The sequence below is a fragment of the Peptoanaerobacter stomatis genome, assembly GCF_000238115.1.
GTDB classification, from domain to species: domain Bacteria; phylum Bacillota; class Clostridia; order Peptostreptococcales; family Filifactoraceae; genus Peptoanaerobacter; species Peptoanaerobacter stomatis.
On record NZ_JH414560.1, the window covers coordinates 1 to 57,671 of the forward strand.

61 protein-coding genes (1 of these 61 running past the window's edge) are annotated in these 57,671 nt (G+C 29.8%); 24 read left to right on the plus strand and 37 right to left on the minus strand.

The genetic code is table 11. The features are described from left to right. Positions 1 to 137: 137 nt before the first annotated feature. From HMPREF9629_RS08525 to HMPREF9629_RS11570, 4 genes are all read right to left on the minus strand, one after another. Positions 138 to 1,046 (minus strand): heparan-alpha-glucosaminide N-acetyltransferase domain-containing protein, encoded by a 909-nt coding sequence (locus HMPREF9629_RS08525; protein ID WP_009525993.1) that lies wholly within the window; start codon positions 1,044 to 1,046, stop codon positions 138 to 140. Between the two features lie 46 nt (positions 1,047 to 1,092). Further along, positions 1,093 to 1,596, minus strand: coding sequence for a YaaR family protein (locus HMPREF9629_RS08530; RefSeq protein ID WP_009525994.1), 504 nt, complete (start codon positions 1,594 to 1,596; stop codon positions 1,093 to 1,095). Between the two features lie 218 nt (positions 1,597 to 1,814). Next, a complete protein-coding gene (locus tag HMPREF9629_RS08535) occupies positions 1,815 to 3,002 on the minus strand; it encodes a M20 family metallopeptidase (protein ID WP_009525995.1) in 1,188 nt (395 codons plus the stop codon). Positions 3,003 to 3,142: 140 nt separating this feature from the next. Next, on the minus strand, positions 3,143 to 3,301 hold the full coding sequence (locus HMPREF9629_RS11570) for a MetQ/NlpA family ABC transporter substrate-binding protein (protein WP_009525996.1): 159 nt from the start codon (positions 3,299 to 3,301) through the stop codon (positions 3,143 to 3,145). A 440-nt stretch (positions 3,302 to 3,741) separates the two neighbouring features. Between HMPREF9629_RS11570 and HMPREF9629_RS08540 the strand changes: the two genes are divergently transcribed. Both HMPREF9629_RS08540 and HMPREF9629_RS12275 read left to right on the plus strand, forming a co-directional pair. After that, the gene (locus HMPREF9629_RS08540) at positions 3,742 to 4,659 is read left to right on the plus strand and encodes a D-alanyl-D-alanine carboxypeptidase family protein (RefSeq protein WP_009525997.1); all 918 of its coding nucleotides are present in this window, start codon (positions 3,742 to 3,744) and stop codon (positions 4,657 to 4,659) included. 26 nt (positions 4,660 to 4,685) lie between these two features. After that, the gene (locus tag HMPREF9629_RS12275; RefSeq protein WP_009525998.1) at positions 4,686 to 5,003 is read left to right on the plus strand and encodes a hypothetical protein; all 318 of its coding nucleotides are present in this window, start codon (positions 4,686 to 4,688) and stop codon (positions 5,001 to 5,003) included. A 156-nt stretch (positions 5,004 to 5,159) separates the two neighbouring features. Here HMPREF9629_RS12275 and HMPREF9629_RS08545 read toward each other — a convergent pair whose 3' ends face one another. Together HMPREF9629_RS08545 and hydA are read right to left on the minus strand one after the other, a co-directional pair. Then, positions 5,160 to 5,576 (minus strand): YjdF family protein, encoded by a 417-nt coding sequence (locus HMPREF9629_RS08545; protein WP_009525999.1) that lies wholly within the window; start codon positions 5,574 to 5,576, stop codon positions 5,160 to 5,162. A gap of 215 nt (positions 5,577 to 5,791) precedes the next feature. Beyond that, a complete protein-coding gene (hydA, locus tag HMPREF9629_RS08550; RefSeq protein ID WP_009526000.1) occupies positions 5,792 to 7,171 on the minus strand; it encodes a dihydropyrimidinase in 1,380 nt (459 codons plus the stop codon). Positions 7,172 to 7,415: 244 nt separating this feature from the next. Between hydA and rnr the strand changes: the two genes are divergently transcribed. Together rnr and HMPREF9629_RS08560 are read left to right on the plus strand one after the other, a co-directional pair. Continuing rightward, positions 7,416 to 9,434 (plus strand): ribonuclease R, encoded by a 2,019-nt coding sequence (gene rnr / locus HMPREF9629_RS08555; protein WP_242822039.1) that lies wholly within the window; start codon positions 7,416 to 7,418, stop codon positions 9,432 to 9,434. Between the two features lie 223 nt (positions 9,435 to 9,657). Further along, entirely contained in the window at positions 9,658 to 9,864 is a 207-nt protein-coding gene (locus tag HMPREF9629_RS08560; protein ID WP_009526002.1) for a TOBE domain-containing protein, read from the plus strand. Between the two features lie 249 nt (positions 9,865 to 10,113). Here the strand turns inward: HMPREF9629_RS08560 and HMPREF9629_RS08565 are convergent, their stop codons facing one another. Together HMPREF9629_RS08565 and HMPREF9629_RS08570 are read right to left on the minus strand one after the other, a co-directional pair. Then, a complete protein-coding gene (locus HMPREF9629_RS08565; protein ID WP_009526003.1) occupies positions 10,114 to 10,704 on the minus strand; it encodes a class I SAM-dependent methyltransferase in 591 nt (196 codons plus the stop codon). Between the two features lie 164 nt (positions 10,705 to 10,868). Continuing rightward, complete coding sequence (locus HMPREF9629_RS08570) at positions 10,869 to 11,399, minus strand: ECF transporter S component (RefSeq protein WP_009526004.1); 531 nt, start codon at positions 11,397 to 11,399, stop codon at positions 10,869 to 10,871. Between the two features lie 275 nt (positions 11,400 to 11,674). On the opposite strand from HMPREF9629_RS08570, the gene HMPREF9629_RS08575 reads away from it, so the two are divergent. Beyond that, positions 11,675 to 12,637, plus strand: coding sequence for a DHH family phosphoesterase (locus HMPREF9629_RS08575; protein ID WP_009526005.1), 963 nt, complete (start codon positions 11,675 to 11,677; stop codon positions 12,635 to 12,637). Between the two features lie 274 nt (positions 12,638 to 12,911). Here HMPREF9629_RS08575 and HMPREF9629_RS08580 read toward each other — a convergent pair whose 3' ends face one another. Both HMPREF9629_RS08580 and HMPREF9629_RS08585 read right to left on the minus strand, forming a co-directional pair. After that, positions 12,912 to 13,448 carry a flavin reductase family protein gene (locus HMPREF9629_RS08580; RefSeq protein WP_009526006.1) on the minus strand — a complete coding sequence of 179 codons (537 nt, stop codon included), beginning with the start codon at positions 13,446 to 13,448 and terminating at the stop codon, positions 12,912 to 12,914. Between the two features lie 15 nt (positions 13,449 to 13,463). Continuing rightward, entirely contained in the window at positions 13,464 to 14,531 is a 1,068-nt protein-coding gene (locus HMPREF9629_RS08585) for a M42 family metallopeptidase (protein ID WP_009526007.1), read from the minus strand. 296 nt (positions 14,532 to 14,827) lie between these two features. Between HMPREF9629_RS08585 and thiD the strand changes: the two genes are divergently transcribed. The 6 genes from thiD to tenA all read left to right on the plus strand — a co-directional run bounded on the left by thiD (position 14,828) and on the right by tenA (position 18,929). Beyond that, a complete protein-coding gene (gene thiD, locus HMPREF9629_RS08590) occupies positions 14,828 to 15,634 on the plus strand; it encodes a bifunctional hydroxymethylpyrimidine kinase/phosphomethylpyrimidine kinase (protein ID WP_009526008.1) in 807 nt (268 codons plus the stop codon). 76 nt (positions 15,635 to 15,710) lie between these two features. Further along, on the plus strand, positions 15,711 to 16,523 hold the full coding sequence (gene thiM, locus HMPREF9629_RS08595; protein WP_009526009.1) for a hydroxyethylthiazole kinase: 813 nt from the start codon (positions 15,711 to 15,713) through the stop codon (positions 16,521 to 16,523). Between the two features lie 72 nt (positions 16,524 to 16,595). Then, positions 16,596 to 17,513 carry a thiamine phosphate synthase gene (thiE, locus tag HMPREF9629_RS12280; RefSeq protein ID WP_009526010.1) on the plus strand — a complete coding sequence of 306 codons (918 nt, stop codon included), beginning with the start codon at positions 16,596 to 16,598 and terminating at the stop codon, positions 17,511 to 17,513. Then, positions 17,494 to 17,895, plus strand: a complete 402-nt coding sequence (locus HMPREF9629_RS12470; RefSeq protein ID WP_009526011.1) for an HAD hydrolase-like protein — start codon at positions 17,494 to 17,496, stop codon at positions 17,893 to 17,895. The genes thiE and HMPREF9629_RS12470 overlap by 20 nt, the downstream gene beginning before the upstream one ends. After that, positions 17,892 to 18,197 carry a hypothetical protein gene (locus HMPREF9629_RS08610; RefSeq protein ID WP_009526012.1) on the plus strand — a complete coding sequence of 102 codons (306 nt, stop codon included), beginning with the start codon at positions 17,892 to 17,894 and terminating at the stop codon, positions 18,195 to 18,197. The genes HMPREF9629_RS12470 and HMPREF9629_RS08610 overlap by 4 nt, the downstream gene beginning before the upstream one ends. A 66-nt stretch (positions 18,198 to 18,263) precedes the next feature. Then, complete coding sequence (tenA, locus tag HMPREF9629_RS08615) at positions 18,264 to 18,929, plus strand: thiaminase II (protein WP_009526013.1); 666 nt, start codon at positions 18,264 to 18,266, stop codon at positions 18,927 to 18,929. A gap of 160 nt (positions 18,930 to 19,089) precedes the next feature. Here the strand turns inward: tenA and HMPREF9629_RS08620 are convergent, their stop codons facing one another. The 7 genes from HMPREF9629_RS08620 to hemA form a co-directional block, all read right to left on the minus strand. After that, on the minus strand, positions 19,090 to 20,013 hold the full coding sequence (locus tag HMPREF9629_RS08620) for an SIR2 family NAD-dependent protein deacylase (protein ID WP_009526014.1): 924 nt from the start codon (positions 20,011 to 20,013) through the stop codon (positions 19,090 to 19,092). Then, positions 20,013 to 20,816, minus strand: a complete 804-nt coding sequence (locus tag HMPREF9629_RS08625) for a protein-ADP-ribose hydrolase (protein ID WP_009526015.1) — start codon at positions 20,814 to 20,816, stop codon at positions 20,013 to 20,015. Before HMPREF9629_RS08625 ends, HMPREF9629_RS08620 begins: the two co-directional genes overlap by 1 nt. Before the next feature lie 242 nt (positions 20,817 to 21,058). After that, positions 21,059 to 21,487 carry an Rrf2 family transcriptional regulator gene (locus HMPREF9629_RS08630; protein ID WP_009526016.1) on the minus strand — a complete coding sequence of 143 codons (429 nt, stop codon included), beginning with the start codon at positions 21,485 to 21,487 and terminating at the stop codon, positions 21,059 to 21,061. 57 nt (positions 21,488 to 21,544) lie between these two features. Further along, the gene (locus HMPREF9629_RS08635) at positions 21,545 to 22,315 is read right to left on the minus strand and encodes a nuclear transport factor 2 family protein (protein WP_009526017.1); all 771 of its coding nucleotides are present in this window, start codon (positions 22,313 to 22,315) and stop codon (positions 21,545 to 21,547) included. A gap of 303 nt (positions 22,316 to 22,618) precedes the next feature. Then, entirely contained in the window at positions 22,619 to 23,908 is a 1,290-nt protein-coding gene (gene hemL, locus HMPREF9629_RS08640) for a glutamate-1-semialdehyde 2,1-aminomutase (RefSeq protein WP_040012705.1), read from the minus strand. 198 nt (positions 23,909 to 24,106) lie between these two features. Then, positions 24,107 to 25,075 (minus strand): porphobilinogen synthase, encoded by a 969-nt coding sequence (gene hemB, locus HMPREF9629_RS08645; RefSeq protein ID WP_009526019.1) that lies wholly within the window; start codon positions 25,073 to 25,075, stop codon positions 24,107 to 24,109. A gap of 48 nt (positions 25,076 to 25,123) precedes the next feature. Further along, complete coding sequence (gene hemA / locus HMPREF9629_RS08650; RefSeq protein ID WP_009526020.1) at positions 25,124 to 26,362, minus strand: glutamyl-tRNA reductase; 1,239 nt, start codon at positions 26,360 to 26,362, stop codon at positions 25,124 to 25,126. A gap of 334 nt (positions 26,363 to 26,696) precedes the next feature. Here hemA and HMPREF9629_RS08655 point away from each other — a divergent pair, with 334 nt between their 5' ends. The 3 genes from HMPREF9629_RS08655 (at position 26,697) to HMPREF9629_RS08665 (ending at position 29,023) form a co-directional block, all read left to right on the plus strand. Continuing rightward, positions 26,697 to 27,068 (plus strand): VOC family protein, encoded by a 372-nt coding sequence (locus HMPREF9629_RS08655; protein ID WP_009526021.1) that lies wholly within the window; start codon positions 26,697 to 26,699, stop codon positions 27,066 to 27,068. Positions 27,069 to 27,192: 124 nt separating this feature from the next. Beyond that, positions 27,193 to 27,702 (plus strand): phosphatase PAP2 family protein, encoded by a 510-nt coding sequence (locus HMPREF9629_RS08660; RefSeq protein WP_009526022.1) that lies wholly within the window; start codon positions 27,193 to 27,195, stop codon positions 27,700 to 27,702. A gap of 115 nt (positions 27,703 to 27,817) precedes the next feature. Then, on the plus strand, positions 27,818 to 29,023 hold the full coding sequence (locus tag HMPREF9629_RS08665; RefSeq protein WP_009526023.1) for an FprA family A-type flavoprotein: 1,206 nt from the start codon (positions 27,818 to 27,820) through the stop codon (positions 29,021 to 29,023). A gap of 73 nt (positions 29,024 to 29,096) precedes the next feature. On the opposite strand, the gene HMPREF9629_RS08670 is transcribed toward HMPREF9629_RS08665, so the two are convergent. From HMPREF9629_RS08670 to HMPREF9629_RS08680, 3 genes are all read right to left on the minus strand, one after another. Next, positions 29,097 to 29,696 carry a hemerythrin domain-containing protein gene (locus HMPREF9629_RS08670; protein ID WP_009526024.1) on the minus strand — a complete coding sequence of 200 codons (600 nt, stop codon included), beginning with the start codon at positions 29,694 to 29,696 and terminating at the stop codon, positions 29,097 to 29,099. A gap of 318 nt (positions 29,697 to 30,014) precedes the next feature. After that, entirely contained in the window at positions 30,015 to 30,665 is a 651-nt protein-coding gene (locus HMPREF9629_RS08675) for a hypothetical protein (protein WP_009526025.1), read from the minus strand. Between the two features lie 313 nt (positions 30,666 to 30,978). Further along, positions 30,979 to 31,167, minus strand: coding sequence for a DUF1858 domain-containing protein (locus HMPREF9629_RS08680; protein WP_009526026.1), 189 nt, complete (start codon positions 31,165 to 31,167; stop codon positions 30,979 to 30,981). A 346-nt stretch (positions 31,168 to 31,513) separates the two neighbouring features. On the opposite strand from HMPREF9629_RS08680, the gene HMPREF9629_RS08685 reads away from it, so the two are divergent. Continuing rightward, a complete protein-coding gene (locus HMPREF9629_RS08685) occupies positions 31,514 to 32,308 on the plus strand; it encodes a stalk domain-containing protein (RefSeq protein ID WP_009526027.1) in 795 nt (264 codons plus the stop codon). 1 nt (position 32,309) lies between these two features. Continuing rightward, complete coding sequence (locus HMPREF9629_RS08690; protein WP_009526028.1) at positions 32,310 to 32,891, plus strand: NTP transferase domain-containing protein; 582 nt, start codon at positions 32,310 to 32,312, stop codon at positions 32,889 to 32,891. On the opposite strand, the gene HMPREF9629_RS08695 is transcribed toward HMPREF9629_RS08690, so the two are convergent. From HMPREF9629_RS08695 to HMPREF9629_RS08740, 11 genes are all read right to left on the minus strand, one after another. Next, entirely contained in the window at positions 32,878 to 33,798 is a 921-nt protein-coding gene (locus tag HMPREF9629_RS08695) for an alpha/beta hydrolase (RefSeq protein ID WP_009526029.1), read from the minus strand. The two genes, HMPREF9629_RS08690 and HMPREF9629_RS08695, sit on opposite strands and share 14 nt — an antisense overlap. A gap of 159 nt (positions 33,799 to 33,957) precedes the next feature. Then, positions 33,958 to 34,551 carry an HD domain-containing protein gene (locus HMPREF9629_RS08700; RefSeq protein ID WP_009526030.1) on the minus strand — a complete coding sequence of 198 codons (594 nt, stop codon included), beginning with the start codon at positions 34,549 to 34,551 and terminating at the stop codon, positions 33,958 to 33,960. 233 nt (positions 34,552 to 34,784) lie between these two features. Beyond that, positions 34,785 to 35,897 carry an FtsW/RodA/SpoVE family cell cycle protein gene (locus tag HMPREF9629_RS08705; protein ID WP_009526031.1) on the minus strand — a complete coding sequence of 371 codons (1,113 nt, stop codon included), beginning with the start codon at positions 35,895 to 35,897 and terminating at the stop codon, positions 34,785 to 34,787. A gap of 9 nt (positions 35,898 to 35,906) precedes the next feature. After that, a complete protein-coding gene (minE, locus tag HMPREF9629_RS08710; RefSeq protein WP_009526032.1) occupies positions 35,907 to 36,176 on the minus strand; it encodes a cell division topological specificity factor MinE in 270 nt (89 codons plus the stop codon). 12 nt (positions 36,177 to 36,188) lie between these two features. After that, positions 36,189 to 36,983 carry a septum site-determining protein MinD gene (gene minD / locus HMPREF9629_RS08715; RefSeq protein ID WP_009526033.1) on the minus strand — a complete coding sequence of 265 codons (795 nt, stop codon included), beginning with the start codon at positions 36,981 to 36,983 and terminating at the stop codon, positions 36,189 to 36,191. 10 nt (positions 36,984 to 36,993) lie between these two features. Continuing rightward, the gene (minC, locus tag HMPREF9629_RS12290; RefSeq protein ID WP_009526034.1) at positions 36,994 to 37,374 is read right to left on the minus strand and encodes a septum site-determining protein MinC; all 381 of its coding nucleotides are present in this window, start codon (positions 37,372 to 37,374) and stop codon (positions 36,994 to 36,996) included. After that, a complete protein-coding gene (locus HMPREF9629_RS12295) occupies positions 37,355 to 37,654 on the minus strand; it encodes a hypothetical protein (protein WP_009526035.1) in 300 nt (99 codons plus the stop codon). The genes minC and HMPREF9629_RS12295 overlap by 20 nt, the downstream gene beginning before the upstream one ends. 155 nt (positions 37,655 to 37,809) lie before the next feature. Continuing rightward, positions 37,810 to 39,177, minus strand: coding sequence for an LCP family protein (locus HMPREF9629_RS08725; protein WP_009526036.1), 1,368 nt, complete (start codon positions 39,175 to 39,177; stop codon positions 37,810 to 37,812). A gap of 228 nt (positions 39,178 to 39,405) precedes the next feature. After that, the gene (locus HMPREF9629_RS08730; RefSeq protein WP_009526037.1) at positions 39,406 to 40,110 is read right to left on the minus strand and encodes a class A sortase; all 705 of its coding nucleotides are present in this window, start codon (positions 40,108 to 40,110) and stop codon (positions 39,406 to 39,408) included. 198 nt (positions 40,111 to 40,308) lie between these two features. Further along, positions 40,309 to 42,009 carry an arginine--tRNA ligase gene (gene argS, locus HMPREF9629_RS08735; protein WP_009526038.1) on the minus strand — a complete coding sequence of 567 codons (1,701 nt, stop codon included), beginning with the start codon at positions 42,007 to 42,009 and terminating at the stop codon, positions 40,309 to 40,311. Between the two features lie 14 nt (positions 42,010 to 42,023). Continuing rightward, a complete protein-coding gene (locus HMPREF9629_RS08740) occupies positions 42,024 to 42,452 on the minus strand; it encodes a Fur family transcriptional regulator (RefSeq protein ID WP_009526039.1) in 429 nt (142 codons plus the stop codon). A 538-nt stretch (positions 42,453 to 42,990) separates the two neighbouring features. Between HMPREF9629_RS08740 and HMPREF9629_RS08745 the strand changes: the two genes are divergently transcribed. The 3 genes from HMPREF9629_RS08745 (at position 42,991) to HMPREF9629_RS08755 (ending at position 48,410) form a co-directional block, all read left to right on the plus strand. Next, a complete protein-coding gene (locus HMPREF9629_RS08745; RefSeq protein WP_009526040.1) occupies positions 42,991 to 43,569 on the plus strand; it encodes a TetR/AcrR family transcriptional regulator in 579 nt (192 codons plus the stop codon). Positions 43,570 to 43,812: 243 nt separating this feature from the next. After that, on the plus strand, positions 43,813 to 45,876 hold the full coding sequence (locus tag HMPREF9629_RS08750; protein WP_009526041.1) for an efflux RND transporter permease subunit: 2,064 nt from the start codon (positions 43,813 to 43,815) through the stop codon (positions 45,874 to 45,876). A gap of 26 nt (positions 45,877 to 45,902) precedes the next feature. Next, a complete protein-coding gene (locus HMPREF9629_RS08755) occupies positions 45,903 to 48,410 on the plus strand; it encodes a hypothetical protein (protein WP_009526042.1) in 2,508 nt (835 codons plus the stop codon). A gap of 212 nt (positions 48,411 to 48,622) precedes the next feature. On the opposite strand, the gene jag is transcribed toward HMPREF9629_RS08755, so the two are convergent. The 6 genes from jag to rpmH all read right to left on the minus strand — a co-directional run bounded on the left by jag (position 48,623) and on the right by rpmH (position 51,041). Then, on the minus strand, positions 48,623 to 49,117 hold the full coding sequence (gene jag / locus HMPREF9629_RS08760) for an RNA-binding cell elongation regulator Jag/EloR (protein ID WP_009526043.1): 495 nt from the start codon (positions 49,115 to 49,117) through the stop codon (positions 48,623 to 48,625). Positions 49,118 to 49,128: 11 nt separating this feature from the next. Beyond that, on the minus strand, positions 49,129 to 49,299 hold the full coding sequence (locus HMPREF9629_RS11575) for a Jag N-terminal domain-containing protein (RefSeq protein ID WP_009526044.1): 171 nt from the start codon (positions 49,297 to 49,299) through the stop codon (positions 49,129 to 49,131). Positions 49,300 to 49,396: 97 nt separating this feature from the next. After that, the gene (locus HMPREF9629_RS08765) at positions 49,397 to 50,155 is read right to left on the minus strand and encodes a YidC/Oxa1 family membrane protein insertase (RefSeq protein WP_009526045.1); all 759 of its coding nucleotides are present in this window, start codon (positions 50,153 to 50,155) and stop codon (positions 49,397 to 49,399) included. Between the two features lie 49 nt (positions 50,156 to 50,204). Further along, on the minus strand, positions 50,205 to 50,414 hold the full coding sequence (yidD, locus tag HMPREF9629_RS08770; RefSeq protein WP_009526046.1) for a membrane protein insertion efficiency factor YidD: 210 nt from the start codon (positions 50,412 to 50,414) through the stop codon (positions 50,205 to 50,207). 57 nt (positions 50,415 to 50,471) lie between these two features. Further along, positions 50,472 to 50,801: a ribonuclease P protein component gene (gene rnpA, locus HMPREF9629_RS08775; RefSeq protein WP_009526047.1), complete on the minus strand. Its 330-nt coding sequence runs from the start codon at positions 50,799 to 50,801 to the stop codon at positions 50,472 to 50,474. 102 nt (positions 50,802 to 50,903) lie between these two features. Further along, the gene (rpmH, locus tag HMPREF9629_RS08780) at positions 50,904 to 51,041 is read right to left on the minus strand and encodes a 50S ribosomal protein L34 (protein WP_009526048.1); all 138 of its coding nucleotides are present in this window, start codon (positions 51,039 to 51,041) and stop codon (positions 50,904 to 50,906) included. Positions 51,042 to 51,754: 713 nt separating this feature from the next. Between rpmH and dnaA the strand changes: the two genes are divergently transcribed. The 5 genes from dnaA to HMPREF9629_RS08805 form a co-directional block, all read left to right on the plus strand. After that, positions 51,755 to 53,089, plus strand: a complete 1,335-nt coding sequence (dnaA, locus tag HMPREF9629_RS08785) for a chromosomal replication initiator protein DnaA (protein ID WP_009526049.1) — start codon at positions 51,755 to 51,757, stop codon at positions 53,087 to 53,089. Positions 53,090 to 53,594: 505 nt separating this feature from the next. Then, positions 53,595 to 54,695: a DNA polymerase III subunit beta gene (gene dnaN, locus HMPREF9629_RS08790; RefSeq protein ID WP_009526050.1), complete on the plus strand. Its 1,101-nt coding sequence runs from the start codon at positions 53,595 to 53,597 to the stop codon at positions 54,693 to 54,695. An 18-nt stretch (positions 54,696 to 54,713) separates the two neighbouring features. Next, positions 54,714 to 55,241, plus strand: a complete 528-nt coding sequence (yfcE, locus tag HMPREF9629_RS08795; protein WP_009526051.1) for a phosphodiesterase — start codon at positions 54,714 to 54,716, stop codon at positions 55,239 to 55,241. A gap of 297 nt (positions 55,242 to 55,538) precedes the next feature. Further along, positions 55,539 to 57,428, plus strand: coding sequence for a tRNA uridine-5-carboxymethylaminomethyl(34) synthesis enzyme MnmG (gene mnmG / locus HMPREF9629_RS08800; RefSeq protein WP_009526052.1), 1,890 nt, complete (start codon positions 55,539 to 55,541; stop codon positions 57,426 to 57,428). Between the two features lie 156 nt (positions 57,429 to 57,584). Further along, positions 57,585 to 57,671: the start of a methyl-accepting chemotaxis protein gene (locus HMPREF9629_RS08805; protein WP_009526053.1), read on the plus strand. Its footprint extends 1,902 nt past the window's final position; only the first 87 of its 1,989 coding nucleotides appear in the window; it begins with the start codon at positions 57,585 to 57,587; the stop codon falls past the right edge of the window.

Sequence of the window (57,671 nt, forward strand, 5' to 3'; positions counted from 1 at the left end):
TAATAATAATAATAATAATATATATATNTNTTTTTTATTATATGCCTTATTTAATACTAATCTTGCCCTAAATAGATACCATATTCAAATCCCTTAAATTTATATATTTAAGCATATATTTTTTGAAAGAGATTATATCAATTAATTATAATTTCAAAAATTATATAAAGCACTCCATATATGACCACTTGATGAAGTACATAGATAAGCAGGCTGTGCCTGCCCATAACACATATAAAACTCAATATTTTATTTTTTCTGAAAATCTTGTTCAGCTCTATTTTTTCTTTACATTCCAATTCATATTTTATTTCATTTTTGTAATCATCCGTTTTAATTTCAAAAATTTTTTCAGTATTTATATCTTTATAAAACTTACCTATAAAATAGCCTGTAAATGACAAAAATATCCATGGAATTATAGGGAAATAATCAGCAGAGTAAAAATCATCTCTTGGAAATCCATATATAAATGAAAGCGGAAGTTTTTGCATAAAATTATATATACCTACATAAATGTCGCTTTTCAAAAAATATTTACTCTTTAAAACTATGAATATACTAAGCGTTATCAGCGAAAATATCGCATATTCAATATTTATTTTATTTCCAAACTTTTTAAAAGACTTGTAATTCGTTTCATTTTGAAATCTATTTTTACTGCAATTTTTATGGCTGTTTGTACTTTTATCTTCTATTTTTTTCACAAAGAATATTGCAAGCATAGAAAAAGCTAAGAAATGTATAATACCGAATTTAATTGCAAACTCGTCGGACACAAGAGTTGTCACAACGGTTATAATTATTGATATTATACTCAGCTTAACAGCATTTCTTAGCAATTTTTTACTAAAGTTGGTTGAAAATCCCGATAAAAATATAAAGCTCATACATATGTATTGCTGATAAAAATACCATGAATTAGTAGAAAAAAACGGCATATTAACAGAAAATACATATTTTAAATCATACAGCGTGTGATAGATAATCATATGAATTATAGTAAAGCCGCGCAAAAAGTCTATAATATAAATTCTATTAGACATAAACTCTCCAATTTATGCTATTATCTAATCTAAATAGCTCTTAGTATTACATCATTATATCAAGCAACATTCCTCTTATATCGTCCATTTTTTTCAATATTCCCATATGATCTATCTGTCCGTTGATAAAATCTTTTGTAAGACTCTCAAGCTCTCTATCTACTGTTTTTACTATGGAATAATTTCTATATCTTCCTTTTCTGTCGAGAAAGTTTTCGTTGCTGAATTGATGAGAGTTTTGTGTAGCTACATTTAAAAACTCTTTTACCAATTTTTTGTATTCCAATATATCTTTTAAATAAACTTTATCTCCTATTTTGTCTGATTGCACAGTTATTTTCTCAAATATGTTTTCAAGCTCTTCTTTTACGGACTCTGATTTTATTTTGTCGAATTTTTCCATAAACTCAGTTCTTGATTTTTTCTTCGGATTTATTTTATCTAAGTTTTGTAATTCTTCTACTTCTCCTATTTTTAAACTTTTTAAGATATTTGTATTTTTTTGTACTTGAGAAACCGCATTATTATTTACTTGATTTGTAATTTCCATAATATCCTCCATATATAATATATGAAAATTTTTATTAAATTTATATATCTTATTTATTGATATTAAAATATATTTTATTATATTTAAGCATTATTTTATTATATCGGATTATTTAAAAATTATTTTTAGTAAATTAAAATAATAATTTGGTATTTGAAAAATATAAATTATAATATTTTGACCTTTTACAGTATTTTTTATATTTGAGTAAAATTATATTAAATTACTTTTTTTAAACTTTCCTGATAGTCTCTTTTCACTTCTTCCAAAAGATTTTTGTCTAATATAAGTTCTAAAGCCGTATAAGCCAACGCTTTTGAGCAAAATCTTATAGATTCCAAGCCGTATTCACTGCAAGCTGCCTGCCTAAAACCTTCTGTATGCCCTACTATTTTGTCTAAAGATATTCTAAAACTTGGTTGTATTGTAGGCACTACATATGATACGTTTCCTACATCTGATGAGCCTATACTTTTCTTGCCGAAATGGTCTATTTCATAACCCAAGTCTTCTACATTTTTGGCATATATTTCATCTAATGTCCTTGTCATTACCATATCGTCCACGCTGTTTTCTTCTTGTATCAATTCTCCTCTTGCTCCTGTTTGAAGTCCGGCACCTTTTACTATATTGTCAAATTTTATTCTCAATTCTTCTACTTGTTTTTTTGTATTTGCTCTTAGATAAAACTTAGCTTCTGCAAATTCCGGTACTATATTGGGCGCATCTCCTCCTGAGGTAATTATACCATGTATTCTTACATCAGGTGTAACGTGTTGGCGGAGTGCATTTACACCGTTAAATACTTGTATTACTGCGTCAAGTGCATTTATTCCTTGCTCAGGCGATGCCGCTGAGTGTGCAGGTTTTCCGAAAAATCTTACTGTAAGAGGAATTATTGCAAGGAGATTGCTGCTCACAGCATTTCTGTCGGCAGGATGAGCACAAAGAGCTATGTCTACATCTTTAAAAAATCCTTCTCGTACAAAACTGCACTTTGCACTGCTGTTTTCTCCGCCTTCTTCTCCCGGAGTTCCATATACTCTTACTTCTCCGCCCACTTCATCAATGACGCTTTTAAGCCCTGCCGCCGCCAAACTGCTGTTCGCTGCGAACAAATTATGTCCGCAAGCATGTCCTATGCCTACAAGTGCATCATATTCAGCTAAAAAAGCTATCACAGGTCCTTTTTTTCTTGATTTATATGTTGCGGTAAATCCTGTTCTGTGTCCTGCAACATCTACTTTTATATCAAAACCTTCTGCTCTTAATTTTTCTGACAGCAATTTGCAAGCTTCAAATTCATAGTTGCTGACTTCCGGCTTATCATGAATTTTAATGGCTATTTGCTTATATTCATCTATATGTTCATCTATAAATTTGCTTATTTTTTCTTTATAACTCATATTTATCGCCTTTCTTTTTTCGAAGAATAATACATTAATAATATCGCTTTGTAAAATGCATTGCACTAAATTTAATTTTAAACAATTAATTATATTTGTCAATTATCTATAGTTGATATAGTTGATAAGCACACCTCATTTTACCATACAGGTATTGTTTGACCGCCGTATTGTCTATCAAGCGCTTCTTTTGTAGCATCTGTTTGATATTCTTTTACTATAAGTTTAAAATCTTCTTTTTCGACATCTTCTTTTCTTGCTGCAATTATATTCCATAAGTGAAAATGTCTTATTGACATTTTTTATTTTAATCATTGACTTGCTCCTCTAATACAAATTAATCTCTCCTAAACTGATTAAGTATAATCAAAATTTATAACTAAAATTTAAGTATGTGTATATTATAATTTTTTATTTCAAAAATCCAACACAAATATAGTAATTCTAACATATGTCATATTTATTATCAGCTATAAATAAAACTTATAGCATTCCATTATATTAGCGTCTTAAATTTATAATTGCAAAAAAACAACAAAAAATGATATACTTAAAATATTATGTTAAAAAATTTTTAATTTTTCATTATATTTATAGTACAATACTAAACACTAATTAAAAGTACATTAAATTATGCAGTTAAAGATTTATATTTTTTAAGTGGCAAATTATATAAAGCTTAGATATTTCATAATTTGTAATAGTGTTTAGCATAAATATTCGTTTGAGAGGTTGAAAAGTGAAAAAATTCAAGTTAAATCTATTTTTATCCATTTTTATATTTGCTTTTACTTTACAAAGCGTAAATATTTTTGCAGATGATATAAAGTTTTCCAATTTTCCTGTTATAGCAGGTGGAGCAGGAGCTGTTATGGACTTTGACAGCGGTGCTGTCTTATGGAGTAAAGACGGTGATTCTCAAAGGACAATAGCATCAATGACCAAAGTTTTAGCTGTAGCCGTAGCTTTTGATGAAATAAAAGCAGGCAATCTTCATATGGATGATAAAGTTGTTATAAGTGCAAATGCAGCAGCTATTTCAAACAATCCTATGTGGTCCGGACACGAAAGTTTTAAAGCAGGAGAAATACAAACAGTCAGAGATTTATTGAATAACGCTGTTGTATTTTCAGGAAATGCGTCTATAGTAGCCATAGGTGAACATATTTCAGGCTCTACAGCAGAGTTTGCAACAAAAATGAATGCTTTAGCAGAAAAAATAGGAATGAACGGATATTTTGTAGATCCTGCAGGTATGAGCGAAAATAATACAACTACTGCAAAATCTATGTTAAAACTCGGAAAATACATCTACGAAAACTATGAAAACGAAATAAAAAGTATGACTATGCTCAGTAGCGTATATGTACACGGCATTTTAAAAAAATCTACCAATATGCTTTTAAATAACGGATATTCCGGAATAGAAGGATTAAAGACAGGTACGTACAGCTCTTACAATGCCAATTTTATAGGAGTCGCAAAGAGAGGAGATAAAAGACTGATTGCAGTAACAATAAATACCCCTACTGCCAACAGATTTTCAGATATAACCTCTATGTTTGAGTTCGGATGGAAAAATGATTTTAATCAATATTGGAAAAATGACAGCAGATTGACTGAAACACAAATATCGTCAGATAAAAAAATCCTTTAAACGGAGATAAATTTAAAATTACTTTGATGAATAAAAAGCTGAAAAATATAAACAACTTTACAGGAAAGGTCAGATGGTTTATAAACGGTGAGCCGTACCTTGCAAACAGCATAAGAGATATGAATTATTCCAACCTCGGTCAAATAGAGGTATCAAAAAATGATGATGAACCTATGAGAATAACAGCTCAACTGTGGTTCGGCAACGAAATGTATGACAGCTATTCTATGATTTTCCAAGATGGTATCAATGAAACTCAAAATGATATGGCTGAAACTGTAACAGATAATATAGATTTATATGAGAATCCAATACAAAGCTCTAAATATAATATTAACCTATAATTAAAAATATCAACTAATGAAATAATTATATAATAAAAATTCCATTATCCTATTAACTTTTAGTATAAACTACAAAAAACAGTAAAATCGCAATTTACTGTTTTTTGCATTTGTGATGACTATATTCAGTAGTTTCTCTAAAATATTATAAAATTATCACTTACCCCTATGTTTTTGTTTGCGTTTTTCCTGTTTTAGTTCAAATTTTTTCTGTTTTTCTAACTCCTTATTTTGTTTACTGTACGCTTTTCTTTCCATTTTCATTTCTTCTCTTTGTTGTTGTAATGCTATTTGCGATTTTGAACTTGTTCCTGATTGTTTAATCTTATTTCTTACTTCTCTTTGCAATCTTTTTGGATTAGAATGTTCTGCCTTAATATCAGTTTCTACTTCTGAACTGAATTTCAATTTGCTATAATTTTTCAAAATGAATTCATATACTTCACAATCTTTAGGTTCTGCTCCGAATACAATTTTACATACAGAAAGTTTATTTTTTTCTATATGCTCAAAAACACCTGCCCAAAAAGGATTATCAAAAAATATTGTTAATTTATCTGTTATTTTTTCCATAACAGTCCCTCCTTAATAATTTTTATCAAAGAACGGACAACCCCGGAGGGGGAAGGTTACTTACCTAAATATCATTTAGACGACTGGGCTACCTACCAGTTCTAATACATTTATTATAAATGTATATTGCGTTTTTATCTTTGAATTAATACTAAACACTATTTAAATTTTGAACATTATATAAAAAATAGATAATAGCTATACCATTTTTTAATTTATTTTACAGGTTTTCTATGGACAAATTTGCCATAGCCTTTTTCACCTTTGAAATGACCGTCTTGATATACAATCTTACCTCTTGACAAGACACAATCAATCTTACAGCTTACTTCAAAATCTTCATACGGTGTATAGTCGCAAGCTGAGTGTAAATTCACTTGCTTAAGCTTTTCCGATACTTTATCGTCTATTATCATTATATCTGCATCTGCATTTGGCATTATCGTACCTTTTTGCGGATACATTCCGAATATTCTTGCAGGATTTTCGCACATAAGCTCTACAAATTTGTTCACAGAGATTCTATTTTTGCCGACTCCATATGTGAATATAAGTCTTACTCTTTCTTCCACTCCCGCTACTCCTCCGGGAGCTTTTGTAAAATTACCTTTACCTTCCAATTTTTCTGAAAAATAAAACGGACAATGGTCTGTCGCTATAACATCGACTGTACCGTCTTGCAGCGCTGTCCAAAGAACCTCGTTATCCTCTTTTTTCCTAAGCGGTGGAGCCATAATGTATTTAAGTCCCTCATCATTTTCTTTTTTGTAGCAATCGTCTGTTAAAAGTAAATATTGCGGACAAGTTTCGACTTTTAAATTTTTAAGCCCTTTTTGTCTTGCCAATTTTATCTGATCTATAGATTCTTTAGCTGAGGTATGCACTATATAAAGGTTGCTGTCATCTGCAAGCTCGGATAATTGTATCAACCTTCCCACTGTTTCACTTTCTGCATTATTAGGCCTGCTTAGTGCGTGATATATAGGCTCTGTTTTCCCCTCTTGGACAAATTTTTTTTGAAGATAATTAGTTATCTCGTGATTCTCACAGTGTACTGTCAATACTCCGCCTGTTTTTTTCATACTTTGCAAAATTCTGTAAAATCCTTCGTCTGTAGTGGGAAAACCGTATGTGCTGTATGCTTTGAAACTTATTATACCCTCGTTTTCTACAATATTTTCAAGTTCTTTTATTATTTCGTCATCCACGTGTTGAATAACTCCATGGAAAGAATAATCTATTGCTGATTTTTCTGCAAGCTCCTTGTATCTGTCTATGCTGTAATGCAAGTTACAACCGGCAGGCCCGAATGCTATATGATCTATAATCGTAGTTGTACCTCCGCAAGCCGCTGCAACAGTACCTGTATAAAAATCGTCTACACTTGTAAATTTTTCCGATTGTCTAAGCTCCATATGTGTGTGTGCATCTATTGCTCCCGGCATTACATATTTGCCGGTTGCATCTATCACCACATCTGCAATTTTTTCGTCAAACTTACCTATAGCTTTTATAATTTCATCTTCTATAAGTATATCGGATACAAACATTTCACTTGAAGTCACTACATTTCCGTTTTTAATTAAAGTCAGCATAATTATCTCCTGTATCTTTATAAATTTTAATTATAAATAAAATTTTCAATCTATGATATAATATTATTATAGATATTTTATAAAAATTTTCAAGACGATTATTTTTATTTGTTAAGCAATATCATTTTATTTACATAGGGGGTAGTTATGAGCGAAAATTTAAAGGAAAGTTTGATAGATTTCCTGTCAAAAAAAAGATACACATCCTCAAGATTTTGATGAAATATGTGCTTTTTTTCAAGATATACAAGCAGATGAAGTACAAAATATATTGGACGAAATGGTAGAAGACGGTCTTGTAGTCAAAACTCCTAAAAAGCAAAAATACACCGTACCGGAAAAATTGGGTATGAAAGCTGGTATAGTGCTTATGACACAAAAAGGCTTTGCGTTCATAAGACCGTCACTTGACGAAAGAGATATATTTGTATCAAGAGCCGACTTAATGGGCGCAATGGACAAAGATAAGGTATTAATCGAAATCACAAGACCGCAAAAAGACGAACAGAAAGCTGAAGGAAAAGTGGTACAGATATTACAAAGAAATATAGACACTGTAATAGGCAGATACCAAAGACAAAAAGACTACGGTTTTGTTATACCGCTAAGCAGAAAGATAACATCAGATATATACATACCTAAAAAATATGAAAACGGTGCAAGAGAAGGCGATACAGTAGAATGTGAAATATATCAGTATGCTCAAAGCGAAAAAAAAGCGGAAGGTAAAATAATAAAAATAATAGCTGATAAAAATGACAAAGATGTATATTTCAAAGCCATATTTGCAGAAAATAAATTGAGCGAGAATTTCCCTGCAAAAGTTTTAAAAGAAGTAAGTAGAATACCTGAAGATATAAATATGAGTAAAGTTCAAAATAGGCTTGATTTGAGAGATGAGTTCATATTCACAATAGACGGTTGGGACGCAAAAGATTTGGACGATGCAATATCCATATCAAAACTTCAAAACGGCAATTACTCGCTCGGTGTACATATAGCAGACGTATCTGAATATGTAACTGAAAATACCGCCCTCGATTCAGAGGCGTTTAGACGTGGCACATCTGTATATTTAGTGGACACTGTAGTGCCTATGCTTCCGGAAAAATTATCAAACGGAGTCTGCTCACTTCATCCGAACGTTGACAGATTGGCACTGTCTTGCATAATGGAAATAGATAGCAAAGGCAAAGTAGTAAATCATAAAATACAAAAAAGTATAATAAACTCACACGCAAGATTGGTATATACAGAAGTATCCGATTTTTTGGAAAACGGAGATGAAACCGTATTAAAAAAAGGTGAAATTTTAAGAGAAGTTCTCACTTTGAGCGATGAACTTGCAAGGCTACTAAGAGAACACAGATTTGCAAGAGGAGCAATGGATTTTAATTTTCCTGAAAGCTCTATAGAAATGGACGAAAATAAAAATGTAATAGACATAAGACCGGAAGAGAGAAGAATAGGAAACAAAATAATCGAAGAATTTATGCTCATAACAAACGAAACTATAGCCGAAGAATTTTATTGGGCATCTATACCGTTCGTATATAGAGTGCACGAATATCCTGACGTAGACAAACTCAGAAAACTCTTGCCGATTTTGGAAACTTACAACTATAAACTAAAGATAGATGACGATGTACACCCTAAGCAATTACAAGATTTATTAGACAACTTAAACGGAAAAAAAGAAGAGGAAGTAATATCCACACTATTGCTTCGTTCACTAAAAAAAGCAAGATACAGCCCGATATGTCTCGGCCACTTTTCACTATCGCTTAAATATTACTGCCATTTCACATCACCTATAAGAAGATACCCTGACTTGCAAATACACAGGATAATAAAAGAATATTTGGACGGCAAAATAGACGAAAGACGAGCAAAATATTTGGACGGTGTGGTGACAAAAGCGTCAGAGCAATCATCACTTATGGAGCAAATGGCGGACGATGCGGAAAGACAAGTAGACGATTTGAGAAAAGCTCAATATATGACAAAATTCGTAGGCGATACATTTGAAGGAGTTATATCCTCAGTTACAAATTTCGGCATATTCGTAAGGTTGGACAACACCGTTGAAGGCTTGGTACGATTTGTAGATATGATGGATGACCGATATGAATTTGACGAAACAAACTATGCTGTAATTGGTAAATCCACAGGCAAAAAATATACTTTGGGTGACAAAATAAAAGTAAAAGTAGTAAGAACATCGGAAGAATTCAGAGAAGTGGATTTTGCAATAGTACAATAAAGTAAATGTTTAATGTTTTAAAATTTGTGTATAATTTAATTATATAGAATTTATACCGGTTCCAAATTTTATACTGTTAATAAACTAATAGATTGCATATTATAAAAAATTATAAGACTTATAATATTTTATATTTGCACTTTAACAGTTGCCGTATTAATAATATGCTTTGATTATTAATAAATTTATTCTATAAATAAATACAAAATAAGGAGATTTAAAAATGAAAATAAGTGCAAGAAATCAATTTAAAGGAAAAGTAGTAAAAATAACAGAAGGAGCTGTTCACTCAATAGTTAAGATAGATATCGGCGGTAACGTTATAAGCTCATCTATAACAAACGAAGCTGTAAAAGAGCTTGGCCTTGCAGAAGGCAAAGAGGCATATGCAATAATAAAAGCATCTAATGTAATGGTCGGAATAGAATAATTTTAAAGGGACTGTTGAAAAATAATAAAAATCATATCAGCAGTCCCTTTTCGTTTATACTATTTTCTATACGATATTTTCACAATTTAAACATCATTTAAAAAATATTGTATTCTATCATCATATAACTTTTTATACTAAAAATATTAAATAATCATATAATTACATTACAACAAAATTATTTACAGTCAATAAAATAATACCTTCAAATACAAAACTCTCATCAGTACATATGATTATAAGTTAAATTTATTTAACTGTTCCTGAAAACATATAAAATTTGTCAGTATCTATTGATATGTCAATATTCAACATATCTTCCCAAAATTTTGTTTCAGTATTCACATCTCTAAGCGTTCTTGATATATTATTTCCGACATTTTTATGTATATTTTCTATAAAATTTCTGCTTCTTCCATGTGCTACGGTTATTCTCGCTCCTATTTTACAAACTTGTTTCAATTTAAATTTTAATTTTTCAACATCCATGATATGCGGGTAAGCATTGTACATATACACCATATCAAAATCATTTTCGTCCAGTTCCAAAACATCCATATTTTTCAATTTTATATTTGTGAACTCTCCGTATTTTTTTCTTGCTATCTCAAGCATTTTATCGGATACATCAACTCCAACTATTTCAATTGGATTATATTTAAGCAAACTGTCAAACAATACTCCTGTACCGCATCCTATATCCAAAACTTTCATATTATTTTTTATACCCGTTATTTCAAATATGGCTTTCAAAAGATCGTCGTCCGGCTTGGACTCATTATCCCAATGTGACGCTTTAATGTTAAAAAACTCTTTTATATCGTTATTTATTTGTTCCATAACTCTCCTAATTTTTTATAATAAAGCAATATTTACTATGCTGTTAATTATAATATTTTTTATTTTTATAATCAAGCCAAACCCACTTACTTATCTTTTAAATCCGACTTTTATTTTCATATTTATATTATTAATCCAAAATAAACAGTTCATAGTTTAAAAATTTATATATGAGCTTCATTGTTTTCATATTTTTTTATAGCAAACATTATAGCAGGTATAAAGATAAGCTGTATTATTATTCCAGGTAATCCTGTGATAATCGAACCTTGTATGTATACCAAAAACGGCGGAAGTTTTACAGAGAACATACTAATCAAAACAGAAACGGTTATTCCCGCCACAATTCTTCCGACTATCATAGATATAACAAGTGAAAAAACATAATTCATTTTCAATTTGACATGAAGTATTGATGCTACAAGCCCATATGCTCCAAGTTCAGCCATCATTATAGGCAACATCGGAAATGCAGGCGGCATCCCCGTCAACAAACTCGACAACAGCGGAGTTACAACACCTACAGAAAGTGCATAAAGCGGATTTAATAAAAGCCCTCCAAGCAAAACAGGTATATGCATAGGCAACAATACTTTTCCTGCCGCCAATAAGTGAAAAATTATCGGTAATATAATTCCTACAGCTATAAAAAGCCCTGATAAAATAACGTTTTTTAAATAAGTATTATTTTTCATAATATTTTCTCTCCTTTTTCATTTTATTCTATAATAATAAAGTTTTTTGAAAAAGTCAAATAATTAATATTTTTTTGTTATTTATCTAAAAATTCATAAAAATATCATAAATAAAAACTGTTTTTTATACGATTTTAACGCAATCATATATATTTTGAACAGATTACTATATAAATTATGCTAAATACTATCTAAGATATAAGAATTACTTATATTTTTGTGTTATTTTATAAAAATTTATGGTATTATTTACTTATAATTAATAAAAAGGGAGCGTGATTACAATTAATACAATTAATTTTAATGAACGTTATAGATTGGTTACAAGAAGCGACTTTGACGGCTTAGTTTGTGCCATGATTTTAAAAGAACTCGATATATTGGATGAAATCAAATTTGTTCATCCAAAAGACATACAAGATAAAATAATAGACATAACAGGCAGAGATATTCTTACTAATTTACCTTATGATGACAGAGCATTATTGGTATTCGACCACCACAATTCAGAAAAACTTAGAAACAAAGAGCTTTTAAATGCTGAAAATTATATAATTGACGGTAATGCTCCAAGTGCTGCACGTGTAGTTTACAGTTATTTCATAAAAGAACATAAGGCTAAACTTGACAGAATAAGCGATGAGCTTATGAGAGAAGTGGATAAAGCCGACTCGGCTATGTATAATGAAAATGAAATTTTAAATCCTACAAGATGGACACTTTTGAATTTCATAATGGACGCAAGAACTGGACTTGGCAGATTTAGAAACTTCAGAATTTCAAACTATGATTTGATGATGAAATTGATTGATTTTTGCTTGGAAAACAACAATATAGATGATATATTGGAATTGCCCGACGTTAAAGAAAGAGTAGATTTGTATTTTGAGCAACAGGAGCTTTTCAAAAAACAATTGAATAAAATAGCAAAAGCAAATAAAAAAGTGCTCGTACTTGACTATAGAAATGAAGATATAATCTATGCAGGCAACAGATTTTTATGCTATTCAATATACCCTGATATAGAAATATCTATAAATGTAGTAAAAGGCAAGAACAATAATATAGCTATTATGATAGGAAAATCTATAATAAACAGAAATTCTGCCTTTGACATAGGCCAATGCTGTCTTTCATATGGCGGTGGCGGACACAAAAACGCCGGAACTTGCCAAGTATCTGCAAATGAAGCTGATAAAGTGCTTGCAGAAATCATAGAAAAAATAAACAATAACTAATTTAAAAAGGCTATTATCAACTATAGAAAATGTTGAAATAGCCTTTTTTACCAATACCTAATCAATACTAATATATGGTCATTTATAAATATATTTATATAAATCATTTGTTTTTAATGTACTCATACTATTTACTAATAAAATTATGGATAAATTATATGACATTAATATACATAGTTTATTGGAAAAATTAACTATTATAATTTTCCATTATTCTATAAATTTCAGTATCAATTTTACTTAGCCAATAAATTCTTAAAAACAATAATATCGATTATTCTATTATATACGCCGATACTATTTCTCCAAAGTATGAAGTATGAAAGTCTTTATTATTTCCTGACTTTATATCGTCTACATATTGAGGATAATAATTTATTATGTCTTTTGGTTGTATTACATTTTTATCCTGTTCTTGTTTATATATCACTCTACATTCCAAAGTCAAAGGCAACTGTTTTATTCCTGGCACACTTATTATTTCAGGTTCTTCAAGTGTAAGACCTAAATGTTTTATCTTATCTACATCTCTGCCCGATTTTGTTCCACAAAAGCCTATTATTTTTTTGTCAAAATCACCTATAGGCACATTTATTGTAAATTCCGGATTTTCGTCTAACATAGACTTTGTAAATCTTCTTTCTCTTACAAATGTATTAAAAATAGGCTTATTCCATTCAATCCCCAACATTCCCCAAGCAATTGTCATAGTATTCACTTTTTCATCTACTTTTGTAGTTATAAGTATGCCTTGGCTTAGTGATTTCATAATATGACCTGCATATTCAAATAAATCTATTTTTCTTTTCATAATGTGACTCCTTTTTTAAAAACTCTTTATTATATCACTGTCAAGCTCTTTTATTATTGCTGTTGCCAACTTGACCATATTTTCATAATCCTGATATGTTATGATACCGTGATGAGTATGAGGATATCTCACAGGTACTCCGATTACAATAGTAGGAACACCTGAGTTTGATGTGTGTATAGCGCCTCCGTTTGTTCCTCCTCCTGTTCTCACAGCATCTTGACAAAGTATGTCATATTTTTTTGCAATATCAAGTGCAAATCTTTGAAATCTCGGATTTGCTATCATTCTCGGATCCATATGTCTAAGCATAGGTCCTTTTCTTAATTTTGTTTGCATTTGATAAGGCTCTGCAAATGTATCATCTGCAGGTGTACCTTCCATAACTATGGCTATATCAGGTTTTACAGCATTTGTAGCCACAATTGCTCCACGAGTTCCCACTTCTTCTTGTGATGTCAGCGTACCTATCAAATTTACTTTCAAATTTTCATTTTCAAGGCTGTTCATAATTTCTATAACACTTGCACAACCTGCCCTGCAATCAAATGCTTTGCTTTTAATTATGTCGAAATCTTCATCATATTCAAACACGCCCTCTAATATAACAGGCATTGCAATATCTACTTTAAAATGTTCTTTAACCTCTTTATCCGTACTTGCTCCTATGTCTACAAACATATTTTCAAGCGAAAGTTCTTTATCCTGTCCTTTGTAATGAACAGGTGTGCTCGTGATTATACCTGTTATATATTTGTTTTCAGCGTTTCGTATTTTTACTCTGTGAGCAGGCAAATTATGTGCTACAAATCCGCCTATCGGAATTATCCTGATGAGTCCGTTAGGCTTTATAGATTGTGTTATAAAACCAACTTCATCTATATGTGCATCAAGCATAACCGTAGGCAAAGACGTGTCATTTTTTGTCCTTTTTATGTATAAATTCTGCATAGAATCTCTGTCTGTTATCAGAGTGTTCGAAAGATATTTTTTTGCCTCTTCGACAGCTTCTTCTTCAAAACCTGATATACCGTTTGCAAGCGTCAAATCCTGCAACATTTTTAAATTTAATTTTTTATCCATATGCACTCTCCTCAACTTCTTTTAACTAATATTAATAATTATATCATATTAAGCAAAAAAAATGTTATAATATATTTTAATGTATAAAATATTTTTACATAATAATAAATTTTTTAATAATTTTAATAAGCCTATAAAGATACTTTTAAAATTATAATATCTTTAATATTTAAAAACCTAATTAATTGCAAATTATACATATCGTCAATTAATTTCTAACTAAAATAGGTCACGATAAGTATAATTTCAATTAAATCCAAAGTATTGTAATGAAACTTATTATAAAGGAGTGCAAAATGATACCTATACTAACAATTGCAGGCTCTGATTGTAGCGGTGGAGCCGGAATACAGGCAGATTTAAAAACTTTTTCCGCACACGGACTTTTCGGTATGAGTGTAATCGTAAGCGTTGTAGCTGAAAATACCGCAACAGTTACAAGCGTTGAAACAATATCTGAAAAAGTCATAATAGACCAAATAAACTGCGTGTTTGACGACATATATCCGAAAGCTGTAAAAATAGGCATGCTCCCAAGCATAGAATCTATGAAAGCAGTAGCAAAAAAATTAAAGGAATATGGGGCAAAAAACATAGTTGTCGATCCTGTTATGTATGCGAAAAACGGATTTCCGCTTATGGACGTAGAAAACATAGACACGCTTATAAAAGAAGTAATTCCTATAGCAGATTTAATAACTCCTAATATACCTGAAGCTGAAGCTATATCCAAAATGAAAATAGAAACTGTAGACGATATGAAAAAAGCCTGCGAAAAAATAATAGCAATGGGTCCGAAAGCCGTACTTGTAAAAGGCGGTCATCATATAGGAGATGCAATAGATGTATTATTTGACGGCAAAGAATATCACACATTTAAAACGAAAAGAATAGAAACCAAAAACACTCATGGCACAGGCTGTACACTTTCATCAGCAATAGCCTCCAACTTAGCTCTCGGATTTGATATGTATAACTCCGTAAAATCAGCTAAAGATTATGTTACAACTGCAATAGAGCACTCATTATCACTTGGCAGTGGTTGTGGACCTACTCACCACTTTTACGATTTATACAAAAAAGCAGGCGTTATAAAAGAATAAAAAAACATCACTTCAAAGCAATGTCAAGAACTTATAAAAAAACAGATGTTATAAAATAATGAAAAGGGAACATACTATGATTAGCTCAAAACAATTTTTAGAAAATATAAAAAATAAATCTCCTCTTGTACACCACATAACCAACTATGTCACTGTAAATGACTGTGCAAATGCAACTCTTGCAATAGGTGCATCACCTATAATGACAGCTCAGATAGAAGAGTTGGAGGATATAATTTCAATATCATCCTCTCTTGTTGTAAATATCGGAACTATGGATAAAATAGAGGCTTTTTTGACAGCACCTAAAATTGCAAACGCAAAAAATGTACCTGTCATACTCGACCCTGTAGGGGCAGGTGCAAGCAAAAAAAGAAATGAAGTAATAGAAAATATGCTTATAAATTCAAAGTTTGCAGTTATAAAGGGCAATTTGTCAGAAATATTGTCAATTGCAGGTATAAGTGCAAATACAAAAGGCGTAGACGTATCGGAAGATGACAAAAATACAAGCACAATAAAAATATCTCAAATTGCAATGAAACTTGCAAAAACTTACAACTCCGTAATAATAGTGACAGGAAAAGATGATATAGTTGCAGATGAAAACAACGCCTACAAAATATCAAACGGTGTCGATTATATGTCTAAAATTACAGGTACAGGCTGTATGAGTGCGTCAATTTTAGGCTCATTTATAGGAGCAAATGAAGACTATCTCACTTCATCAATAATTGCAATAGCTACTATGGGAATAGCAGGAGAACTTGCATATGAAAAGACAAAAAATATAGGTAGCGGAAATTTCAGAGTATCTCTCATAGACAATTTGAGCATGATGAATGAAAAAATATTTGAAAAATACGCAAAAATAGAAAAAATATTTTAATTTTAAATAATTTATACTTAATAACAAAAAAATTTTAACAACTATTATAAAATCAAAAAAATAGGAGAATATATGAAAAATATTGACTATACAATGTATTACGTCACCGATGAAGACCTTTTGAGCAGTAATCATACCTTGGAAACATCTGTACAAGATGCCATTTTAGGTGGCTGTACAATGATACAGCTTCGAGAAAAACATTCATCCACTCTCGATTTTTATAACAAAGCCGTAAAAATTAAAGCTATTTGCGACAAGTACAACATACCTCTTATAATAAATGACAGAATAGACGTAGCTCTTGCAATAAATGCAGACGGAGTACATCTCGGACAAGACGATATGCCCCTTGATATTGCAAGAAAAATTATGGGAGATGGCAAAATTATAGGAATATCAACCTCAACTTTAGATGAAGCTCTAATCGCTCAACAAGGCGGTGCAGATTATGTAGGTGTAGGTGCTATGTACAGCACAAACACAAAAACTGATGCCAATTTGACAACTATAAACGAGCTTACAAAAATAAAAAACAATCTAAAAATACCTGTAGTTGCAATCGGCGGTATAAACCTTGACACAATACCTACTCTAAAACCTGCACAAATAGACGGAGTTGCAATAGTATCCGCTATATCTATGCAGGAAGATACCGTATCTGCAACAAGAAAATTAAAAAATACTTTTTTGAAACAATATCAAACTAAAGGCGTAATATTCGATATTGACGGTACTCTGCTTGAAACCATGAACATATGGGACAATGTACTTCTAAACCTTATGAATACACTTAATATCAGCTATACCGAATATGAAATACAAAAGATATGGAATATGGGTTTTGCAGAGCTTGCACAGTTCAGCATAAAAAAATTCAAGCTTGATATGAGTGTAAAAGAATTTTGGCAACTTATAAAAAAATTATCAGTCGAAGAGTATAAAAATAGCAAAATACACTTAAAAAAAGGTGCAAAAAAAACTGCTTGAGTATCTCAAAGAAAAAGATGTAAAATTAGCCATAGCAACTGCCCTTTGCAAAGAACAGTATAAAATAGTGCTTACAAAGACAGGTATCATAGACTATTTTGACATAATAGCATCAAGCGTAGATTTAAAAATGGAAAAATCAGATAGACAAATATTTGACTATATAGCAAAGAATCTACAAGTTCCAAACAAAAATCTTATTTTTTTTGAGGACGACATAAACTCGTCAACAGGTGCAAAACGTGCAGGAGTAAAACTATGCATAGTGTCAAACAAGAAATATAACGGTAACAGCAAATTTGACGCTCTCATAGATTATAAAATAGATGATTTTGAAAATAAATTGATATATGATGAAATAATAGTGGAGAAAAATCAGTGAAAATTTTACTGCGACTGTCAATAATATTGGATATATTTATTTATGTATGTTTTTTTATAGGGTTTGCACTTGGAATTGTAGGCGTGGAAATCGGCTTTTATATGATTGGATTTGTTTTCAGATATGGACTTATAATATCCATAGTCAGCATTTTATTAAAGCTCGTTGTTATTATTTTGAGTTTTAGTAGAAATAAACATACATTTTCTATTGCCCTATCTTCTATGCGGAATCTACTTATTATTGGCGGACTGATAGCAGGAATTTACTATATCGGTAAGGTTATGAGTGCTGTAGGATAGTATTTTAGAAAATTTTAATTATTTGCAAAAAAATTATTTTATTGTTATAAGCAAGGAGTATTATTTATGAAGTTAAGCGAAATTTTATTCAATTCGGTAGAACATATATGGAACAGCTATTTAACTCACCCTTTCATAACCAAAATGGCTGACGGTACACTTGAAATAGAAAAATTCAAATATTATATGCTTCAAGACTATGTATATCTCAAAGACTATATAAAAGTTTTTGCTGTAGGCAGTACAAAATCAAATGAGTTCGATGAAATTAAATTTTTCTGCGATAATATGTATGCCGTATTGGACGAAACATACAAGGTACATATACCATATATGAAAAGGCTCGGCATAACAGAAAAAGATATAATAAATGTAACACCGCACATAGACAACACAAGCTATACCAAATATATGCTCTATGAAGGGCAAAACGGCGATATGCTCTCCTGTCTTATAGCTATACTGTCATGCTCATGGAGTTACGCATTTATATCAAAAAAAATTGTGGAAAAAAACAAATCTTGCCTTGAAAACGAAACATATGGCGAATGGTTCAACGGATATTATTGCAAAGAATATCAGGAAACAAACGAAAAATTAATACAAAAAGTGGATAATCTATCAAACAATCTATCTCAAAAAACTATAGACAAACTCACAGAAATATTTGTAAATTGCAGTATATACGAAGCAAAATTCTGGGATTTGGCATATGATAGCAAAAACCATTAAAACTAAACACTGTTTATATAAGCCTTACTATAAAATTATATATTTATTCTATTGAAAATAAGCCTAAAAAATGCAATAAACAAAATATATTAGAGCATCATATTAAAAAATATCTATATTTAATGGAAATAGTATAAAAACATAGTTTTAAGCTATGGTTTTATACTATTTTATTTAATATTTCTCCTATATCACCATCTATGCAAATGCTCCTGTCCTCAATCTCTCGTGGACAAAATGCTTCTCCATAATTTATACAAGCATATACTGCTTTTTCATTCGAATTTGTCATCTGCCAAAACAGATATTTTACAATTACAGGTGTATTAGCTCCAACACCAAGTTCTAAATATAACGTATGCATTTTGCCATGATTGTTCAAAAATTCATTATATCTCTCATAAGCTTCATGCCACCCCTCATCCTCAACAAAAGAATCGTCCGCACGAAGATTTAGAGTCATATCCAAGCCGTCATCAGGACATTTCGGAATAAGCTCAATAGGAATATGCATAACTATATCTTTATTTTCAGGTACTGTAAAAACCCCTGCATTATCTTTTACAAATCCCTGTGCTTCCATTGCCTTCATAACCCAATCTTCATTATCATAAGTCTTTTTTATATCATGGTTCACACTTTGAAACAAACCATAATCTCCCTGAGTATAAAATAAGCGTTTTTTATCAAAACCTGCTTTTTGGAATTGATGATCTACGTTTGTAGTGATTACAAAATAATCCTTATCCTTTATCAACGAAAATAATTTATCATAAACAGGTTTTGGTGTTTTTACATAACGATTGAAATAGATATGCCTTGCCCACCATGCCCAACGTGTCTGAACATCTTCAAACGGATAAAAACCGCCTGAATACATATCATTAATTCCATATTTCTTTGCAAAATCAAAGAAATACTTTTCAAATCTTTCACCGCTATAAGTAAAGCCTGCTGATGTAGAAAGCCCTGAGCCTGCTCCAATTACAATGGCATCCGCAGATGTAAGCTCAGATTTTAATCTTAAAATTTGTTCTTCCTTGCTTACTGTTTTCTTAGATATATGCTTGTTAAAATAATTCATTATATCAACTCCTCATAATATCTCTTGTCCTCATCCTTAAACACATTGAAAATCACTCTATCCATTTTGTCAGGATTTTCTATGAGCCACTGATTTACAATATTTACAGCTATCTGTGATGCTCTTTTATTTGGAAAACAAAATACTCCCGTAGAAATACAACAAAACGCCACAGATTTAAGTCCATTTTCTGCACACATATCCAGTGTATTTTTATAACAGTTTTCCAATTCTTTTTCATGTTCAATCGTAAGTTCTCCACTTACAATAGGTCCTACTATATGAATTACTTTCTTTGCAGGCAGATTATACGCATCTGTAAGCATAGGTACAGATGTAGGTTGTTCATAATTACTTTTGTATTTCTTTCTAAGCATTTTCATTTGTTCGTTACATTCTTCTCTAAGCTGCACTCCTGCAAAAGTATGAATTTGGTTATCTATGCAAGTATGCATAGGCACAAAACAGCCAAGCATCTGTGAATTTGCCGCATTAACTATAGCATCTACTTTAAGCCTCGTTATATCTCCCTGCCAAATAGATAATTTATCTTTAATAACAATAATATCTGAAATCTCTACAATTCCTTTTTCTTCAGCTCTTTCTTTCAAATATTCGTCTTGAACCTCAAGCACATTGTCAGGCATAGGTTTAGGTAAGCGTATATTCATCAAAGAACGCAAAACTTTTCTCTTTCCTTCTATACTATTTGGAATATCTAAATTTTTGTATTCTTCTGATTCGCTCTTAAATTTTTCAATAAGATAATCAAGTCTTTTTTCTTGTACTTCCTTCTTATCCATTTTTCACCTGCTTCCTGCTGTTTTTACTCTTCATAAAAACCACCTTATACTAAAAATCAATAAAAATATTGAATTATTCAGTGAATAGATTATGTGACACCATAAATTTATTAACTAAAGATATTGTAAAAGTTGTTATTCATAGAAAATGGATTATCTCTACTATTAAATTGCTTATTAGTATTAAATAAATTTTAGAAAATTCAGCTCAAATTCAACCTAAGCCATTTTTTATTATTCCTTTACAATAACTCCTGCATTTCTGTATGCAAATCTGCAACAGAATATTTTTTCATTTCATTTTCCATTGCAAGCTGTATAGTTTTTAGCTTGTCATCCAACAAGGTATGAATATTCCTCCCTACCGGACATTTGGGATTAGGATTTTCGTGAAAATTAAACAGTTCTCCGTTTTCTATAGGCTCTATAGCCTCATATATATCATAAAATGTAATCTCTTTAAGAGGTCTTGTAAGTTCAATCCCACCTGTACCTCTTGCTACTGTAATAAGTCCTGCATTTTTAAGTTGTGTCAGAATTTTTCGAATGATAACAGGATTCGTATTTATACTTCCTGCAAGAAAGTCGCTTGTAATCTTATACTCATCTTTAAATGTATCTACACAGGTAAAAATATGCAAGGCTACAGTAAATCTGCTCGATATTTGCATAGCATCATCCTCCTGCTATCATTCTACATTCATTTGGTTGTAATTTCAAGAGTTACATTAAAATTTTCCATTTTTATTTTGCCAAGTAGCCTCATCAGCTATACTCTCCATAATATCCCAGTGTTCAGCTATCTTACCGTTTTCAACACGGAACAAATCATAATATGATGTCAAAACACCGCCAAATGTACCTTCACTAACTGCAAGTGCAAAATCTCCATCAGCAAGTACAAAATATGTCTTGTTGTATATCATTTGTATTCCTTGTTTTGCCAATGCTTCCAAAGCAGCTCCAAGCCCGGAAAGTCCATCAGCTATTGATATATTATGTTGAATATACTTATCTCCGTCAAAATATGAAGTGAGTTTATCAGGGTTTTCTCCTCGAAGAACATCCCCTACAAATTCTGAAACAATTTTTCTTGTTTCTTCTTTGTCTACATTTTTCTTCTCTAATGTTCCGTCTGTCTGAGTATGTCCTGATGGATTAGGCTCTGCTTTAGGAGCCAAATTATCCCAGTGTTCTGCTATTTTACCTTCTGAATCAAATCTGAAAATATCAAAAGCAACTTGTTCACCTGTTCCCGCAAAATTATATACCGTCTGTAAAAATACTTTATCTCCATCTTCAAATGCTCTGATATTTTCTACTGTTGTTTTTACCGGTGCTGATGCAAGATAAGTAACAGCACCCACAAATGCCTCTGCTCCTGTGCCATAAGCAAGATTATGTTGAATATAATCTTCAGCAAGAAGTTCCTTTGCTTTTGCTACATCACCTGTTACAAATGTGTTAATAAGTGCTAATGCTTTTTCTTTATTTGTCATAATAGTATCCTCCTAAATATATATTTTTCGATGTAACCGTTATGGTTGCATCTTGTAATCTTATAGTATCACTTTTTAGATGTAATGTCAATAGTTACATTAATTTTTTTTCTATGCATAAAAATATCGGTGTGCTACTAAGGCATACACCGATATAATCATATGTTTTTATTTTAATTGTTCCTTTAATATTAATATTCGTCTTATTATGGATACATATATAGGTCGTTTATTTTAAATATACAAGCTATTTTGAAAAATATATGTTTTTTCATATTTCTGTATAATTTTTATCAGATATAATCATCGAGCCTTTATCATTTCAAGTGCGTTATAATTGGCTTTTATAGTGTATTTTATATCTTCCTCACTCATAGCTGTGTTGAAAAATATAGCTTCAAACTGTGCGGGAGGTATCAGTATATTCTGTTCAAGCATTGACTTGAAATATTTTGCATATAATTTTACATCTGATGTCTGTACATCTTCATAATAATTTACTTCTTTTTGTGTAAAAAATAATGACATCATAGAATGAAATCTATTTATTTTAAAATCTAAATTTAATCTTTTCATATTTTCTTTAAAGCCTTGCTCAAGCTTTATAGCTTTTTGCTCTAAATCTTCATATACTTTTGGATTGTCTTTCAATTTCTGTAGAGTTTTAACTCCCACGCTCATTGCAAGAGGATTTCCTGACAGCGTTCCGGCTTGATATACTTTTCCAAGCGGTGATACCATATTCATTATATCTTTATGTCCTCCATATGCACCTACCGGAAGTCCTCCACCTATTATTTTCCCAAAACACACCATATCAGGCTCAATATTAAATATCTGACTTGCACCGCCATAAGACAATCTGAAACCTGTTATTACTTCATCAAATATGAGTATTATATTTTTTTGTCTTGTAATTTTTCTCAGCTCTTTCATAAAACTTTCGCTCGGTACAACAACTCCCATATTTCCTGCCACCGGCTCTATTATTACTGCTGCAATATCGTCATCTATCGCATCTATAACTGAATTAATATCGTTATATCTGCATACCACTGTGTTTTTAATGAATTCGTCAGGGACTCCAAGGCTTGTAGGTGTATTAAAGGTAAGAGTGCCTGAACCTGATTTTACCAAAAGTGAATCGCTATGTCCATGATAGCAACCTTCAAACTTGATTATTTTTTTCTTGCCTGTATATCCTCTTGCAACTCTTATTGCCGACATTGTAGCTTCTGTTCCCGAATTTACCATACGCACCATTTCACATGCGGGATAAGCGTCTGTTATCATCTGTGCCATCTCTACTTCAACATATGACGGTACACCGTAGGTTATTCCGTTTTCTATGGCTTTTATAAATTCCGTTTTTATATCCTCATCATTATGACCGAATATTAGAGGACCCCATGAAGATATATAATCTAAGTATTTATTGCCGTCTACATCATATATATATGCTCTGTTTGATTTTTGTACAAATATCGGAAAAGTATCTACACTGCCAAATGCTCTTACAGGGCTGTTTACTCCTCCTGGTATTATTTTTTTTGCATGTTCAAATGTAGATAGTGATAGCTCTCTGTTCATCATATTCCTTTCATCATTGATTTTGAAACTATTCGATAAAATTGCAAATTAAAACTCATTTTTTTACCTTTTATAGCTATAAAATCATAAATAATATAAAAAATTATTTTTATTGAAGTATTATTTTAAAACTTGAATAACTGTTTTAAAGATAAATATATTAATAAATCTTGCAAAATTAAACAAGGCGGTCAAAAGTATTTATTTTTTCAATAACTCTGATAAATATTTTGCAAAATATGTGATTATTAAATCCGCTCCGGCTCTTTTTATGGCAATCATAGTTTCGTATATGACATCTTCTTTCATTATACCGTTGTCTACTGCATTTTTAAGCATAGCGTATTCTCCACTCACATTATATGCTACAAGAGGTATATCACATTTTTCTTTGAACATATTGATTATATCAAGATATGCCAAGGCAGGCTTGACCATAATCATATCTGCACCTTCTTTTATGTCAAGATACGCTTCTCTAAGTGCCTCTTTTGAATTGTGATAATCCATTTGATATGATTTTCTGTCGCCACTGCTTGGAGCAGAGCTTGCCGCTTGTCTGAAAGGACCGTAATATGACGAAGCATATTTGGCTGTATATGATAATATTGCTACATTTTCATAATTATTTTCATCTAAGCATTTTCTGATTTTTCCTACTCTGGCGTCCATCATATCCGATGGTGCTACCATATCAGCTCCGGCTTTTGCGTGACTGAGTGCAATTTTAGCAAGATATTCTAAGGTTTCATCGTTTTGCACATACCCTTCTTTTAATATCCCGCAATGTCCGTGTGAAGTGTATTGACACATACATACATCTGTTATTACGTAAAAATTTTCGTCTATCTCTTTTATTTTTTTTACAGCTTTTTGAACTATTCCGTTTTCATCATATGCACTGCTACCACATTCGTCTTTATAAGAAGGTATACCAAATAATATAACTGCACATATACCTAAGGATTTCAGCTCATTTATCTCATCTTCTATCTTATCAACTGAATAATGATAGCAATCTTTTAGAGAATTTATCTCCTCTTTTATGTTTTCTCCTTCTACTATAAACATAGGATATATAAGCTCTTTTACAGATAAGCTTGTTTCCCTTACCATATCTCTTATGATTTGTGTTTTTCTAAGTCTTCTCGGTCTTTGCATTATATCCATAATGATTTTATTCCTTTTTAATATTATTTTTATTTCTGTTTTATACTGTTATCTGATATCGAACAGCTCTTCTAATATTTTTATATATTCATTTTGTCTTTGTTTTTCATCTGTCTGTTTCAATACCTGTATAGGTACTTTTATCATTCTTTTGAGTGCCGATAAAAGCATTTTTTCAACTATTTTTTGCTCTCTGTGATTTAATTCCACTTTTCTGTTTATATATGACATCGTGTCTTTGTATATTATATCACATTGTTCGTTTAATTTTTTTATAGCTTTGTCAACGCTCATATTATCTGCCCATTTACAAAATTCACTTATTGCATCTTCAATGATGTTTATCGCTTCAGAGCCTAATTTTTGGCGTTTTTGTATGTTTTCTTCAGATATTTTACTTATGCTGTCTATATCATAAAGCTCTACGTTCTTTAAATTTTTTACATCATTTTCAATATCTCTTGGCATTGATAAATCAAGCATAATAATTTGTTTATCAGATTTTTGAATATCTTTTTTGTGTATGATTGTATGGGGGGAGGTAGTTGAAGTTATAAGTATGTCCGCATCTTTTATGAGATTATATCTATCATCATAATCAAAATATTTTATAAACGGATAGATTTTTATCAATTTTTGCACTTTATCATAGCTTCTGTTGACACAGAGTATGTTTCTTGCTCCGTTTTCGGCTAAATAGCTTATGGTCAAAAAACCTATCTTGCCTGTTCCGACAACAACTATTTTTTTATCTTTTAAATCATTTAATTTTTCACATAACATCTTTACAGCGATATAGCTTATAGATATAGGATTTTCAGATATTTTAAGTTTGTTTTTTATTTTTTTTGCAGTTGTTATAGCTTCTCTGAAAAGCTTGTTGAGATATTTTGAGCTTGTGCCTAAATCAATGGAGTTTTCAAGAGCGTCTTTGACCTGTCCAAGTATCTGATCTTCTCCAACTATCATCGAATCTAAGCCGGCAGCTACTTTATATATGTGATTTATTGCGTCAATATCTTTTTTTTCAAAAAGATAATCATCTATGTTTTCTACGTTAAAATAATTTACAAAAAAATCTTTTACAATTTTGCAGTCTTTTTCCATATCTTCAGTTGAAACATAGATTTCACAACGATTACAAGTAGACAATATTATTACTCCGTCAAGCCTTTTTTCAGATAATATCTCCAATGTTTGTATTTTTTTATATTCCGAAAAAAATATTTTTTCTCTTATATATATGGGTGTATTTGCATGAGATACACCGATTAAATAGCAATGCAACGAATCACTTCCTGTTTTTATTCATATTTCTATCATTATAATACTATTATTTTGAAAAATAAAGCATTTTTCTGTAATTTATATAATACAGATAAACTCTTATATCAGATAAAATTTTCTTAAAATAAATAGTTTTGCATTTATATTTTGCTTCTTTATTACAATAGTATATTAGACAAAATTCAGATATTTTAGTATAATAATATTATATTGTTTTATATTATTTATTCAATTAAATAATAGATACTTATCTTTAGCTTTGAAGTATTTATTTTATAGCATCTCAGTAAAATATAAAGCTGTTTTAAGCAAAATTTAAAAAAGTGAGGTTATAATGGAATTCAAATTCGTTCATAATAATTTTAATGTACTTAATTTGGAAAAAAGTCTTGAATTTTATAAGGAGGCATTGGGCTTTACAGAAAGCAAAAGGATAGTAGCAGATGATAACAGTTTTATCCTTGTATATCTTACAGATGGAAAAAGTGAACATTTGCTTGAGCTTACTTATTTGACGGATAGAGCAAATCCATATGATTTGGGAGAAAATGAGTTTCATCTTGCAGTGGAAACCGATGATTTTGACGCATCTTATAAAAAACACTTGGAAATGGGCTGTATAGTATTTGAAAATAAGGCGATGGGCATATATTTTATAGCAGATCCCGATAATTATTGGATAGAGATACTTCCGTCAAAAAAATAAATTTTGCAATGTTTTCATTGATGTCCTCTTATAAAATAGAAATTTTAGATTACAAAATAAACTGCAACCAAAAATAATTATTGCTTTATTTTATCTTTATAAATAAGATTTGAAAGGAACATTAATGAACTGGGAACATAAATTTTTACAACGCATACAAAACTATAATACACCTTTTTTCATAGATAAGTTTATGCGAATGTCATCATATATCACTGATAACGGCATTGTTTTTATTTTTATTTCGCTTATACTTATAATGACAAAAAAATACAAAACTTTAGGATATAGCTGTATGCTTTGTTTGCTTATCAACGCATTTTTATGTAATATCGTGCTGAAACCTATGTTTGCAAGGATGAGGCCTTTTAACAGATATTATGATTTGAATGCATTGTTGTCAAAATTACCTGTGGATTATTCTTTTCCGTCAGGCCACACAAGTGCATCATTTGCATTTGCTACAGCTTTGTTTTTATATGACAAAAACCTCGGAATTATAGCATATAGTTTTGCAACATGCGTGGCTATGTCAAGAATGTATCTCATGGTTCATTATCCTACAGATGTTTTATGCGGAGCGTTATTTGGAACTTTTGTTGCTATAATATGCAATAAAATTATCACATTTTAATGCGTTTTTTACTTGAAACAGGGTATCAATATTTAAGGTTAATAACATACAACTTCTAAAATTAATTGGAGTTGTATTTTTAATATATATTTTGGTGTTTAAGGGAGCGGATTTAATGGAATATTCTACAATTAAAATACAAGATGACTTGTATTACATCGGTGTTAATGACAGGCACACACATATGTTTGAAAATATGTGGCCTCTTGAAAAAGGTGTGAGTTACAACTCTTTTTTGATGACAGGCGAAAAAAATATCATAATAGACTCTGTTCACGCTGAAAGATTTGAAGTATATATAAGTAAGATAAGATCTGTTATAGGCGATAACGGCGTTATTGATTATCTCATAATCAACCACATGGAACCTGACCATTCAAGTTCTATAAACTTACTTTTACAATCATATCCGAATATGAAACTTATAGGAAACGGAAAAACGGAAGAATTTATACAGGCATTTTATAAAATAGATACCAAAGATATATTTATAAAGGTTGAAGACGGCGAAAAACTGAAATTAGGTGAACATGAATTCACTTTTTACAAGACACCTATGGTTCACTGGCCGGAGTCAATGGTTACTTACTATGAAAAAACAAAGACTCTTTTCTCTCAAGATGCTTTTGGCGGATTTGGAACATTAGATGGCGGAATATTCGATGACGAAGTGAATTGGAGAGAACATGAATACGAAACAAGAAGATATTTTACAAATATAGTAGGAAAATTCTCTCAACAGATACAAGGAGCTTTGAAAAAATTATCCGCATTGCAAATAGATGTTATTTGTCCTGTTCACGGTTTAATTTGGAGAAAAGAACCACAAAAAATAATATCTCTTTACGATTCTCTTTCTAAATATGAAACAAGAGAAGGGGTTGTAATAGCATACGGTTCTATGTATGGAAATACTGAGAAAATGGCAGATATGCTTGCCAACACACTTTCTAAAAACGGAATAAAAGATGTACTCGTATATGACGTTTCAAAAACTCATATATCTCACATATTAGCTAATATTTGGATATACAAAGGATTATTGCTTGGAAGTTGCTCATACAACAATTCTTTATATCCTGTAATGGAACACGCTTATCGTGTACTTGAAATCAACAAACTGAAAAACCATACCTTGGGAATATTCGGAACTTACGGCTGGAGCGGAGGCGGAGTAAAAACTTTAGTAAACTTGCCTAAATCAAACCCTGCATATGATTTTATAGAAGAAGTTGTAGATGTAAAATGCTCCCCTTCATATGAAGACTTCCAAAAATGTATAGCACTTGCAGATGAAATGACAAAAAGAATAAGAGCATAAATAAAAAAGTGATTGTTATAGACAAATACCTTGTTTATAATAATCACTTTTCTTTTTTATAATATAGTTTTTTCTAAAATATGCTTTCAAACTCTCCAAAATCCATTCTGTCATCTAAGCCAAGATATTTTCTCTCCATATCATCCAGTATAGATAAACAGCGTTGTTGTACTCCGTTACTTTCCGCATCTTCCTCAAACTTTTCACAATCACTATCTATTTCGCTCATAATTTCAAGAGAAAGGTTCCTTTGAGCAAATGTGTATACCAATTCATTTTCTTTATTGATATGTCTTTCCAAAAGATGTGTATAAGATATGGCGTTTGCTATTATGTCGAGCACCGAATCAATATCTCCCATTTTATAATTATCCAACGCTATACCAAGCTCTGACATAAATAGCCTACCCATATCGTGTTCAACAAGCATACCGTGAGTTACCAACTTTTGAGCTGCAGGACCGAGATACTTAACCATACGATTAAAAAGAAGTCGCTCTTCTTTTCCATGATGATGTTTGTCCACATAATTTTTGATAAAATATATCATTTTTTCAAAATCATCAAAGTTGACTTCTTCTTTATCATATAATTTTCTACAAAAAATTCTCACTATTTTTAACATTCTTTTGATATTGCCATGCTCAAGTATCATAAGCTCTATAGAATTCATCGTTTCCCCCAAACTGTGATACATAATTAAATAATTTATAATAAATGAATTTTAACTACTTTAAACATTTTCAACTTCAAATTAAAACATCTGTTAAATTTATACTAAAGATTGATAGAAAATCATAATAATTGATTTTTTCAGTAGACTATTTATATTAATGTTATATCATTATATAAGTTATCTATAATTTTATTAGAAAATAGTATAAGAATTTATTAGCTGAGTAAAATTAAGTATATTTAAAATAAACAACTTATATAAATGTATCCACTAATTAAACAGATATTCATACTTTTCATAATTTTATAAGCATATTCAAATCTTAACTATTGAAAATATATTTTCTTCTATATTTTCATAATCTTCATTGTTTAACTTAACTTCAAAAATAAGGCTTTCATCAAGTGTGTTAATAAATGATTTTATCCACTCGTTTCTTAAAATATAGAAATATTTTACGCTTATACCGACTTCATCCCAATAATCTCTATGAAGACATCTCGTATAATGAAAAGATATTTTACTGTCGTCATTGGCAATAAATTCTGTAGTTCTATCGCAAGGCATACCCTCCAAAAGAAAGTTGTTCAATGTTTCATAAGCATCTTTCGGTGTTAAATCATCAGATTTAAGCGGTATGCCTATTTTATTTCCGTGCTCTTTAAACACTTCTTTCAATTCATCAATATGTGAACTGTCTAAATCAATTATAGACTTTACAAGATATGCCTGCCTATATTCTGCTTTTTGTATCTGATTTTGTAACCAACCGTGTATATTTGACGTATCGATTTGCTCTTCCAAAGGTTTATCTTCTGTAGGATAACCGAATTCCTCATACATCTTATTTATATCTATTGACACGCCTTTTTTATCGGCAAACTTCAATATATCGGTCTCCAAATTTTCAAAACATCTTATCTTATTGAATAGCCAAAAATGTATTTTCCCCAAAAAAAGACTCATACTTTCTCCTTTATTTCTTATACTGTTATCTAATAAACATAAATATTTTTTAATATTTTGCTCAAACATATTTTACTTTCAGCAGTTATATATATAAGAGTTAACAATAATGCTTACAAAATAATTTTAATATATCTTAAACTTAGACTAAAGTCTATTTATATATTCTCCATTTGAAATATCGTATTCTATATAATATATGATTGTATCTTACATTATTTTATATTACATATGACTTTTTTAATACGATAAAATATAAAAAATACATTCCATTTAATATTTTCATTATATGATTATTTAATCAGGTAATACATTAATTTTTGTTTAAGGCTTCAACTATTTCATCTGCGTTTAAACCGTGAATCATAGCGGCCTCTTCTATTGTTTCCGCTTGTGATGACGGACAGCCTATACAACCCATTTGAAATCCCATAAGTATTTCAGAGGCACCTTCTTTTATTCTTAATATTTCACCTATTGTCATATCTTTAGTTAATTTCATTTTTTTATCCTCCTGAGTATATATTTTTTATTTTTAAACCTTACTTTTCATACAATACCAAATCTCTGATAAAAAAACTAATGTATGTGAGAAATTCATAAATATCCTTATATTTTATTAAATTTACACTATACTATTGTTCTATCATTATATTAAGTTTTGATATGAAATCCATATCTCATTTATAACTGTATTATAATCAAATAATGTGAATAATTCTGTAACCTATATTACATTTAATGAATATTTTATAAATTTTTTGTAAATAATATTTAAGTTTTTATATTTTATCTTATATGATATAATAAAAAATAATTGAAAAATAAAAATTTTTAGGAGGACTATTATGAAAAGATTACTTAAAAATTCATCGCTGATAGCATTCGGCTTAATAACGGGCTTAACATTATCCTCATTTGCCTCTAATGAGAGCATAATGGCTGTTCGTGATAACATAACTTCTATATTTGTAAAAGGAGAACAGATAAATGCAAAACCTGATGATGCTCCAATAAATTATCAAGGCAAATTGTACGTTCCACTAAGAACCATATCTGAAAAAATGGGACTTATAGTAGATTACAACAAAAGCTCGAAAAGTGTATATATAACTGAAAAACCCTTGACAAAAGAAGAAAAGTTGGCACAGCACGCAGAAATATACAACGAAGCTATGGCGGATTTCCAAAAAGCTCAAGCTAAAAACGTAGAAGATGCAAGAAAAGAAGATATAAAAAAAGAAAGCTCCGTAGATTATAAGGATCTTCCTATATCATTCAGAAAAGATAAATTTTTTATGAAACTTACATTAACTGTTAAATCAAATTCAGACAACAACAGCGAATTTTATTTTGATGTTAAAAATGACGGAGATAGCGGAATTGTAATAGATCCGTTTTCTGCTAAATTCGACTATTCAGATGCTCATGCTGAAAGACAATTGGATACATCTGATGTAAATATAGGTCTGTTTGACAAAAAGGTTCTGTCAAGTATAGATGCCGGATTTGATGACAGATTGTATTTGACTCTTAAGGAGATACCGAAAGATATTAAACAAGGAACTTTAAGCTTTAACATATATCCTGTTGGAGAGGACTCCAATATAACTAAGGTTATAATGCCTATAAAATTGGATTAATATGTTCAATATTACTTGTATAATAATGGCATCCGGTCTGTCCAAAAGAATGGGTAAAAACAAACTTCTCCTTCAATTTAAGGAAAAAGAGATTTTTAAATATGTATTGGATGCCGTAAGTTTATCTGATATATCTCAAAGGATAGTAGTATCATCATATGATGAAATATTGAATTATGCTGAAGGATTAAAAAATTTCAAAATTGTAAAAAATAATGAAAATTCTCTTGGACAATCAAAAAGCATATCACTCGGTGTGAATAATTCTAACATATGTGACGGATTTATGTTCTTACCTTGTGATATGCCTTTTATGACACATAGTTTGATAAATGATATATGCAGTTTTTTTTATCAGGACACTAAATGTATAACTGTACCGAGAATTGATAAAAAAAATTCTATGCCTACCATATTCCCATATTCTTTAAAAGCTGATTTACTTAATATATCAGGTGATGTGGGTGGCAGAGAAATAATACGCTCAAATCCAAAAATAATTAGATATATTGATATAAAAAATCCCCTTTTGTTACAAGATATTGATACAAAAGAGGATTATATAAGATTTAAAAATATTTAGTTAAAAATTTATTTACAGATGCCCAATAGTTCATGGCATCTTTTTTTGCACCTTCAACATGTTTGCAATCTTTACTTATATAGATATGCTTGTCATTTGATAATAATAAATCATATGCTTTTTTTGCATTGTCTACAGGTACAAAACCGTCTTTATCTCCATGAAGTATGAGAGCCGGCAATTTATTATCAATCAGTGCATTTTCTGCATTAATTTCTCCTATATAATAGCCTGCTTTGATTCTTGTAGTTATACTTGCCAAAGGAATAATCGGAAAATACGGAAGATTATACAATTTTTTTAGTTGGTATCTAAGCTCTTCTTTAGCATCTATATATCCGCTGTCCTCTATGAATACTTTCACATTAGGTGTAAGGTTTTCATCAATAGTATTCATAACCGTTGCAGCTCCCATACTTATTCCGAATAACGCTATGTCAGGCTTATCATACATTTCATTTAATACATCTATCCATTTTCTCATATCTTTAGAGTCATATCCGCCCATGGATATAAAATTGCCTTCGCTTTTACCAAACCCGATTAAATCCGGTGCAAATACATTGTATCCTAAATCATAGAATTTTTTGATATAATAAGCCATATCTCGTGCACTTGAACCATAACCGTGTATTACTATAATCCATTTTTTTGATCTGTCGTTCAAAAACTGATAACCTGAAAGGTTAAAACCTGTAACAGAAGTCATTTTAAGTTCTTTCTTATTATTTAAAAACCATTTCGTTTCTTTGCTATGATCTTCTTTCTCTTTTTTCTCCTGACATGTTATAACACTCTTATCCGTTGAAGAATCAATAACTATAGTATAGAAATAGTCTCCTATGAATATGAGCAAAAACAAAATGTATACCAATATTATAGCTATTATAATTTTAAATTTTTTCATAAGTCCTCTTGCTAAGATGTTTTTATAATAATGTGTGATAAAAAATTATACAATTTATTTAATCAATAAAATATGTCATATGTCCTATATTTTAAAAGAAATTTTAGAAAATTTTACACTAAATTTAATTAAATTTAACTATTCATAAAAACTGTTCTTTTATAAATTCATTTCCCTTAACTGATTTTCTATAATTTCTTCCTCATCCTTCATAGCCAATAGTGTTTCTTCCAAAAGTCTATCTATGTCCCAACCGAGCATATCAGCACCTTTATTTATAATATCTCTGCTGCAACCTGCCGCAAATTTTATATCTTTAAATTTTTTCTTCAAACTTTTAAGCTCCATATCTTTGCAACTTTTTGACGGACGCATTAAAGCACATGCACCTATAAGACCGGTAAGCTCATCGCAAGCATAAAGTATTTTTTCCATCTCGTGCTTAGGTTCTATATCTACTCTATGTCCATAACCATGAGAACATATGGCATCCACCATATCATTATCCACATTTACATCTTTTAAAAGTTCCACTACTTTTATACAATGCTCATCAGGCCACATCTCATAATCCAAATCATGCAATAATCCTACAATACCCCAATAATCTTCTTCTTGATAATATCCCAGTTTATTTGCAAAATATCGCATTATGGATTCCACCGTAAGTGCATGCCTTATATGAAACGTATCTTTATTGTATGTCATAAGCAATTTCAACGCATCTTCTCTTGATATTTGGCTTTTTCTCATATTATTTTCCCTTCTTTTTCATTATGACAAAATCTGCAATTAAATACACATAATATATAGAATTTATAAAATATACTATGTACTTAATTACAGATTTCTAATATAGTAAATAAAATTTATTAAATCTGATATTTTTCTAACTTCAGAAATTTATAGCATATCAGAAATTTATTTATAAATTAATTTACTAAAAAATTTTTATAAAACTATTTATTTTTTATTTGTATCTTTCTTTAAAAATTTATCTTTCTCCTCTTTGAAGCCACGTTTTCAATAAGTCCTATGGCAATCATACTCATAAGCATAGAACTGCCTCCATAGCTGACAAAAGGTAACGGCACACCCGTAACAGGCATTATTCCTATAGCCATACCTATATTTTGTATAAATTGATATAAAAACATCGAAAGTATACCTATTATTATAAGACTCCCGTACAAATCTTTTGATGACATGGCTATACTAAGTAGCCTGCTCATAAATAAAAAGTATATTCCTATGACTATAAACATACCCACTATTCCGTATTCTTCACCACAGACTGAAAATATAAAATCCGAATCGCTAACTGACAAAAATCCGAGATTATTCTGTGTGCCGGAAAATGCTCCTTGTCCTAATACTCCGCCTGAAGCTATCGCTATAATAGAACGAAAAACTTGATAATTATCTGCCGTAGCTGTTGAAGAAAAAGCAAAAAAATCCTTTATTCTGCTCATTTGATACGGCTTTAATATCTTGTCCAAAACATATAAATATATCAACGGAAAAGTAAGCACAGTAACTATTATAACTCTATTTACCACTTTCATATTTATTTGTGCAAGAAACAGCATACCGAATATTATGCAAAAAAACACTATCGCTCCTCCAAGATCCGGTTGAGCAAGTAATAACAATATTATCGGCATAGGTATTATAACAGCTTTTATTATATCTTTTAACGTGTTTATATTGCCTGCATTTTTTTCAAGATATTTTGCAAACACCAATATAAATCCTATTTTTGCTATCTCTATAGGTTGAAAATACATAACCCTCAAATCTATCCAACCTCTTGCTCCTCCCATCGTTTGTCCAAGCCCTGGAACATATACCAACAGCAACGATAATATTGAAATTATATATATGTGTTTGTCATATCTCTTAAAATCATCATAATTTATCATTTTCATAGAAAATATCATAACTGTTCCGAGCATAAAAGCCCCAAATTGAACTATAAGCCTTTTAGGGCTTGCTCCGTCAGGCACGTGAATAGCTGACGCTATAAGCACTTCTCCTATCAAAAAAAGTATTGTAACTATCAGAAGAAGTATTTTGTCAAAACCTTTATTACTATCCATCTTTTTACCTTAAAATATCTTTTTTATCGGTACATTAGCAGTAAACTGTGGTAAATAATCTTCATTAGCGGAATCTTTTTTATTAACTATGCTTATTTCCACATTATCCGAGTCAAGTTCAATATACTTGCTGAGCACCTCAATTAAATCTTTTTTTATAAGTTCTCTTTTTTCAGGTGAAAAATCTCCTCTATCATGTATCAATACCAATTTTAATCTGTCTTTCGCAACATCTTTGGAATTTTTATCAGAGGTCTTAAAAAAATTAAATAAATTCATAAATATGCCTCCTTATTTACCGCTAAATAAAGATTTTAGTCTGTCAAAAAATGATTCCTGCACTTCCATATCTACAAACTCTACTTTTTCGCCTTCCAATCTTCTGGCTATATTTTTATAAGCTTGTGATGCCAAACCTTTATTTTCTAATATTACAGGCTCTCCTTTATTGGTAGATATAACTATATTTTCATCATCAGGTACTATTCCGAGCAAGTCTATTCTAAGTATATCAAGCATATCTTCAACATTAAGCATATTTCCTTTTTTTACCATTTCCGGTCTTATTCTGTTAACTATAAGCTGAGGATTATGTATTTCTGAAGATTCCAACAAGCCTATTATTCTATCCGCATCTCTTACAGCCGATACTTCAGGTGTTGTTACAACTATTGCATCTGTCGCACCTGCCACAGCATTTTTAAATCCATTTTCTATACCTGCAGGACAATCTATAAGCACATAATCATATTCTTTTTGCAAATCTTCACAAAGTTGTTTCATTTGCTCAGGTTTTATCGCATCTTTATCTCTTGTTTGAGCTGCCGGTATCAAAAACAAAGAGTCAAATCTCTTATCTCTTATAGTCGCTTTTTGATAAGTGCATCTTCCTTCTATAACATCAACTATATCAAATACTATTCTGTTTTCCAATCCCATTACCACATCAAGGTTTCTGAGCCCTATATCCGCATCCACTATTACCACTCTTTTTCCGAGCTGACTCAAGGCACTTCCTATATTGGCCGTAGAAGTTGTTTTTCCGACTCCACCTTTTCCGGAAGTTATAACTATAACTTTTGACATATTACCTCCATTAATTTATTTGTTGTATTTCTATTTCTTTTTCTTTTATCAATGCCATTTGCACACCTGAATATGATTTTTTGTCATCTTTTGGCGGTATGGCTATAAACTCCGCTATTCTAAGTTGTGTTGCCACTATTTTATTTGCTATCACCATTGCATTTTTGTCACCTTTTGCACCTGCATTTGCAAAACCTCTAAGCACGCCAAGTACTATTATACTTCCGCTTGCAATAAGCTCAGCTCCTGCATTCACATCTCCTATGACCAATATATTGCCGTCATAGCTTACTGAAGCTCCTGAGCGAAGCGGACTTTTTATTATCTTTGTTTTATAATTATCATCTTCAAGTATATCAGCTTTTACTACTTTAGGAATTTTTTCCTTCAAAATTTCTTTTTTCGGTTCTTTTGTATTTTTTTAATAATCTTTTTTCTTTATAATCTATGTTAAGCTCTTTTTTAAGAAAATCTTTTATCATCTGTATATCTGTTATTCCCAGATATTCAGCATTTATAGAATTTATAACATTTATATCTTTTAATAAAGAGTCTTTTTCAAATTTTTGTTTTATATTATCTATTGCTTTTTTATAATCATCAGTAAAAATATTAAGAATAAAATTAGAATTATGCGATTTTAATTCAACTGTTTCATTATCCGCTGACATTTATTATACACTTTCCTCTCCAACTAATCTTATTGAAATATCATACCATATTTTTAAATAACATTCAATTTTTATATTGAATAAAATTTTATGTTTGTATTTAATAAAAGGCATAACTTAGGTAAGCTACGCCTTTATTTTTTTACTGAATATTATTAAAATATAGGTGATTCGTTGCCTGATGAATTATCGCTGTTTTCAGCAGGAGTTGTATCAGGTGTTACAGGTTGCTGAGTTTCTTGATTATTTGTAACTTCTGCTTGTTGATTTGTGTTTTCTGTTTGTCCCTGTGTTTCATCTGAAGAAGTTTTTGTGTCATCTAATACTGAATTATTTATAGTTTCGTCTGTAACAGGTGTTTGTGCAGCGGTATCAGTATTGGTGTTTTGATTTTGCTGATTCGTTTCGTTCTTATGCTCATTTTCAAACAACACGTCATCTGTTTTTAATTGAGTAGATTCCACTGTTTTTTTGATAATTGCCGGTGCATTTTCCTGACTTTCTTCATTACTGTTGTAACTACGTCTATAATCACTGTCGTTTCCTCTGCTTAATGCAGCCGCTTCAAACTCTTTGGATGGGTTCAAATCTTCGTCTGTTATTATAGAATTATTTATTATCTTTTGCATAAGTGCTTGTGTTTTATCCATATCGGCTAAATAATACCATAATTGATTAAAATATGAAGGTGTTCCCACTTCCTGATAAAAATGTATATTTTCTTTAGGCATACTTGCCGCATCTGCCACAAGCCCCATAACTTGTGATAAATCCAAGCTTGTTTCTACACTTGAAAATGCCACTTCTACAATTTTAGGTAATGTTGCAGGATTGAGCGATTTTTCCAATATTTTTTTCATAAAATTTTGTTGTCTTTTTACTCTACCTTCATCGCCCTCTTCTCCATGTGAGCCGTCGTTATTATGTCTCCATCTGAGATATTCTATGGCATTACTTCCGTCAAGATATACATTTCCTTTTGAAAAATGTACATGAAGCGGAGGATCTGAATACGGATCGTCATAATACATATTAAAAGGTATGTTTACTTCAACTCCCCCTACCGCATCCGTTATCTTCGCAACGGCATTATAATCCACCATAACATAGTCATGTATAGGTATACCGAGTATTTCTGATATTTTTTCAGCCAATCTTTCTACTCCGCCTTTTGTGGACGGCATTTCATACACTGAATTTATTTTTTTCAAAGTTCCGTCTCTATATGAATTTTCAACATAAGTATCTCTCGGTATGGAAATCATATTGAGAGTTTTTCCCTTAGGATCAAAAGTTGCTACCATTATCATATCTGTTCTTGTATGCTCCATGCCCAGCACCAACACGTTCAATCTGTCTTTTTGACCTTCAGGTAAATTTTTTCCGCTTTTATCTACTACATTAAATTCTTTTTTTACATTTTCATTGAATGCTTTTTGAACCGCAAAAGCAAGTCCTCCAAAAACTAATATAAGAATAACGAACACTGCTATAACGATATTCTTCTTTTTTAATTTCTTCAAAACCGAAACCTCCTACAATTATACAATACTGCGTGATTATATTTTTACTGACAACAAATAGAATAACAGATAATTTCTATAAATAAAATCTATAAACCATGTCATGTTTTATTAAATTTACACAGCATCGTCTTTGTATAGTTGCATTGAATTTCAATGCCGAATCTGTATTGCATAAATTCATTATAAAAATATATTTATTTTATCACTGTTAACTTAAATTTATCTTTACGATTTTTCAGGTGTATCCGATTCCATCAATTTTTTATCATACGGATAAGTTTTTACCAAATCACCTAAAACAAAATATCTCTTACCCGTTTTTGACGAGTAATAACAAGTCATAAGTGATATTATCGGGTTTCCACGCTTTTGAGCTTCTTCATTTTTTATCATATATATTGCCGTGTCATCCACAGTTTTTGTTTCATAAACTCTATATTCATATATCTTGTTTTTGTCTGTAATTTTTATAATATCATCTATTTTTACATCCATTAATGAACCGAATAATATACTTTTGTCCTTATTGTAATGACCTGCCAAAGTAAAATTATTCTCGCCCATTTTATCATCAGGTTTCATAGTCGCAACGCCTGCCAAAAGATTATTGTCCGTCGCCCCTTTAAAGATAGTAAGGTTCATATCTACAGACGGTATTACTATTTGCCCTATAAAAAGCGATTTATCTATGTTTTCTGCACCTAAAAAAGTGGATGTCGGAGATATTTCTTTAATTTTTGAAAAATCAAAATATTCATTTTTCAATACTTGTTCATCATTTTTTTTGAGCTCATCTGCCGGCATATCATCGACAGATATAGTAGCCTCGTTCATATTTTGCTTGATTTTATAATTGTTGTAAAAAGGTATAATTATAAATATAATTCCGACAATTACAAGTAACCGGAAAAATATTTTTTTTATCTTCATCTTTTTCCTCTAAATCTTAAATTTTAAATTATACTGCCCATTTTTAAGTTTAATTATTATAGTATACTTAAAAACCTATTAAATAACCAATGTAATTATTATCACAAAATTATTGATAATCAGTAAAATATTATAATGCCATCAAATGTAAAATACTTGGTATCATAAACGGTTATCAGTATAAATTTCAAATATAGTCTACATCCGTTCAGGTGCTTTTATACCGAATATATTAAGAGCACAGCTTATTGCATATGTTACAGCTTTTGTAAGTGCCAATCTGTCTTTTTTCATATCTTCATCATCTACATTTGCTATTGAATTTGAATGATAAAATTTATTAAAAGTCTGTGACAGATCCAAAACATATCTTGCAATGTGATGAGGCTCATTTTTAAGCATGGCTTTTTCGAGCACATCATCAAATGTAGCCAATATTTTTATTATTGAAACGGCATCTTCATTGTCTGCAAGTGTCTTATAAGTAGCATTTGAATAATCAAATCCGTTTGATTTTCTTATTACTGAACAAGCTCTTGCGTGAGTGTATTGAACATATGGACCTGTTTCTCCTTCAAAACTTAAAGTTTTTTCCATCGAAAATACATAATCTTTTGTTCTTGAATTTGACAGCTCCTGAAATACTACTGCACCTATTCCGATTTGTTTTGAAAGTTCATCAATATTTTGTAAATCGGGATTTTTTTCTTCAATTATAGTTCTTGTCTTTTCTATAGCATTATTGAGCACATCTTCCAAAAATACCACATTACCTTTTCTTGTCGACAAAGTACCCTCTTCAAGTGCTACCATACCGAACGGAACATGTATGCAATCTTTGGCATAACCATATCCCATAAGCTCTATTATTTTTTTGAATTGCTTAAAATGCAGTATTTGTTGTGAACCTACAACATATATATTTTTGTAAAAATCGTATGTTTTTTTTCTATACATTGCAGCTGCAATATCTCTTGTAAGATATAGTGTTGAACCGTCGCTTTTTTGAACAAGTGCCACGCCTAAATCGTATTGCTCCAAATCTACAACTCTTGCACCTTTTGAATCTTGGAGAAGATTTTTTTCTTCAAGTTCTTCTATTACATCAGGCATTTTATCTGAATAAAAACTCTCTCCCGCATAAGAGTCAAATTTTATACCGAGCATATCATATACCTTTGAAAATTCCTTCAAAGATTCTTCTCTGAAAAATGTCCAAAGTCTTACAGCATCTTCGTCTTTTTCCTCCAATTTCTTAAACCATGCCCTTGCCTCATCTGTAAGTGCAGTGTCTTTTTCTTCTTCCTTATGAAACTTAACATATAATTTCAATAGAGTTTTTATAGGCTCTTGCTTCAGCTCGTCCATATCACCCCATTTTTTATATGCCACTATCAATTTTCCGAATTGTGTTCCGTAATCACCCAGGTGATTTATACCTACAGTATTATAACCCATATATTTATACAGTTTGTATAAGGCGTGTCCTATAACTGTTGTCCTTATATGACCTATATGAAACGGCTTAGCTATATTAGGTGATGAATATTCAACAATTACGGTTTCTTTTTTAGGCTCTTTTTTACAATAATTTTCCTTTTCTAAAAGCACTTTATCAAGCACCTGCTTAATGACAATATAATTGTTGAGATAGAAATTTACATATCCTCCCAAAACTTTTATATTACTTATAAAATCAGGCTTTTGTAGACTGTCGCAAAGTTCGGTAGCTATTATTTGCGGAGATTTTCTCATAGTCTTTGACAGCTTAAAACATGGGAAAGCAAAATCTCCCATATCCGAATTCGGCGGTATTTCTATAATATCAAATATTTCTTCTTCACTTAATGATTCTATTTTATTTTTCAAAATTTTTACAATTTCAACTTTAAAATCCATACTATCTCCCTAAATTACTTTTTATCTGTACAATTTTTACATATGCCTCTTATAGTTATATCCAAGCTTGTTATTTCATTTCCTTGTTTAGATAAAAAGTCGAAATTTATATTATCCGTGATGTCAAAATCATATATATTCCCACATTTATTACACAAAAAATGACCGTGTGACGATGTGATTAAATCATATCTCGATTCACTTGTGTCTGCATTTATACTTCTCGCCACTCCCTCTTTTATAAAAAGGTTCAGTGTATTATAAACGGTAGTTTTTGATAAAGACGGTATCTGCTCTACCAAATCCGTATAAATCTGATTAACTGTAGGATGATCTTTTTTACTGCCCAATCTTTGTAATATCTTAATTCTTTGGAATGACGGTTTTATGTTATATTTCATCAAGAAATCACTCAATTCTTGAATGTTATCGCAATTTTTCATAAAAATCTCCTAAGATTCTAAAAATAACTAAAAAATTAATTTTCTTTGAGTATGTATTATATCATATGTCAAACAAGTTTTCTATATAAATTTAAAAACAAATCAATTTTATAGTACATAAGAAATATGTCGAATCAACTATACTTTTTATAAAATTTTATAAATATATTTATTTTATCATACAATTAGTGTTGATATAAAATACTTTTTAAAATTTTTTAATTTTAAAAAAAAAATATTGACCACCGGTCATTTTAGTGTTATATTGTATATTGACTGCCGGTCATTATCAATATAGATTTATTTTAAATAATTTATATTGTTTGAATACTGAATTATTTTAGTTTTAATTTACTAAAAAATAAATTTTAATATACTTATGAAATACAGTATTAATTTTAATTTAGCACTTGGATAACGTATCTGACAAATGAAAGGCGAAGGTGCATACTTATAATGTTACGTAACTGAACCTTGATATGAAGTCTAACGAAGTTAGGCAAACTGATAAATTAAAATTTATTGACGAGGTGAAAAAATGAGTAGTACAAAGAGTATGTCTATAAAAACGGATAAAAAAGAAAGTTTGTTAAAATCAGCTATGGAGATATTCAAAACCAAGGGCATCACTAATACAACAGTTGCCGATATAGCAAAGTATGCCGGAACTGCAAAAGGCACGTTTTATTTATATTTCAAAGATAAAGATGAGATAATACGCACAATCATAATGAATGAAGCATCTAAATTACTTGAAAATGCAATTAACCTTTCAAAAAATTTAAAAACAGAAAAGGCAAGCGACAGGGTCATATTCGTTGCAAATGAATTAATGAACGCGTTTTTAGAAAATATAAAGTATGTGGAAATAATACACAAAAACTTATATACAGGTCTTTTTTCAAAATCTAATAATGATGTGTTTTCAAATGCTGTGAAAGAGTTTGTCGCAAACGGAAAAGAAAAGAACACTGTAAAAGCTGAAAAAAAACTATATATAATAATTGAAATGGTAGGAGGAGTTTTTTATAACTCGATAACAAACAATGAACCATATTGTTTGGATGATATAAAAGATGAGCTGTTTGAATGTATTCGTAGTATTGTTGACAACTAAATTTTAATTTATCATCTTGCCTAACTTCGTTGGACTTCACATCAAGTCTCAGTTACGTACCCTAAGTACGTGCCTTTGACTTTCGTTCGTCCGCCTTGTTATCCAAGTGCTAAATTAAAATTTTATGATTAGTATTTAAATTATTTATCACTTACAGAAGTAAAAATTTTTTATAAAATGCAATTTTTTGAAATATTTCATCAAATTTAGCCCAGTATAAAATATAAGAAAAGAGATGATATTTTGTTAAATTTTTTTGCAAAACTTATTACGAAGAACAATAAATTGGTTGTACTTATATCTGTTTTGTTAATAATACCTTGTATTTACGGAACAGTTATGACACGTATAAACTATGATGTTCTTTCTTATTTGCCTAAGGATAAAGAGTCCGTAATAGGTGAAAATGTACTTGAAGATAAATTCAAAACGGCGGCGACCACATTTTTGATGATAGATAATATGCCTCAATCAGATGTCAAAAAGCTTTCTAAAAAAATAAAAGAAATCCCTGCTGTAAATGATGTAATCTATGTCAGAGATATAGTCGGCATAGGAATACCTAAGGATTTTTTGCCTAAGGAACTGTCTGATATATTCTATTCTCAAAACGGTGAGCTTTTGATGATAAAATATGAAGAAAAAGCGGCATCCGAATCTACAATGCAGGCAATAGATGAAATGAATAAATTATTAAATGAACAATGTTTTATAAGCGGTCTATCCGTCTTGTTAAAGGATATAAAACAATTAATTTTAACAGAAATGCCAAGATATGTTTTGCTTGCAGGTATACTTTCGCTTATTGTATTGATTGTTTGTTTGGAATCTTGGGTTTTGCCTTTTATATTTATGGCTACAATAGGTATCGGAATTATATATAACTTCGGAACAAATATATTTTTAGGTGAAATATCTTATATAACTCAAGCAATAGCATCTATACTTCAACTTGCCGTAACCATGGACTATGCAATATTTGTAGTACACAGATATGATGAGGAAAAAAATAATTATGATGACAAAAAAATTGCCATGCAACATGCAATCGTAGGAGCTTTTTTATCACTTGCAGGCAGTTCTTTAACTACAGTTGCAGGTTTCGGTGCCTTATGTTTTATGAGCTTTACTTTAGGTATGGATTTGGGACTTGTAATGATGAAAGGTGTCATTCTCGGCGTACTTACTTGTGTAACTTTTTTACCTGCCTTGATTTTAATTTTTGACAAAGTTATACACAAATATACACATAAATCTTTAATACCTGAATTTCATAGACTTACGGATTTTATACTTGAAAAAAGAAAAACTGCAATTTTAATATTTTTAATAGCATTTTTACCGGCTCTTTACTATCAATCACATATATCTATATATTATGATATAAGCAGAGCTCTACCAAAAACTCTGCAATCAAATATAGGCAAAGATAAGTTGGAAAATGACTTCGGTATGGGCACTTCACATATGATAGTTATGAAAGATGATATAGAAAACAAAGAAATGAAAAAAATGTTCAATGAACTTGAAGATGTAAAAGGAATAAAAAGATCCGTAGGGTATGAAAAATTTATAGGTCCTGCAATACCTGACAGTTTCATACCACAAAACTTAAAAGATATGTTCAAAAAAGACTCAAGTCAGATGATTTTGATAAGCTCTAAGTATTTACCTGCAACAGACGAAGTAAATGAACAAATAGATAAAATCATATCAATAGCAAAAAAATATGACAATACTTCACTTGTAACGGGTGAAGCGGCACTTACAAAAGATTTAGCGGATACGGTCAATACAGATATTAAAACCACAAATTTTTTATCCATATTGGCAATATTTTTAATAGTGGCAATAGTTTTTAAATCTGTTTCCATACCGTTTATATTGGTGTCTTGTATAGAGCTTGCCATATTTATAAATATGGCTATACCGTCTGTACTTTCACATTCAGTAGCATTCGTAACACCTATTGTAATAGGAGCTATACAGCTCGGTGCAACGGTCGATTATTCAATACTCCTAACTACAAGATTCCAAGAAGAACTAAGAAAAGGTCTTGATAAGAAAACAGCAATACAAACAGCAACTCAATCCTCTGCAAAATCTATAATAACAAGTGTGCTCGTATTCTTATCCGCAAATCTCGGCGTTATATTCCTTTCAACACTCGATATAATAAAAGGTATATGTGTCACACTCGCAAGAGGCTCTATAATATCAGGTCTTGTAATATTGTTTATATTGCCTCCTATACTTTATGTATTGGAAGGATTTATTAATAAAACTTCGTTAAAATGGAAAAATTAAAATTAAATCAAAATGAGGTGAATAAAATGAAATACAATAAAATAAAGAAATATCTAAGTTTACTGCTTTCAATGTCTTTAATTTTTTCTGTCGTCTTAGAAAAACCTATATACTCTCAAAACGAAATTACAAAATACGAAACAGTATATACAAATTTGAGAAGTGACGGACAAGAAAAAGAAACAATAGTTTCAAACTGGCTTAAAGACAGCCGTTTTTACAGTGAAGTTATAGACAAATCAAATATATCAGATATTAACAACGTATCTAATGATAATATGCCCGTATTTAGAAATAACGACATAATGTGGAATACAGACTCAAAAGACATATACTATCAAGGTGAAACAACAAAAACATTGCCAATCAGCACAAAAATAACCTATTATCTTGACGGTAAAGAGATTTCTGCAAATGATATAGCCGGAAAATCAGGAAAAGTAAAAATAAATATAAAATTTATAAACAATACTATCAAGAGCGTTAATGTGAACGGAGTACAAAAAGCTGTTTCCACACCGTTTACCGTAGCAACAGTAATAGGTTTTGACAACGAAAAATTTTCAGATATACAGGCGGAAAACTCCAAAATATTTTCGGACGGCAACAATCAAATGGTTATGTTCATAGGTTTCCCTGGACTAAGCAACTCACTTAATCTAAAATCTACTTCTATAGAACAATTAGAAGATATAGACATACCTTCAGAATTTACAATAAAAGCAGATGTCAAAGAATTTGAATTAAGCTCAATAGCAATCGTAGCATCTCCGCAAATACCTGAAATGCTCAAAGACATCAAAGGCATAGATGATTTAGATACAGCAAAAAAAGACATAGATACAGTCATAAACGCAAAAGACACCATAAAAAAAATAGATGAAAAAGATACTATAAAAGAACTCATCAAAAACCCTAAAAAAACAGAAAATGCTAAATTATTGATAGATGATTTATTTGAATATTATGATTTGGACAAAGAATTATTTGACATACTGCCAAAATATATAACAGATGAAAATATAAAACTCTACGATGATGCAAAAAAAGATTTAAAAGATGCAGATATAAACTATGTATTGGATAATCAAGTGTTAAGATATATACCTGACAGATTAAACGACAAGCAGATAGACAAAACAAGATTGTTAATATCAGATTATGACGAAATAAAAACTTTCGATATGGACAGATTTGACAAAGCATTGGAAATAATAAACGATTATGACAATATGCAATTAATGATAGAAAGCTCTTCAAATCTGTATGATAAAATAAAAAAACACGATAAAGAACTCGATACACTCGAAAAAATGACAAAATATAGCGACAGGATTTTTGACCTAATGGATAGAGTAGAAAACGAAGGTTTCGGCGGTTCTCTTACACAAAGCGATATAGACTATATGTTAAAAGCACTCGCAGAGAAAAAAACAAAAGAGATGAGCCATATGTTCAAATCACTTCTTCCCGAAAATGAAACAGACCCACTTTCAAACGAGCAAAAAGCAAAACTTACCATCCTCATAGATCAGGGAATGAAAAAAGGGCAAATCGGAGTTACTACAGGCGCTCAATTAAACACACTTATAAATACAGGATATATTCCTGAGCCTTACAGAACACAAATATTACAGATGTTCACACAAGGAGCTCAAAGAGAAATAATGAATCAGATAAGCTCAGCAACTTCTCAAGCAGAAAGTTTATTATACGACCTAAGAACAATCCAAATAGATGTACAAAATGATATAGGCTACAATTACAGAAGTGATTTAAGAACTGCACTTGAATTTACAAATGAAATAATGCCAGAAATAAGAACAATAAGAGAACAAGAGAAGAAAAATGAAGAAACAGTAAGAAAAGCGATAGATTTAGCAAAAAACAAAGATGATATGAAATATTTTCAGTATTGGGCAAACAGAATAAAAGAAATGAAAAAAGATATGGATTACAACGATGAAAATATAAACATAATGAAAGATTTATTAAACGAATATAGCGATCCTAAAATAAAACATTTCTATGAAAAAATACCAACTCTTAGAAAACACATAGACAAGATAAGACCTATATTAAACTCACTCTCAGACGAATTAGACATAAAAAAATACAATGATTCTTTACACAAATCACCTCAAACATTACAAACATTATTAAAAATGAAAGAAGATTTGGATAATAACAAAGATATAGCAGATACATTAAAACTATCATTAGATGACGAAGTTGTAAAAGTTGCAAGACAAATGATAGAAGTTATAGAAAGACGAGATGAAAAAGGAGACTTGGAAAAATCAAAAAATAAATTGGACGACTTACAAGATATAATGGACAGAAAAGATGCAATAATAACATTATCAGATAATTATACAACATTTACAGGAAAACAAAACGATATGAACTCAAGTGTAACATTCGTCATGAAAACCGATGAAATAAAAATACCTGAGAAAAAAGAAACATTTGTTCCTAAACAAGAAGAAAAACAAGGCTTTTTAGATTGGATAAAAGGAATTTTCATCAAATAATACTAACCCTAAAATTCAATAAAATGATAGAAAAATAACATTGTATAAATTTATAAAATAGAACAATATCTATAAACTTCTTAATAATAAATTATCTATTATTCTATGAGAAATTAATATAATACTACTCCCAAATATAATATGAAATATATTTAAACATTATACAAAAAGTACCCTACTCATTATTGAGCAAGGTACTTTTATATTTATTTTTATTCTTCGTCTGCATTTTCATACCTGTTAGAATATCTTCCTCTATTGTGATTGAATGCACCTTTTTTTAATGATAATACTATTCTTCTGTTAGGCTCTTCTCCTTCAGAAAATGTATTTATTCTGCCGTCATCTTGAAGAGCATAGTGTATTACCCTTCTTTCATAAGGATTCATAGGTTCCAGTTTTATATTTCGTCTTTGGAATATTACTTTTTTCGCCATTTTTTTAGCATATGCTATTAGTGATTTTTCTCTTTTTTCTCTATAATTTTCTATATCAAGTATTATTTTTTCATGTGAATCAAGAGCTTTACTTACCACGATATTTGTAAGCATTTGTAATGAATCAAGACTTTCTCCTCTTTTACCTATGAATATCGCCGCATCTTCGCCTTTTATCTCTACTCTTGTATTTTCTTCAGTTTGCACTATATTTATATCACATACCGTATCCATAGATTTAAATATTTTTTCTAAAAATTCTCTTATCAAATCTTCTCTGTCTAATATTTTTTTACTTTTATTATATAGTCTTTTGCTCCTATTCCTAAAAAACCTTTACTGCCTTCATCTACAACTTGTATATCCATCTTACTTTCATCCACGCCTAATTGCTCTATAGCTCTTTCTATTGCCTCTTGTCTCGTTTTTCCGCTTATTTGTATATATTCCATAATTGCTCCTTTATATATCTTATTATAAAATTATTTTATTAATTCTAATACGCAATTTGCTAATAATTAAAGAAATCATACTATATACAATATTTTATTATCTATTATTTTTCTTTTTTATAGAAGCTTGGCTATCTCTTTTATTTGATTTATCGTCATCTCTAAAATTCATATGATATTCATACTTGCCTATTAAATATTGCTGTAAAATCTGTACCAATGTTCCTGTTGCCCAATAAAGTATAAGACCTGCCGGTAAATTAACTCCCCATACAAGCATCATAAGCGGCATCATATATGTCATCGTCTTATTCATGCCTTCTGCTGTCGCATTTGAAGATGATGATCTGCTCATAGACATCTGCATTTGTACATATGTGAAAAGTGCTGATAATACAGGTAATATATATGGTAAGTTTATACCTTGTATGGCTATGACATCAGGAACTTCAAGTGATTTTATCCAGAAAAATCCCTTATCCACGAGATTATAAGCAGTTTCATTCAAAAACACATATTTTATAGGTTCTCTTACAACTCTGTACATAGCTATCAGTATAGGAAATTGTATAAGCAAAGGTAAACATCCTGCTGCAGGATTTACTCCGTTTTCTTTATATAATTGTGATAATTTTTCACTCTGTTTTTGTGGATTACCCTTATATTTTTTATTTATTTCGTCTACTTTCGGCTGTATAGTTTTCATAGCATTCATAGAACGCATTTGTGAAAATGTAAGTGGTAAAAGTATAAATTTTGTAACTATTGTAAATAAAATTATTGAAAGAGCATAATTATTGCTCATATCATAAAAAAGTTTAAGCAACTGCCCAAACCATATTGATATCTGATTCAAAACTTCCTCCTGTGAATATCATATAAACTGCAACAGTTTTAGTATCAATTTATTTCAAAGGGTCATATCCGCCTTTATTAAACGGATTACACCTTAATATTCTCCATATACTTAAAAAACTGCCTTTAAAAAAACCGTATTTTTTGTATGCAGATAAGCAATAAACCGAACAAGTCGGATAAAATCTGCAACATGGTCTTTTCATAGGCGATATATACTTTTGATAAAATCTTATTATCTTCATCATAATTTCTGACATATACTCATCTCTTCATCTTTTTATCATTATAAAATATAAAAAAATATAAATTTTATTCTACATAAGCATATCGGTTTTTTTTAATATATGTCTTATGGAATTTCTCATAGAATAATAATCAAGGTCATCTGAGCCTATTCTTGCCAAAAAAATAACACTATATCCGCTTTTCAAATCTTTCATCAATCTGATATTTTCTTTTATAAGCCTTCTGAGATGATTTCTAACTACAGCTTTACCGACTTTTCTTGATATGCTTATACCTATCTTTAAATCATCGGTATTATTTTTCATATAGTATATAACCAACTTTTTATTTGCAAATGACTTTCCTCTTGTATATATTTTTTTAAAATCTTCTTTTTTTATTATCATGTCAAAATTCATAACAAAAATAACTCCTATTGAGGCTAAAACAAGCCACCTTAATGTAGATTAAAGTGGCTTTATTTTTAAACATCCGAATAACATATTTATGTTTATTCTCAATTATGCTGAAAGTCTTTTTCTACCTTTAGCTCTTCTATTTTTTATTACATTTCTTCCACCGGGAGTTCTCATTCTTTTTCTAAAACCATGTTCTTTACTTCTTTGTCTTTTTTTAGGTTGGTAAGTTCTTTTACTCATATTGCACCGCCTTTCACTGTTCTTATTTGTTAGTTTTAATCTTAACGGATGTATTAAGACATTAAAAAAATCCCTCAAAGGATTCGGTCATCTTCCTACAATCAATAAACTTCTTGATAAATACATCCCCAAATTCAATAAATATTACTAATCATATATTATAGTAAAAAACCGCCTCAAAATTAGTATATTACAAGTATATGATTTAATTGCAAGGTTTTAATATTAAAACCGCATAAAACGATAGAAATATTATACGTTTTGTAAGGCGATTTGTCAAATTCTTTTTATTTTTTTTATCTTGTTATTTTTTTATTTTCAATCAAAATATAGTTATCCACAGATAAAAAATTACTACATATTGTAATTTTTTTGAAAATTTTTTATAAAAATATTTTTTTTAATGCTAAAAAACACAGTAATAAAAACATTTTTTAAAATTTTTTTATTGAAACTTTTTATTATATTTGATATATTATCTATACCGAAAAACTGTTAAAATGTTTATAAATTTTATCCACTTATTAACATATTGTTTATAACTTTGTGGATAACATTATATTTTTTGTGTATTTATCCACAAAATGTTATTATTATATTGTTTATAATGTGTATAAATTTAAAAACAAATTGTTGATAATTATTTTTTTGAAAATTTTATTAACAGTTTTTTTTATCTTATGCACAAATTTTTTACACTTGAGGTTAATAAAATGGAAACTGATGGTTTGATAATATGGAAAAAGGTATTAAATTATCTGAAAGAAAATGAAAATTCATCTTATATAAATACTTTTTTTTCAGATAAAGCGTCTTATATGCACGAATTTTACAATAACACTTTATTTATAAAATGTGAAAATCCCTTTGTTCTTGAGCACATAAAACAAAATATCAAAAAAATAAATTCTATAATCAAAAATGAATTAAATATAAATAATGTAACTGTACAGCCTATATTAGAAGATTCTGAGATTAAAAAAATAATAAATCCACCTGTTAAAAATTCGGATAATATACTTGCAAAATATACGTTTGACTCTTTTGTAATAGGAAACTCAAACAAATTTGCACATGCAGTATGTGTATCTGTAGCTGAACATCCGTCATTTGAAGTAACAAAAGATGCGCACAATCCGCTTTTTTTATACGGAGGTGTAGGTCTTGGAAAAACTCACTTAATGCATGCAATAGCAAACAGATTAAAAGAAAAAAACAGCAATTACAAAATAGCTTATGTGACATCCGAAAAATTTACAAATGAACTTATAAATTCGATAAAAGAAAAAAATAACGAAGAATTTAGAAAAAAATACCGTTCATTAGACGTGCTTTTAATAGATGATATACAATTCATAGAAGGTAAAGAGGCAACTCAAGAAGAATTTTTCCACACTTTCAACGAATTACATTCAAACAACAAACAAATAATAATTTCAAGCGACAGACCTCCACAAGAGCTCATTACACTTGAAGACAGACTTCGTTCAAGATTTGAAAGCGGAGTTCCAATAGACATACAGGCACCCGATTTTGAAACGAGAGTTGCAATATTAAAGAAAAAATGTGAAATAGACCAAAGAGATATATCAGATGATGTTTTGATACTGATAGCAAAAAATATAAAATCCAATATAAGAGAACTTGAAGGCTCATTAAATAAAGTATGGAGCTACTCAAAAATAATGCAAACTCCTATAACATACGATATGGCTACCGAAGTATTAAAAGATATGTTAAAAAATAAAGAAACGAAGGAACTTACTATAGACTATATAAAACAGGTTGTTGCAAAAGAATTCAATATAAAAATAGATGATTTATCATCAAAAGCAAGACCTAAAAATATAGCATATCCAAGACAAATAGCAATGTATATAGCAAGAGAACTCACTGATTTATCACTTCCGAAAATAGGAGAAGAATTTGGAGGCAGAGATCATACAACGGTGATGCACGCCTGTGATAAAATAAAAGACGATATTGAGAAAAAAACAGATAAAATAGATATTAAAATCGATAAAATTATAGCAATATTAAAAGATTGATTTATAAATGTTGATAAGTTTATAATTATTAAATATTTATTCATAGGTTATCAACAACATTATTAAATAAAAAAAATTAATTTTTTCAAGTAATACACAGACTTATCCACATATTCACAGCTACTACTAATATTACTACTAAAAATTTTAATTATTTTTTTATATTAAAAAAAACACAGCACGAATAATCAATTTAATAATAAACGATAGAAAATAAATACCATACTTTATATATAACACTATATAATTATATTATAAATCATCTATTTCAATAATTATATATATATTCATTGAAAACTTATTTTAAAAAATATATCAAATAAAAATATAAATTATTTTCATTTGTTCATATTATATATGACTACAAATCAATTATTATATAATAATTACAATATTTTTATAAAAATATGTAACCAAATAAATATTAAGAAAGAAAAATATATAAATAATCTTTTAAAATAAAAATTTCTATATTGATTAAAAAAAAGAGCGGAAAGAGGATCTTATGAAGTTTAAAATAAATCAAATGCAACTTTCAAAAGCCATTAGTATAGTTGCAAAAGCTGTATCTACAAAAACTACTATGGAAATATTAAAAGGAATATATTTTGAAATAGAAGATGATAATCTTGTACTTACCGCAAATAATCTTGAATTAGGTATACAGACAAATGTTCCTTGTGAAGTATATGAAAGCGGTAAGATAGTAATAGAGGCTAAGATAATTTCTGATATAATAAGAAAAATGCCTAATGATACTATACATTTTCAAAGCGTTGAAGATACTGATTTTATTGAACTCAGATGCAAGAATTCAAAATTTAATATCAAATATTTAAAATGTGATGATTTTCCAATGCCTGCATATATAGATGAAAGAACATTTGTAAGGCTTGATGCACAAGATTTTAAAGATTTGGTGTTAAAAACAGGATATGCAATATCTAATAACAATCCTAATCCGGTTTATATGTCACACTTTTTTAAAGTAGAAAAAGATGAGTTTGTTATGTTTTCAATAGATGGTTTCAGATTCAGCTTTATGAAGAAAAGATTTGAAGAATCGTCATTTGATGAAAAAAAATTGATATTAAAAGGTAACACTTTAATAGATATCGCTAAAACAATAGAAGATTCTCAAGAAAGTATAAAATTTTCATATGATGATAAACATATTTGTATAATTATAGATAATACAATAATTACAAGTAATCTAATAGTAGGAAATTTTTTAGATTATGAGTCGATAATACCTCAGGCACCTACTTCAACTGCTAAGATAAAATTGTCCGACTTAAAATCAGCAGTGGAAAGAGTATCACTTTTATCAAATAATAAACTCATAAAATTTGAATCAAAAGATTTTATGATGAATATAACCTCAAGAAATGATCAAATAGGAGATGCGAATGAAATAGTTGACATCGAGTTGAACGGAGAAAACTTTACAATAGCATTTAACTGTGATTATATATTGGATGCAATGAAATATATAGATGATGAATATTTGATTATGAATGTAATAAACAGTGTAAGTCCATGCACAATAACTCCTGAAAGCAATGAAGATTACAAAAATGTTGTATTGCCTGTAAGAATAAGATAGTTATATGAGGAGATTTTTATGAAAATTGGATTTGTCAGTGATACACATGGCGATGAAGAATCTCTTGAAAGAGCTGTATCATTTATGAAAGATTATGATGCCATAATACATACAGGAGATGTATTGTCTTATGGCTACAACTCACCTTGTTTTTTGACAGAATATATAAAGACTTTATCAAATATATATTTTGTAAGGGGCAACGGAGATTATTTTGACGGTATGACGCTAATGAATAAGAGTATTGATGATTTTGAGAAAATATTCACGTTCGGAAATTTGAAAATATTTGCAACTCACGGTTTTGTTCATTCTATAGAGCATTATAAACAAAAAGCTTCTGATGCAAAATGTCAAATATTGGTATACGGTCATACACATATTAAAAAAATGGAAAAAGTAGGAGATTTGATAGTACTTAATCCAGGTTCAACTTCAAGACCGAGAGATTTTATAAAGTCTTTTGCATATCTTGAAGATGATATTTTAAAACTATATGATTTAGATACATTTGAAATTTTAAATAAAATGCGAGTTATTTACTAAAGATTTTTATATTTGTTTGTAAGTTGACCACATGGTTTAATATCTCAAAAAGTGTTTATTTTTCAAATATAATTTTTATAGTTAACTGATAATTTTAAATAGCTTTTGTTATTATTTTTAAGATAATATTTTTTAAATATTATCTTGTTTATTTGTAAAAAATATGGTATTATTTTCATACAAATATTAGCATATTAGTATTAGTTATATTGAATATTTTATAGTATGCTTATTTTGTTTTTTTAGATATAATTTATATTCTCAAGTATAAATTAAAAATTTGTTTAGGAGAATTCAATGATATTTAATGCGGGAGACTATGACGTAATAGTTGTCGGAGCAGGTCATGCAGGTTGTGAAGCTTCGCTTGCATCAGCGAGAATGGGATTAAAAACTCTTGTTATAACACTCTCTTTAGAGTCAATAGGATATATGCCTTGTAATCCGTCTATAGGAGGTACAGGTAAAGGACATCTTGTTAGAGAATTGGATGCACTTGGCGGACAAATGGGTTTAAATGCTGATGCCACTTTTATACAAAGTAGAATGCTCAACACTTCAAAAGGTCCGGCAGTACACTCTTTAAGAGTACAATCAGACAAAGAGCAATATCACATTCATATGAAAAAAACTTTAGAAGATCAAATAAATTTAGATATAAAAATGGATGAGGTTGTAGAACTTTTATCAAATGATAATAAAATAACAGGCGTTGTTACAAAATTAGGAGCAAAATATACTGCAAAAGCTGTTATAATATGTACAGGAGTATATTTGGACTCAAAAGTTTATATAGGAGAAGTTAATTTTAAATCAGGTCCTATAGGACTAAATGGAGCTTACGGCTTAAGTGAAAGTATAGAAAAATTAGGTATAGAACTAAGAAAATTTAAAACAGGTACACCTGCAAGAATACACAAAGACTCCATAGATTTCAGTAAGATGAGTATTCAAGACGGAGACGAAAAAATAGTGCCTATGTCATTTTTAAATGAAGGAGAAGATATAGGCTCAAATAAAGTGAGCTGCTATTTAACAAGAACGAATGATAAAACTCATGAAATAATAAAAAATAATTTAAAGCGTTCATCACTTTTTAGAGGTGATATGGATGCTATAGCGGGGGCGAGATATTGCCCGTCTATAGAAGATAAAGTGACAAGATTTGCAGATAAGACTTCCCACCAATTTTTTGTTGAACCTGAGGGAATGGATACAAAAGAATATTATATACAAGGATTTTCTTCATCATTAGCTTATGAGATACAGCTTGAAATGTATCAAACAGTTGCAGGACTTGAAAATTGTAAAATGATGCGTCCTGCGTATGCCATCGAATATGATTGCATAGATCCTCTTATATTAAAACCGACACTTGAAACAAAAAAAATTAATGGACTTTATTTTGCAGGTCAGATGAACTCTACAAGCGGTTATGAAGAAGCAGCCGCACAAGGTTTGATAGCCGGTATAAATGCATCTGCAAAAATTCAGGGAAAAAATGAATTGATACTCACAAGAGATAATAGCTATATAGGAGTGTTGATAGACGATTTGGTAACAAAAGGAACTAACGAACCATATAGAATAATGACATCAAGAGCTGAATATAGATTACTTTTAAGACAGGACAATGCAGATGAAAGATTGACAGAACTCGGAAGATATTACGGCTTGGTTGACGATAAAAGATATACTAAATTTATAAAAAAATATCAAGATATAGATAAAGAAATAGAGAGATTAAAAACTAAAAAAGTTAAACCTGATGAAGTAAATGAAAAATTATCATCTGTAGGAGAAAGTGAGTTATTAGGTCAAATAAGTCTTTATGAGCTTCTAAAAAGGCCTAAAGTAACATATAAACTGTTGGAAGAAATGAATTTTGGAAATGAATTTTTGAGTGAGGAGGTAAAAAAAAGATGTGAGATAGAATCTAAATATGAAGGATATATCAAAAAGCAAAAATTACAAGTAGAAAATTTTGTAAAATTGGAAAACAAAAAGCTTTCAGACAAGCTTGACTATGAAAATATAAAAGGTCTAAGATTGGAAGCAAGACAAAAATTAAATAAGATAAAACCGATAAATATCGGGCAAGCATCAAGAATATCAGGAGTATCTCCATCAGATATATCAGTATTACTAATATATCTTCAATCTATGAGAGATAAAAAAGATTTATAAAACTATTATTTTTCTGTTTTTATCGGATAAATTTCAGTATTAAGATTTGTTAAATTTTATCATTTTAATTTTTTATACCCTTTAATTTTAAGAAATATATTTTTCTTAATTTTCGTAATTCTAATTATTTTTATTTCATAATAAAGGAGACTAAAAATGAATCTTAAACAAAAAATGCTTACTTTTATAGGATTACCGGTGTTATTGGTAATATTTTTATTATCGATAATATCATATTTATAT

What these genes read in the sequence shown, in the direction of transcription:
- HMPREF9629_RS08525 (WP_009525993.1), bottom strand. Translation starts at nt 1,046, where the DNA reads ATGTCTAATAGAATTTATATTATAGACTTTTTGCGCGGCTTTACTATA.
- HMPREF9629_RS08530 (WP_009525994.1), bottom strand. Translation starts at nt 1,596, where the DNA reads ATGGAAATTACAAATCAAGTAAATAATAATGCGGTTTCTCAAGTACAA.
- HMPREF9629_RS08535 (WP_009525995.1), bottom strand. Translation starts at nt 3,002, where the DNA reads ATGAGTTATAAAGAAAAAATAAGCAAATTTATAGATGAACATATAGAT.
- HMPREF9629_RS11570 (WP_009525996.1), bottom strand. Translation starts at nt 3,301, where the DNA reads ATGTCAATAAGACATTTTCACTTATGGAATATAATTGCAGCAAGAAAA.
- HMPREF9629_RS12275 (WP_009525998.1), top strand. Translation starts at nt 4,686, where the DNA reads ATGAATAAAAAGCTGAAAAATATAAACAACTTTACAGGAAAGGTCAGA.
- HMPREF9629_RS08545 (WP_009525999.1), bottom strand. Translation starts at nt 5,576, where the DNA reads ATGGAAAAAATAACAGATAAATTAACAATATTTTTTGATAATCCTTTT.
- hydA (WP_009526000.1), bottom strand. Translation starts at nt 7,171, where the DNA reads ATGCTGACTTTAATTAAAAACGGAAATGTAGTGACTTCAAGTGAAATG.
- HMPREF9629_RS08560 (WP_009526002.1), top strand. Translation starts at nt 9,658, where the DNA reads ATGAAAATAAGTGCAAGAAATCAATTTAAAGGAAAAGTAGTAAAAATA.
- HMPREF9629_RS08565 (WP_009526003.1), bottom strand. Translation starts at nt 10,704, where the DNA reads ATGGAACAAATAAATAACGATATAAAAGAGTTTTTTAACATTAAAGCG.
- HMPREF9629_RS08570 (WP_009526004.1), bottom strand. Translation starts at nt 11,399, where the DNA reads ATGAAAAATAATACTTATTTAAAAAACGTTATTTTATCAGGGCTTTTT.
- HMPREF9629_RS08580 (WP_009526006.1), bottom strand. Translation starts at nt 13,448, where the DNA reads ATGAAAAGAAAAATAGATTTATTTGAATATGCAGGTCATATTATGAAA.
- HMPREF9629_RS08585 (WP_009526007.1), bottom strand. Translation starts at nt 14,531, where the DNA reads ATGGATAAAAAATTAAATTTAAAAATGTTGCAGGATTTGACGCTTGCA.
- thiD (WP_009526008.1), top strand. Translation starts at nt 14,828, where the DNA reads ATGATACCTATACTAACAATTGCAGGCTCTGATTGTAGCGGTGGAGCC.
- thiM (WP_009526009.1), top strand. Translation starts at nt 15,711, where the DNA reads ATGATTAGCTCAAAACAATTTTTAGAAAATATAAAAAATAAATCTCCT.
- thiE (WP_009526010.1), top strand. Translation starts at nt 16,596, where the DNA reads ATGAAAAATATTGACTATACAATGTATTACGTCACCGATGAAGACCTT.
- tenA (WP_009526013.1), top strand. Translation starts at nt 18,264, where the DNA reads ATGAAGTTAAGCGAAATTTTATTCAATTCGGTAGAACATATATGGAAC.
- HMPREF9629_RS08620 (WP_009526014.1), bottom strand. Translation starts at nt 20,013, where the DNA reads ATGAATTATTTTAACAAGCATATATCTAAGAAAACAGTAAGCAAGGAA.
- HMPREF9629_RS08625 (WP_009526015.1), bottom strand. Translation starts at nt 20,816, where the DNA reads ATGGATAAGAAGGAAGTACAAGAAAAAAGACTTGATTATCTTATTGAA.
- HMPREF9629_RS08630 (WP_009526016.1), bottom strand. Translation starts at nt 21,487, where the DNA reads ATGCAAATATCGAGCAGATTTACTGTAGCCTTGCATATTTTTACCTGT.
- HMPREF9629_RS08635 (WP_009526017.1), bottom strand. Translation starts at nt 22,315, where the DNA reads ATGACAAATAAAGAAAAAGCATTAGCACTTATTAACACATTTGTAACA.
- hemL (WP_040012705.1), bottom strand. Translation starts at nt 23,908, where the DNA reads ATGATGAACAGAGAGCTATCACTATCTACATTTGAACATGCAAAAAAA.
- hemB (WP_009526019.1), bottom strand. Translation starts at nt 25,075, where the DNA reads ATGGATATAATGCAAAGACCGAGAAGACTTAGAAAAACACAAATCATA.
- HMPREF9629_RS08655 (WP_009526021.1), top strand. Translation starts at nt 26,697, where the DNA reads ATGGAATTCAAATTCGTTCATAATAATTTTAATGTACTTAATTTGGAA.
- HMPREF9629_RS08660 (WP_009526022.1), top strand. Translation starts at nt 27,193, where the DNA reads ATGAACTGGGAACATAAATTTTTACAACGCATACAAAACTATAATACA.
- HMPREF9629_RS08665 (WP_009526023.1), top strand. Translation starts at nt 27,818, where the DNA reads ATGGAATATTCTACAATTAAAATACAAGATGACTTGTATTACATCGGT.
- HMPREF9629_RS08670 (WP_009526024.1), bottom strand. Translation starts at nt 29,696, where the DNA reads ATGAATTCTATAGAGCTTATGATACTTGAGCATGGCAATATCAAAAGA.
- HMPREF9629_RS08675 (WP_009526025.1), bottom strand. Translation starts at nt 30,665, where the DNA reads ATGAGTCTTTTTTTGGGGAAAATACATTTTTGGCTATTCAATAAGATA.
- HMPREF9629_RS08680 (WP_009526026.1), bottom strand. Translation starts at nt 31,167, where the DNA reads ATGAAATTAACTAAAGATATGACAATAGGTGAAATATTAAGAATAAAA.
- HMPREF9629_RS08685 (WP_009526027.1), top strand. Translation starts at nt 31,514, where the DNA reads ATGAAAAGATTACTTAAAAATTCATCGCTGATAGCATTCGGCTTAATA.
- HMPREF9629_RS08690 (WP_009526028.1), top strand. Translation starts at nt 32,310, where the DNA reads ATGTTCAATATTACTTGTATAATAATGGCATCCGGTCTGTCCAAAAGA.
- HMPREF9629_RS08695 (WP_009526029.1), bottom strand. Translation starts at nt 33,798, where the DNA reads ATGAAAAAATTTAAAATTATAATAGCTATAATATTGGTATACATTTTG.
- HMPREF9629_RS08700 (WP_009526030.1), bottom strand. Translation starts at nt 34,551, where the DNA reads ATGAGAAAAAGCCAAATATCAAGAGAAGATGCGTTGAAATTGCTTATG.
- HMPREF9629_RS08705 (WP_009526031.1), bottom strand. Translation starts at nt 35,897, where the DNA reads ATGGATAGTAATAAAGGTTTTGACAAAATACTTCTTCTGATAGTTACA.
- minE (WP_009526032.1), bottom strand. Translation starts at nt 36,176, where the DNA reads ATGAATTTATTTAATTTTTTTAAGACCTCTGATAAAAATTCCAAAGAT.
- minD (WP_009526033.1), bottom strand. Translation starts at nt 36,983, where the DNA reads ATGTCAAAAGTTATAGTTATAACTTCCGGAAAAGGTGGAGTCGGAAAA.
- HMPREF9629_RS12295 (WP_009526035.1), bottom strand. Translation starts at nt 37,654, where the DNA reads ATGTCAGCGGATAATGAAACAGTTGAATTAAAATCGCATAATTCTAAT.
- HMPREF9629_RS08730 (WP_009526037.1), bottom strand. Translation starts at nt 40,110, where the DNA reads ATGAAGATAAAAAAAATATTTTTCCGGTTACTTGTAATTGTCGGAATT.
- argS (WP_009526038.1), bottom strand. Translation starts at nt 42,009, where the DNA reads ATGGATTTTAAAGTTGAAATTGTAAAAATTTTGAAAAATAAAATAGAA.
- HMPREF9629_RS08740 (WP_009526039.1), bottom strand. Translation starts at nt 42,452, where the DNA reads ATGAAAAATTGCGATAACATTCAAGAATTGAGTGATTTCTTGATGAAA.
- HMPREF9629_RS08745 (WP_009526040.1), top strand. Translation starts at nt 42,991, where the DNA reads ATGAGTAGTACAAAGAGTATGTCTATAAAAACGGATAAAAAAGAAAGT.
- HMPREF9629_RS08755 (WP_009526042.1), top strand. Translation starts at nt 45,903, where the DNA reads ATGAAATACAATAAAATAAAGAAATATCTAAGTTTACTGCTTTCAATG.
- HMPREF9629_RS11575 (WP_009526044.1), bottom strand. Translation starts at nt 49,299, where the DNA reads ATGGAATATATACAAATAAGCGGAAAAACGAGACAAGAGGCAATAGAA.
- yidD (WP_009526046.1), bottom strand. Translation starts at nt 50,414, where the DNA reads ATGTCAGAAATTATGATGAAGATAATAAGATTTTATCAAAAGTATATA.
- rnpA (WP_009526047.1), bottom strand. Translation starts at nt 50,801, where the DNA reads ATGAATTTTGACATGATAATAAAAAAAGAAGATTTTAAAAAAATATAT.
- rpmH (WP_009526048.1), bottom strand. Translation starts at nt 51,041, where the DNA reads ATGAGTAAAAGAACTTACCAACCTAAAAAAAGACAAAGAAGTAAAGAA.
- dnaA (WP_009526049.1), top strand. Translation starts at nt 51,755, where the DNA reads ATGGAAACTGATGGTTTGATAATATGGAAAAAGGTATTAAATTATCTG.
- dnaN (WP_009526050.1), top strand. Translation starts at nt 53,595, where the DNA reads ATGAAGTTTAAAATAAATCAAATGCAACTTTCAAAAGCCATTAGTATA.
- yfcE (WP_009526051.1), top strand. Translation starts at nt 54,714, where the DNA reads ATGAAAATTGGATTTGTCAGTGATACACATGGCGATGAAGAATCTCTT.
- mnmG (WP_009526052.1), top strand. Translation starts at nt 55,539, where the DNA reads ATGATATTTAATGCGGGAGACTATGACGTAATAGTTGTCGGAGCAGGT.